Source organism: Parabacteroides chongii, assembly GCF_029581355.1.
GTDB classification, from domain to species: domain Bacteria; phylum Bacteroidota; class Bacteroidia; order Bacteroidales; family Tannerellaceae; genus Parabacteroides; species Parabacteroides chongii.
In genome coordinates this window covers 5,508,610-5,566,280 of record NZ_CP120849.1, presented here as the reverse complement: position 1 = coordinate 5,566,280, position 57,671 = coordinate 5,508,610, and the positions used below count along the sequence as shown (strand labels likewise).

The 57,671-nt window shown below is 45.0% G+C and carries 42 protein-coding genes, 2 tRNA genes and 1 pseudogene (2 of these 45 only partly in view); 14 read left to right on the top strand and 31 right to left on the bottom strand.

Features of this window, described 5'->3' with window-relative positions; genetic code table 11:
• Together P3L47_RS21390 and P3L47_RS21385 are read right to left on the bottom strand one after the other, a co-directional pair.
• On the bottom strand, positions 1–24 hold the 5' portion of the coding sequence (locus tag P3L47_RS21390) for a J domain-containing protein (RefSeq protein ID WP_277782063.1). The gene continues 891 nt to the left of window position 1, outside the view; the window shows 24 of its 915 coding nt (coding positions 1–24); the start codon lies at positions 22–24; its stop codon lies off the left edge, out of view.
• Between the two features lie 162 nt (positions 25–186).
• Positions 187–258, bottom strand: a tRNA-Met gene (locus P3L47_RS21385).
• A gap of 157 nt (positions 259–415) precedes the next feature.
• Between P3L47_RS21385 and P3L47_RS21380 the strand changes: the two genes are divergently transcribed.
• From P3L47_RS21380 to P3L47_RS21365, 4 genes are read left to right on the top strand one after another with little or no spacing between them, the layout of a single operon-like run.
• A complete protein-coding gene (locus P3L47_RS21380; protein ID WP_305036997.1) occupies positions 416–1,003 on the top strand; it encodes a TetR/AcrR family transcriptional regulator in 588 nt (195 codons plus the stop codon).
• An 8-nt stretch (positions 1,004–1,011) separates the two neighbouring features.
• Complete coding sequence (locus tag P3L47_RS21375; protein WP_277782062.1) at positions 1,012–1,956, top strand: 3-oxoacyl-ACP synthase III family protein; 945 nt, start codon at positions 1,012–1,014, stop codon at positions 1,954–1,956.
• Between the two features lie 54 nt (positions 1,957–2,010).
• Positions 2,011–2,757: a 3-oxoacyl-[acyl-carrier-protein] reductase gene (gene fabG / locus P3L47_RS21370; RefSeq protein ID WP_122353044.1), complete on the top strand. Its 747-nt coding sequence runs from the start codon at positions 2,011–2,013 to the stop codon at positions 2,755–2,757.
• Position 2,758: 1 nt separating this feature from the next.
• The gene (locus tag P3L47_RS21365) at positions 2,759–3,433 is read left to right on the top strand and encodes an RluA family pseudouridine synthase (protein ID WP_277782061.1); all 675 of its coding nucleotides are present in this window, start codon (positions 2,759–2,761) and stop codon (positions 3,431–3,433) included.
• On the opposite strand, the gene P3L47_RS21360 is transcribed toward P3L47_RS21365, so the two are convergent.
• Positions 3,419–4,336, bottom strand: a complete 918-nt coding sequence (locus P3L47_RS21360; RefSeq protein ID WP_277782060.1) for a DMT family transporter — start codon at positions 4,334–4,336, stop codon at positions 3,419–3,421. The two genes, P3L47_RS21365 and P3L47_RS21360, sit on opposite strands and share 15 nt — an antisense overlap.
• Before the next feature lie 128 nt (positions 4,337–4,464).
• The gene (locus P3L47_RS21355) at positions 4,465–5,523 is read right to left on the bottom strand and encodes a class I fructose-bisphosphate aldolase (RefSeq protein ID WP_277782059.1); all 1,059 of its coding nucleotides are present in this window, start codon (positions 5,521–5,523) and stop codon (positions 4,465–4,467) included.
• A 187-nt stretch (positions 5,524–5,710) separates the two neighbouring features.
• Between P3L47_RS21355 and P3L47_RS21350 the strand changes: the two genes are divergently transcribed.
• Both P3L47_RS21350 and P3L47_RS21345 read left to right on the top strand, forming a co-directional pair.
• Positions 5,711–6,262, top strand: a complete 552-nt coding sequence (locus tag P3L47_RS21350) for an NADH peroxidase (RefSeq protein ID WP_005856013.1) — start codon at positions 5,711–5,713, stop codon at positions 6,260–6,262.
• Positions 6,263–6,478: 216 nt separating this feature from the next.
• Positions 6,479–6,565, top strand: a tRNA-Ser gene (locus P3L47_RS21345).
• A 92-nt stretch (positions 6,566–6,657) separates the two neighbouring features.
• Here P3L47_RS21345 and trpA read toward each other — a convergent pair.
• The 7 genes from trpA to trpB all read right to left on the bottom strand — a co-directional run bounded on the left by trpA (position 6,658) and on the right by trpB (position 13,427).
• Positions 6,658–7,431 (bottom strand): tryptophan synthase subunit alpha, encoded by a 774-nt coding sequence (gene trpA / locus P3L47_RS21340; protein WP_122363455.1) that lies wholly within the window; start codon positions 7,429–7,431, stop codon positions 6,658–6,660.
• An 85-nt stretch (positions 7,432–7,516) separates the two neighbouring features.
• On the bottom strand, positions 7,517–8,176 hold the full coding sequence (locus P3L47_RS21335) for a phosphoribosylanthranilate isomerase (RefSeq protein WP_277782058.1): 660 nt from the start codon (positions 8,174–8,176) through the stop codon (positions 7,517–7,519).
• Positions 8,170–8,982 (bottom strand): indole-3-glycerol phosphate synthase TrpC, encoded by an 813-nt coding sequence (trpC, locus tag P3L47_RS21330; RefSeq protein WP_277782057.1) that lies wholly within the window; start codon positions 8,980–8,982, stop codon positions 8,170–8,172. The genes P3L47_RS21335 and trpC overlap by 7 nt, the downstream gene beginning before the upstream one ends.
• 2 nt (positions 8,983–8,984) lie before the next feature.
• Positions 8,985–9,980 carry an anthranilate phosphoribosyltransferase gene (gene trpD / locus P3L47_RS21325; protein WP_277782056.1) on the bottom strand — a complete coding sequence of 332 codons (996 nt, stop codon included), beginning with the start codon at positions 9,978–9,980 and terminating at the stop codon, positions 8,985–8,987.
• Between the two features lie 155 nt (positions 9,981–10,135).
• Positions 10,136–10,708: an anthranilate synthase component II gene (locus P3L47_RS21320; protein ID WP_277782055.1), complete on the bottom strand. Its 573-nt coding sequence runs from the start codon at positions 10,706–10,708 to the stop codon at positions 10,136–10,138.
• Positions 10,709–10,769: 61 nt separating this feature from the next.
• On the bottom strand, positions 10,770–12,173 hold the full coding sequence (locus P3L47_RS21315; RefSeq protein ID WP_277782054.1) for an anthranilate synthase component I family protein: 1,404 nt from the start codon (positions 12,171–12,173) through the stop codon (positions 10,770–10,772).
• Between the two features lie 60 nt (positions 12,174–12,233).
• Positions 12,234–13,427 (bottom strand): tryptophan synthase subunit beta, encoded by a 1,194-nt coding sequence (gene trpB / locus P3L47_RS21310; RefSeq protein ID WP_277782053.1) that lies wholly within the window; start codon positions 13,425–13,427, stop codon positions 12,234–12,236.
• Between the two features lie 296 nt (positions 13,428–13,723).
• Here trpB and P3L47_RS21305 point away from each other — a divergent pair, with 296 nt between their 5' ends.
• The 5 genes from P3L47_RS21305 to P3L47_RS21285 all read left to right on the top strand — a co-directional run bounded on the left by P3L47_RS21305 (position 13,724) and on the right by P3L47_RS21285 (position 22,339).
• Entirely contained in the window at positions 13,724–14,911 is a 1,188-nt protein-coding gene (locus P3L47_RS21305) for a class I SAM-dependent methyltransferase (RefSeq protein ID WP_277782052.1), read from the top strand.
• Positions 14,912–14,985: 74 nt separating this feature from the next.
• On the top strand, positions 14,986–15,492 hold the full coding sequence (locus P3L47_RS21300) for a DoxX family membrane protein (RefSeq protein ID WP_122363447.1): 507 nt from the start codon (positions 14,986–14,988) through the stop codon (positions 15,490–15,492).
• Between the two features lie 4 nt (positions 15,493–15,496).
• Positions 15,497–17,146: a Gfo/Idh/MocA family protein gene (locus P3L47_RS21295; RefSeq protein WP_277782051.1), complete on the top strand. Its 1,650-nt coding sequence runs from the start codon at positions 15,497–15,499 to the stop codon at positions 17,144–17,146.
• Between the two features lie 540 nt (positions 17,147–17,686).
• Positions 17,687–20,773 carry a SusC/RagA family TonB-linked outer membrane protein gene (locus P3L47_RS21290; protein ID WP_277782050.1) on the top strand — a complete coding sequence of 1,029 codons (3,087 nt, stop codon included), beginning with the start codon at positions 17,687–17,689 and terminating at the stop codon, positions 20,771–20,773.
• Between the two features lie 15 nt (positions 20,774–20,788).
• Positions 20,789–22,339, top strand: a complete 1,551-nt coding sequence (locus P3L47_RS21285) for a RagB/SusD family nutrient uptake outer membrane protein (protein WP_122361475.1) — start codon at positions 20,789–20,791, stop codon at positions 22,337–22,339.
• Between the two features lie 103 nt (positions 22,340–22,442).
• Here P3L47_RS21285 and P3L47_RS21280 read toward each other — a convergent pair.
• The 6 genes and pseudogenes from P3L47_RS21280 to P3L47_RS21255 form a co-directional block, all read right to left on the bottom strand.
• Positions 22,443–23,498, bottom strand: a pseudogene (locus tag P3L47_RS21280) (IS66 family transposase).
• A 597-nt stretch (positions 23,499–24,095) separates the two neighbouring features.
• Positions 24,096–24,446, bottom strand: a complete 351-nt coding sequence (gene tnpB, locus P3L47_RS21275; RefSeq protein WP_277782049.1) for an IS66 family insertion sequence element accessory protein TnpB — start codon at positions 24,444–24,446, stop codon at positions 24,096–24,098.
• A complete protein-coding gene (locus P3L47_RS21270) occupies positions 24,433–24,663 on the bottom strand; it encodes a hypothetical protein (RefSeq protein WP_277782048.1) in 231 nt (76 codons plus the stop codon). The genes tnpB and P3L47_RS21270 overlap by 14 nt, the downstream gene beginning before the upstream one ends.
• Before the next feature lie 53 nt (positions 24,664–24,716).
• Complete coding sequence (locus P3L47_RS21265) at positions 24,717–25,007, bottom strand: hypothetical protein (RefSeq protein WP_277782047.1); 291 nt, start codon at positions 25,005–25,007, stop codon at positions 24,717–24,719.
• A 113-nt stretch (positions 25,008–25,120) separates the two neighbouring features.
• A complete protein-coding gene (locus P3L47_RS21260; protein WP_277782046.1) occupies positions 25,121–26,791 on the bottom strand; it encodes a putative transporter in 1,671 nt (556 codons plus the stop codon).
• A 54-nt stretch (positions 26,792–26,845) separates the two neighbouring features.
• Positions 26,846–28,153, bottom strand: a complete 1,308-nt coding sequence (locus P3L47_RS21255; RefSeq protein ID WP_277782045.1) for a S41 family peptidase — start codon at positions 28,151–28,153, stop codon at positions 26,846–26,848.
• 150 nt (positions 28,154–28,303) lie between these two features.
• On the opposite strand from P3L47_RS21255, the gene P3L47_RS21250 reads away from it, so the two are divergent.
• Entirely contained in the window at positions 28,304–29,551 is a 1,248-nt protein-coding gene (locus tag P3L47_RS21250) for an exonuclease SbcCD subunit D (RefSeq protein ID WP_277782044.1), read from the top strand.
• The gene (locus tag P3L47_RS21245; RefSeq protein ID WP_277782043.1) at positions 29,548–32,520 is read left to right on the top strand and encodes an AAA family ATPase; all 2,973 of its coding nucleotides are present in this window, start codon (positions 29,548–29,550) and stop codon (positions 32,518–32,520) included. The genes P3L47_RS21250 and P3L47_RS21245 overlap by 4 nt, the downstream gene beginning before the upstream one ends.
• A gap of 146 nt (positions 32,521–32,666) precedes the next feature.
• Here the strand turns inward: P3L47_RS21245 and P3L47_RS21240 are convergent, their stop codons facing one another.
• The 5 genes from P3L47_RS21240 to P3L47_RS21220 form a co-directional block, all read right to left on the bottom strand.
• Positions 32,667–33,908 carry a DUF4925 domain-containing protein gene (locus P3L47_RS21240; protein ID WP_277782042.1) on the bottom strand — a complete coding sequence of 414 codons (1,242 nt, stop codon included), beginning with the start codon at positions 33,906–33,908 and terminating at the stop codon, positions 32,667–32,669.
• Positions 33,909–34,033: 125 nt separating this feature from the next.
• Positions 34,034–37,363 (bottom strand): SUMF1/EgtB/PvdO family nonheme iron enzyme, encoded by a 3,330-nt coding sequence (locus tag P3L47_RS21235; protein ID WP_277782041.1) that lies wholly within the window; start codon positions 37,361–37,363, stop codon positions 34,034–34,036.
• Between the two features lie 198 nt (positions 37,364–37,561).
• Positions 37,562–39,469 carry a RagB/SusD family nutrient uptake outer membrane protein gene (locus P3L47_RS21230; protein ID WP_277782040.1) on the bottom strand — a complete coding sequence of 636 codons (1,908 nt, stop codon included), beginning with the start codon at positions 39,467–39,469 and terminating at the stop codon, positions 37,562–37,564.
• A gap of 39 nt (positions 39,470–39,508) precedes the next feature.
• Entirely contained in the window at positions 39,509–42,667 is a 3,159-nt protein-coding gene (locus tag P3L47_RS21225) for a SusC/RagA family TonB-linked outer membrane protein (RefSeq protein ID WP_277782039.1), read from the bottom strand.
• 160 nt (positions 42,668–42,827) lie between these two features.
• Positions 42,828–43,958: a response regulator gene (locus P3L47_RS21220; RefSeq protein WP_277782038.1), complete on the bottom strand. Its 1,131-nt coding sequence runs from the start codon at positions 43,956–43,958 to the stop codon at positions 42,828–42,830.
• Positions 43,959–43,984: 26 nt separating this feature from the next.
• Between P3L47_RS21220 and P3L47_RS21215 the strand changes: the two genes are divergently transcribed.
• Entirely contained in the window at positions 43,985–44,407 is a 423-nt protein-coding gene (locus P3L47_RS21215; protein WP_345799083.1) for a sensor histidine kinase, read from the top strand.
• Here the strand turns inward: P3L47_RS21215 and P3L47_RS21210 are convergent.
• From P3L47_RS21210 to P3L47_RS21170, 9 genes are all read right to left on the bottom strand, one after another.
• Entirely contained in the window at positions 44,325–46,865 is a 2,541-nt protein-coding gene (locus tag P3L47_RS21210) for a ligand-binding sensor domain-containing protein (RefSeq protein ID WP_277782037.1), read from the bottom strand. The genes P3L47_RS21215 and P3L47_RS21210 overlap by 83 nt on opposite strands.
• A 200-nt stretch (positions 46,866–47,065) precedes the next feature.
• Positions 47,066–47,512: a hypothetical protein gene (locus tag P3L47_RS21205; RefSeq protein WP_277782036.1), complete on the bottom strand. Its 447-nt coding sequence runs from the start codon at positions 47,510–47,512 to the stop codon at positions 47,066–47,068.
• Entirely contained in the window at positions 47,502–48,623 is a 1,122-nt protein-coding gene (locus P3L47_RS21200) for a glycoside hydrolase family 3 C-terminal domain-containing protein (protein WP_277782035.1), read from the bottom strand. The genes P3L47_RS21205 and P3L47_RS21200 overlap by 11 nt, the downstream gene beginning before the upstream one ends.
• A 23-nt stretch (positions 48,624–48,646) precedes the next feature.
• Positions 48,647–48,913: a hypothetical protein gene (locus tag P3L47_RS21195; protein ID WP_122361485.1), complete on the bottom strand. Its 267-nt coding sequence runs from the start codon at positions 48,911–48,913 to the stop codon at positions 48,647–48,649.
• A 32-nt stretch (positions 48,914–48,945) separates the two neighbouring features.
• Positions 48,946–51,219, bottom strand: coding sequence for a hypothetical protein (locus P3L47_RS21190; protein WP_277782034.1), 2,274 nt, complete (start codon positions 51,217–51,219; stop codon positions 48,946–48,948).
• Positions 51,220–51,297: 78 nt separating this feature from the next.
• Positions 51,298–51,639: a RagB/SusD family nutrient uptake outer membrane protein gene (locus tag P3L47_RS23805; protein WP_410510718.1), complete on the bottom strand. Its 342-nt coding sequence runs from the start codon at positions 51,637–51,639 to the stop codon at positions 51,298–51,300.
• A gap of 168 nt (positions 51,640–51,807) precedes the next feature.
• On the bottom strand, positions 51,808–52,932 hold the full coding sequence (locus P3L47_RS21180) for a glycoside hydrolase family 88/105 protein (RefSeq protein WP_427910524.1): 1,125 nt from the start codon (positions 52,930–52,932) through the stop codon (positions 51,808–51,810).
• A gap of 97 nt (positions 52,933–53,029) precedes the next feature.
• Positions 53,030–57,115 carry a hybrid sensor histidine kinase/response regulator transcription factor gene (locus P3L47_RS21175; RefSeq protein WP_277782033.1) on the bottom strand — a complete coding sequence of 1,362 codons (4,086 nt, stop codon included), beginning with the start codon at positions 57,113–57,115 and terminating at the stop codon, positions 53,030–53,032.
• A protein-coding gene (locus tag P3L47_RS21170; protein ID WP_122361489.1) for an HU family DNA-binding protein crosses the window boundary here: on the bottom strand, positions 57,112–57,671 show its 3' portion. The gene runs 34 nt beyond the window's last position; only the last 560 of its 594 coding nucleotides appear in the window; the start codon falls outside the window, past its right edge; the stop codon is at positions 57,112–57,114. The genes P3L47_RS21175 and P3L47_RS21170 overlap by 4 nt, the downstream gene beginning before the upstream one ends.

Sequence of the window (57,671 nt, the reverse complement as noted above, 5' to 3'; positions counted from 1 at the left end):
GTTGTAATAGTCTATATAAGCCATATTATTTATATTGTTAAGTCTTTTATCTGTTGCTATTCATACATCTACATTACAATAAACATGCCGGGGCGGAATTTGATCGTTTAATTTTGGCTAATAAAACTTAGAGAAGATGAAAAATAAAAAAGGCTTCCAGTTTGAACTGAAAGCCTTCTTATATAGTTGCGGAGGCAAGACTCGAACTTACGACCTTTGGGTTATGAGCCCAACGAGCTACCACTGCTCCACTCCGCGATATAGTTTACAATCATTTCGTGATTGCGAGTGCAAAGGTATGGAATTTCTCGTACAAAACAAATTTATTGCAAGTTTTTTTTAATATACTTGGTAAAACCAATCTTTTTTAGGTACTTTGCGCACAGTTTTAATCAAAATGTGCAATACAATGCCGATGACAGTTTCTAAAACACGCGATATGTTGGTGGATGTGGCCAGGCAATTGTTTGCCCGCATGGGGGTTGATAATACGACAATGAACGATATTGCACAGGCTTCCAAGAAAGGCAGACGTACGTTATATACGTATTTCAAGAGTAAAAATGAGATTTATCTGGCTGTGGTGGAATCGGAGCTGGATCAATTATACAAGATGCTGCTTGATGTTGCCGGAAAGGATTTGCCAGCTGATGAGAAGTTGATGACATTCATCTATTCCAGATTGGATGCTATCAAGGCGCTCGTGTTTCGTAATGGTACACTGAAAGCAAACTTTTTCCGTGATATATGGCGGGTAGAGAAGGTTCGTAAGAGCTTCGATATACGCGAAACAGAATTATTGAAGGGAATTTTGGATGCCGGAGTCAAGGAGGGCATTTTCGCAATGCCTGATACGGAAATTACAGCAGTCGTGCTGCATCATGCCTTAAAGGGACTGGAAGTTCCTTATATAAGGGGTATTATGGGAGATAATATCAGCCAGCGGATTAAGCGTAGAGATAATGTAATGAATTTAATATTCAACGGAATAAAGATAAAGTAAAACCAGAGATGTTTATTAATGCAACAGGGTTTTATGTGCCTGAAGAGCGGGTGCACAACCAACATTTTTTGGAATTAAACGGGTTGACAAGTGAGTGGATTGAACAGCGTACGGGTATTAAGACCCGGTCCAAGGCCAAACCGGAAGAGAATATTTGTACAATGGGCATAGAAGCCGTACGTGATGCACTGCCAAAATTGCCATATGACATTACGGAAGTCGATTTGATTATTTCGGCATCCTATTCTCCGTATGATACAGTAGCCACCGCGGCTCATTATACGCAGCGTGAGTTCAATATTACAGAGGCGAAAGCTTTGTATCTGTCTTCTGCCTGCTCTTCCTTTTTAAATGCACTGGAAGTTGTGGAAGGTTATTTTGCTATGGGCAAGGCGACAAAGGCTTTGATCCTTTCGGCAGATAAGAATTCAGCTTATTATAACGAGACAGATCCGAAAGCCGGTCACCTTTGGGGAGATGCGGCAGCGGCGTTCTTTATCTCTAAAGAACGTGTAACGGAAAAAGATCCTCATATCATTGAGATATTTACACAAGGTCTGGGACATTTGAGCAAAGGTCCGGAAGGCGTTCAGTTGCGTCCGCGTGACGGCGGTATCCAGATGCCGGAAGGTCGCGACGTGTTTATCCAGGCTTGTACCTATATGCCTAAGAATGCGTTGTATCTGTTGGAAAAGAACGGATTTGCGCTGGACGACCTGACTTATTTCATCGGTCACCAGGCTAATATGCGTATCATGTCGAATATAGCCAAACAACTGGGGTTGCCGGAAGAAAAGTTCCTGCATAATATCGAAGAGTTAGGTAATACAGGTTCTGTAAGTTCTGCTTTGGTATATGCCCAAAACGATCATTCATTCAAGAAAGGTGATTTGGTTTGCCTGACGGTATTCGGTGGCGGTTATTCTGCCGGTGCTTGTCTGATACAGTGTTAATATAAACAGGAAGGGGCAAAACATTTTTTTTGCCCTTCATAAAAAAGAAATAGTATGAAATTATTAGAAGGAAAAGTAGCTATTGTAACCGGTGCTGCACGCGGTATCGGTAAAGCCATCGCTTTGAAGTTTGCCTCTGAAGGTGCGAATATTGCATTTACAGACCTGGTTATCGATGAAAACGGTGAAGCAACACAGAAAGAAATCGAAGCTTTAGGTGTAAAGGCAAAAGGTTATGCTTCTAACGCTGCCAACTTTGAAGATACTCACAATGTAGTGGCAGAGATCGCGAAAGACTTCGGTCGTATCGATATCCTGGTAAACAATGCCGGTATTACGAAAGACGGTCTGATGATGCGTATGAGCGAAGGCCAGTGGGATGCTGTTCTGAATGTGAACCTGAAATCTGCTTTCAACTTCATCCATGCCTGTACTCCGATCATGATGAAACAACGTGCAGGTAACATTATCAATATGTCTTCTGTTGTCGGTGTTCATGGTAACGCTGGTCAGAGCAACTATTCAGCTTCAAAGGCCGGTATGATCGGTCTGGCTAAATCGGTAGCTCAGGAACTGGGTTCACGCGGTATCCGTGCGAATGCGATCGCTCCGGGTTTCATTATCACGGATATGACTGCTAAACTGCCGGAAGAAGTGAGAGAAGAATGGAACAAGAAGATTCCTTTGCGTCGTGGCGGTACTACCGAAGATGTGGCAAATGTAGCAACATTCCTTGCCTCTGATCTGTCTGCTTATGTATCGGGCCAGGTGATTCAGGTAGACGGCGGCATGAATATGTAATATGGAAGTTATCTACGAAGACAATCATATCATCGCGGTAAATAAAACGTGCCGCGAGATTGTACAAGGAGATAAAACCGGTGATACTCCTCTTTCGGAAATGCTCAAGGCATGGCTGAAAGAGAAGTATTGCAAGCCGGGAAACGTTTATGTAGGTGTGACTCACCGACTGGATCGTCCTGTCAGTGGTGTCGTTCTGTTTGCCAAAACCAGTAAGGCTTTACCCCGTCTGAACGAGATGTTCCGTTTGGGAGAGGTGAAAAAGACCTACTGGGCAATCGTTAAGAATTGTCCTCCGGCAGAAGAAGGCGAACTGGTTCACTGGCTGGTCCGCAACGAAAAACAGAATAAGAGTTATGCTTACGATACTGAACGTCCGGACTCCAAGAAAGCGATCCTGCATTATAAGGTGATTGCCCGTTCGGATAATTATTTCCTGCTGGAAATAGACCTGAAGACAGGACGTCATCACCAGATACGTTGTCAGCTGGCAAAAATGGGATGCCCGATCAAAGGGGATCTTAAATATGGGGCAGACCGTTCGAATAAGGACGGTGGCATCAGCCTGCATTCCCGCAGTGCCGAATTTATCCATCCGGTATCCAAACAAAAGATACAGATCATAGCTTCCGTACCTGACGATAATCTATGGAAAGGCATATCAGAGGGTCTCTAACTGGGCCCTCGATTTGCTTTGTGTTACGATGTATACCCCGGAAAAGACCAGTGCAACGGCGATACCTTTCATTACTCCGAAAGTATCCATTCCCCAAAGTACAGCTATCAGTGACGCTACGATCGGTTGTACATAATTATACATACAGGCTACAGTCGGGCGCAGTAGGTTTTGTCCGATAGGGATAAAGAGGTAGGGCAGGAATGTGCCTCCCAGGACGACATAGGCGATACCCATATATAATTCTGCAGGAAGATGCAGGAAGTCGATACCTGCAATATGGTTATAAGAGAACGGGATCGTACAGATGGATGCATACGTGAACATCCATTTCATCAATGTGATAGGCGAATATTTGCCGATCAATCCCTTGAATAATACAAAGTAGAATGAGAAACTGAACTGTGCCAGCAAGCAGAGCAGGTCTCCCCATATATTACTGCTTTTCCCTCCTCCGGCAGCTGCACTTTGGCTGCTCAGAATAAGTAGTAGCGCTCCTGCTGCTCCTATAAAGATGCCGATTACTTTCTTTCCCGTGACAGGTTCTTTCAGGTAGAATGCTGCAATGATCATTGTGATGATAGGTGTCGTTGTCGTAACGATGGAGGCATTGATCGGCGAAGTCAAGGATACTCCGAATATGAATGAACCCTGGTTCAGAACGATCCCCAGCAACGCTGCAAAGAACAACTTCATTAAGTCCTGGTGGTTGACATGTTCCTTTTTGGTAAAGAGAGAGGCTAGCCAGAATACGGCTGCCGCTCCTATCATGCGGAAAGTGGTAAGCGATAATGCGCTGATCGGACCAGCGGATAATACGGCTTTTGATATGGGAGACATTAGTCCCCAAAGAATATTGGCTCCCAGCATAGCGAGGTGGCCTTTATAAGCTTCTGATTTCATTTTGCCTTTATTAAAACAGGGGCAAAGGTAATAAGTTTGGAGTGAAAGACAATAAATGGCACGCTGATGACACTGATTTAGCTAATCTATGTTATCTGCATGCCATTTACAGACTTTTGCGTCTTTACTTATGCGATTGTAATTTCCGGGTCCAGATAAACATCCTGAATGGTGTGTAGCAGTTCGACGCCATCCTTCATGGAGCGTTGGAATGCTTTACGTCCGCTGATCAGGCCCATACCGCCGGCACGTTTATTGATGACGGCTGTAGTAACGGCATCCTTCAGATCGGAGGCTCCGTGTGATTCACCGCCGGAGTTGATGAGGCCGATGCGTCCCATATAACCGTTTGCAACCTGGTAGCGGCAAAGGTCGATCGGGTGTTCGGTAGCCAGTTCGGTGTACATCTTTTTATCCACTTTGCCGAAGTTGATGGCAGTAAAACCTCCGTTGTTCGTCGGTAGTTTCTGTTTTACGATATCGGCTTTGATGGTAACGCCTAGATGGTTAGCCTGTCCGGTCAGGTCGGCAGCTGCATGATAATCGACACCATCTTTCTTGAAATCATTGTTTCTTAAATAACACCAGAGCACAGTTGCCATACCCAACTCATGGGCATATTCGAATGCATCTGCAATTTCAACTAATTGGTCACGGCTTTCGGCAGAACCGAAATAGATCGTAGCACCAACGGCGGCGGCACCCATATTCCAGGCCTCCTTGACCGTACCGAACATCACCTGATTGTAACTGTTCGGATAAGTCAACAATTCGTTATGATTGAGCTTTACAAGGAACGGTATTTTGTGTGCATATTTGCGTGCCACTACTCCTAAGTTCCCGAATGTGGAAGCCACAGCGTTACAGCCTCCTTCGATAGCCAGCTTTACAATGTTTTCCGGGTCGAAGTAAATAGGGTTGGGGGCAAATGAAGCGCCTGCCGTATGTTCTATATCCTGGTCTACGGGAAGGATAGACAAATAGCCGGTATTGGCAAGACGTCCGCTTCCCAGCATCCTTTGTAAATTATTTAATGTTTGAATATTTCTGTCTGTATTGATCCAGATATCATCTACTGTTGAAGGAGATGGAATATGTATCAGCGATTTGTCAATCGTTTTGCAGGTATGACCAAGTAAATACTCCGCTTTGTCGCCTAACAGGCTTTTAATCTTTGATGTATCCATAATATATGTAAGTTTTATAATCTAACACTTGCCGCCGGAAATAAGTTCCATAGTTTTTATCAATTAACAGATAGAATATATCTATCGGAGATCATTTGCCTTTTAGATTTGTTTGGTTAATTTTGTCGCAGGAAATAACAATGATTATATATACTAATAGTTTTACAACCAATAAAATTTTACAAAGATGAAAAAGAAATGGATCTGCACAGTATGTGGTTATGTTCATGAAGGTGACGAAGCTCCTGAATTTTGCCCGCAATGTAAACAGCCGAAAAGCAAGTTCAAAGAACTGGTAGAAACAGAAGGTGCTTTACAGTTTGTTGACGAACATGTATTAGGAGTAGCTAAAGGTGTTGACCCTGTTATTCTTGAAGGATTGAATGCTCACTTCATGGGTGAATGTACTGAAGTCGGTATGTATTTGGCAATGAGTCGTCAGGCTGATCGCGAAGGTTATCCTGAAGTAGCAGAAGCGTTCAAACGTTATGCTTGGGAAGAAGCAGAACATGCTGCTAAGTTTGCAGAACTGTTGGGTGACGTTGTTTGGGATACAAAGACTAACCTGAAAAAACGTATGGAAGCGGAAGCTGGTGCATGCGAAGACAAAAAACGTATTGCAACATTAGCTAAACAGCAGAATCTGGATGCAATCCATGACACTGTACATGAAATGTGTAAAGACGAAGCTCGCCATGGAAAAGGCTTCGAAGGTTTATATAATCGTTATTTCAAATAATAACGGATAATTCGTTAACACGATAGGAGAGGGGGAGACCGGAAGGTTATTCCCCTTTTTTTATATTAATAGTCTTGTGTTTTTAGCACAGTAGTGCTTTGACTACTAGCACTATAGTGTCACGCCTGTTAGCACAGTAGTGTTACTGATTGAAAAAAAGAGCCTTCGGAGGATAACGGTATGAAATTTTTCATACATTTGTCACTCAAACGACCGGGAAAGCTGCCAGAGTGGTCGAATGGGCCGCACTCGAAATGCGGTGTACGGGTAACTGTACCGGGGGTTCGAATCCCTCGCTTTCCGCTGAAATATAGAAAAACGGGTAGGCATCACTGTATAAATGGATGCCTACCCGTTGTTTGTTCGGTGCTTACCGGTTTGGACGGAGTACCCGATTATTTTTTCAATCCTTCCAACAGCTTATCTACCGCATCGGAAATAGTCTTTTCGCTTTTCAGTAACTGGATAAACTTGCTGCCGATGATGGCTCCTGAAGAATTGGAAGAAGCAGCTTCGAAAGTTGCTTTGTTGGAAATTCCGAAACCTACCAGGCGGGGATTCTGCAGATTCATTGCATTGATACGACGGAAATATGCCTGCTTCTGATCGTCGAAACTCTGTTGTGCTCCGGTGGTGGCTGCACTCGATACCATATAGATAAAGCCGGAGGTATGTTCGTCGATCAGGCGGATACGGTCTGCGGAGGTTTCCGGAGTGATCAGCATGATCAGCTTCAGGTCGTAGCGGTCGGCAGTCTCTTTATAGTCTGACATATAGTCGGCAAACGGGAGGTCGGGGATGATCACGCCGTCTATACCGGTTTCCACACACTTCTTACAGAATGCCTCGAAGCCGAATTGCATGATCGGATTAAGGTAACCCATCAGTACCAGCGGCATTTGAACTTCCTTTCGTATATCCTTCAACTGGTCGAACAGGAGATGTAACGACATGCCGTTATGGAGGGCCTGGGTTGCAGCCTCCTGGATAACCGGACCGTCAGCCATCGGATCGGAAAAGGGGATGCCTACTTCTACCATATGGATGCCTTTGGCTTCCAACTCTTTCAGAATGGTTACCGTATCGTTCAACTGCGGGTAACCGGCTGTAAAATAAACGGACAGGATGCCGTTCTTTTTTGTTTCGAATAAGTTTGTAATACGATTCATAATATGTTGTTATAATTATAGTTCAGTTATTTCTCCAAGTAATCCATTGGCACGTTACCCTATTGGCATATTGGCACATTATTCTTTATTTCTTAATCTTTTCTATAAACGTTCTTATCTTTTCTGTATCCTTCATGCCAGGTTCGATCTCGAACCCGCTGTTCAGGTCGATACCGGCGAGTCGGGGATGTCGGAAATGTATGATGGCGTCCGCACTGTCGAGGTTGATACCACCGCTGAGCAGGAACGGGGTATTTCCTTTATAAGAAGCAAGTACCGACCAGTCGAACTGCTTACCGGAACCACCGTAACTGTTACATTTGGTATCGAACAGGAAATAATCGGCACGTCCTTCATATTCAGTCGTGGAAGCCAGGTCGTCAGCCGAAGCAATAAGGAATGCTTTGATAATGGCATAGCCGCGTTTTTGCAGTGCGTAACAAATATCCGGCGATTCGTTACCATGCAGCTGTAAATAGTCGAGCCGATACAGTCGAGCTATCTCTATCATCTGTTCGGTCGTGGCATTGACGAAGACACCGACTTTTTTGAATTGACAATTGAGAATTGACAATTGAGAATTATTAAGAGGGGAGCTCTTTCTTTCATTTTCAATTTTCAATTTTCCATTGTCAACTGAGCGAGCAGAGCGAGCGTAAAAGATAAAACCCATCCAGTCGATCCCTGTAGCAGCCACCTGTCGGATATTTTCCGGATCTCGCATTCCGCATACCTTGATCAGCATGGCAAACCTCCTATGAAAGCAGAGAGAGTATCACCTGGCTGCCCCGTTTTCATAAATGTTTCACCGATCAGGAAGCCCCGGAAACCGGCTTCACGTAATTGAGAGACAGTCTCTGTCGATGAGATTCCGCTTTCTGATACCAGGAGAGGAGCAAGGTCTTTTTCTTTGACTATCTCTTGCATCTTCTCTGCCAGCCGGAAGGAATTGGCTACGTCGGTGTGGAAGGTTCCGAGGTTGCGGTTGTTCACGCCCAGCATGTCGATATGCGGATTCAGGTATTCCAGCTCAGCTTCGCTATGGATTTCCAGCAAAGTTTCCAATTGCAGGGTGTGCGCCAGTTCTGCCAGTTCCAGGCATTGGTCCGGTGTGAGGCAGGCGGCAATCAGCAGGACGGCATCGGCTCCCATGACACGAGCCTGGTAAAGCTGATATTCGTCGATGATGAAATCTTTCCGCAGCAGTGGGATGTCGACCAGTTTGCGTGCCAGGCACAGGTCACCCAGTGAACCGCCGAAGAACAGAGAATCGGTGAGGATGGAACAGGCAGATGCACCGGCTTCTTTATAAGCGGGGACTATCTCTGCAATGGCGGCATCGGGATGTAACCAACCCTTTGAAGGGCTCTTGCGCTTGAACTCGGAGATGATACCGGATGAGGAAGCAGCCAACGATGCACGCATCGAATAGGTGGTGCGTTCCAGACGTTCGCCACCCAAAGCCAATAAGGTCTGAAGGCGCACCGCCTGCTTTTGGCGGTCCACTTCAATGCGTTTGTTGGCGATGATTTCTTGCAATATATCTTTCATAGTTAATTGTTTAATGAAATGAATTTCTTTAATGTCTCTAACGCCTTACCGCTTTCCAAAGATTCACGAGCTTCAGCGATACAGGTTTCTATCTTCTTTTCCGGGCAGATTACCTGGATGGCAAAAGCGGAATTGGCAATCACGCAATTCTTTTGTGCCGGAGTAGCCGTGTTGTGCATCACACTGTCGAAAATACGGGCTGCGTCTTCTACGGTCTGCCCTCCGTCGAGGTCTGCTTCCGTGCAACGGGGGAAACCCAGCATCTCCGGTGTGTAGAGCTTTTCTTTCTCCGGCATAGCCACCTTAAACTCTGTCGTCAGCGATATTTCATCGAATCCGTCCAGGCTGTGAACGACGGCAAAACGTGTTCCGCTTTCCTGATACGTGTAGCTGTACAGACGGAGTAACGGCAGGTTATATACACCTAATAACTGATAGGCAGGCATCACCGGATTGACCAGCGGGCCGAGCATATTGAAAAAGCTGCGTACTCCCAGGCTTTTACGTACCGGGGCTACTGCCTTCAATGCCGGGTTGAACAACGGAGCATGCAGATAAGCGATATGGCAGGTATCCATGCTTCGGCGTAGTTGGTCGATATCGTTGGTGAACTTCACGCCGTGCTGTTCCATCACGTTGCTCGCTCCGCTGACGGAGGTTGCCCCGTAGTTACCATGTTTTACCACATTGTAACCCGCCCCGGCAACGACAAAACAGGAGGCCGTACTTATATTGAACGTGTTTTTACCGTCGCCGCCTGTCCCTACAATATCGATCGGCTTGTAATCCGACAGATCGACCGGAACCCGCATTTCGAGCAGTGCTTCGCGGAATCCGCTCAATTCCTCTACGGCGATGTTACGCATCAGATAGACGGTGATCAGGCTGGCAATCTGTGAATCGTTATATTGTCCGGCCGCCATATTTTGAAGTATCTGCCGTGCTTCATCCCGTCCTAGATACTGATGTTCGAATAATCTGTATAATATATCTTTCATAACTCTTTTTCTTTTATAAATTTTCTCTAGAGGCTGTTATTTGTTTCACCCTAATGAAACAACTGTTTCTACGTAATGAAACAAGTGTTTCACTATGGAGAAACAGTTTGTTTCGTATGGTGGAAATAGGTGAAACACTTTACTTGCTGATTCCATTACCGCATGTTTAACCAATTTTCTATGATAGCCTTCCCTTTCGGGGTCAGTACGGATTCCGGGTGGAACTGGATACCTCTTACATCATAGGTGCGGTGACGCAAAGCCATGATTTGTTTCTCTTCCATATCTTCGGCAGTTATTTCCAGGCAATCGGGGAAATTCTCGCGTGATACGACCCATGAATGATAACGTCCGGCACGGAATCCGGGTTCCAGTCCCGCAAACAATGGTTCTTTCGCTGTTACTTTTATGTCGGAACAAACACCGTGATGTACGTCCGTCAGATTGATCAGGGTTGCTCCGAATGCTTCGCCGATGGCCTGTTCACCCAGGCAAACGCCCAGGATACTTTTGGTCGGGGCATATCTGCGGATCAGAGGAAGCAGGATACCTGCCTCTTCGGGAATGCCGGGACCGGGTGAAAGGAGTATCTTGTCGAAACGATCCACTTCTTCCAGTGATATTTTATCATTGCGGTGTACTTCAACATCTGCACCAAGTTCCTTCAGTATGTGTAATAAATTGTAGGTGAAGGAATCGTAATTATCGAATAATAATATCTTGCTCATAATGTTTGTTGGTTAGGGCGGTTCGCGAACCGCCCGTACGGGGGATTCTAATTTTTAATTCTCAATTCTTCAGTTTTTCTGCCAGGTCGATTGCCTTTTTTAAAGCGCCCAGCTTGTTGTTTACTTCCTGTAGTTCCCGCTCGTCGTTGCTCTTGGCAACGATGCCGGCACCTGCCTGGTAATATAATACATTGCCGCGGCTGACGAATGTACGGATGGTGATTGCCTGGTTGAGGTCACCGTTCAGGCCGATAAATCCGATGCAACCGCCGTAGGCTCCGCGGTTATGTTTCTCGATGTCCGTGATCAGTTGCATGGCACGCACTTTCGGGGCACCGCTGAGGGTTCCTGCCGGGAAGGTGTCGATATACGTTTTCACCGGATTGCTATCGTTGTTTATTTCACTGCTGACACGGGAAACCAAATGGATCACATGGCTGTAGTATTGCACTTCTTTATAGAAATCGACTTGTACGTTGTGGGCATTCCGGCTCAGGTCGTTGCGTGCAAGGTCTACCAGCATCACATGTTCGGCATTCTCTTTCGGGTCTGCCAGCAAGGCTTCGGTACGCTGTTTGTCGAGGGCTACATTTCCGGTACGGAAAGCGGTTCCGGCGATCGGGTCGATGCTGGCATGGCCGTCCGTTACTTTGCAATGTGTCTCGGGAGAAGAACCGAAGATGCGGAAACCGCCGAAGTCGAAATAAAACAGGTAAGGGGAAGGATTGATACTCCTCAATGCACGGTAGACTTTGAAGTCATCCCCTTTGAACGGCTGTTCGAAGCGACGGCTAAGTACGATTTGGAAGACATCGCCACGCAGGCAGTGTTTGATTCCTTCGCGGACCGATGCTCTGTATTCTTCATCGGTGATGGGAGAAGTCTCCGGTCCGGAAGTCTGGAAGTTATAGGAAGCATAGTTGCGGTTTTCGATCAGTGCTTCTATTTCCTGCAGGTTACTCTGTTCGTTTTCCTGCAGCAGCTCGACCAGGGTCAGTTCATTTTTGAAATGATTGAATACAAGGATATACCTATATAATATGTATAGCATGTCGGGTGCGTCGTTCTCTTCGTGATGAGCTTCCATCACCGGGATATTCTCGAAGTAACGGACTGCGTCGAATGCTGTGTAACCGAATAATCCGCAGACATTTTTGTCTGCTCCTTCAATGCTGTAGTGGCTGAGGAAGGCATTCATCGCATCTGCCACATTGTAATTTTCGGTAAGAGGGGTAACCTCCCGGATTCCGTCGGGGAAAACCGCCGTACTCTCACCGTTGTTGATGCCGATGCTCGCCAGCGGACAGAGAGCAATGAAAGAAAGGCTGTTCTCATTTCCGTGAAAATCGGAACTTTCCAGTAACGCCGATTCCGGGTAGATATCCCGTACTTTTAAGTAAATGCTTACGGGAGTATGCAGGTCACCTAAGACCTGTTTGCTTATCGTTTTGAAATGATAGTGCATAATAATTGAAAATTAAAGATTGAAAATTGAAAATTAAAGATTGAATCGTGTAGCCAATTTTCAATTTTCAATTTTCAATTTATAATTAATAAAAGTGTCCATATCTTTATCCCCACGTCCGGAAACAGTCAGTACCACCACATCTTCCGGTTTGAAATTCACTTTACTGAGTGCCCCCAGTGCATGTGCACTTTCCAAAGCGGGAATGATCCCTTCCAGTCGTGTCAGTTCGAAGGCCGCTTCCAGTGCTTCATCGTCGTCGACAGCCAGGATGGAAGCCCGGTGAGTAACGGAGAGATTCGCATGGATCGGACCGATACCCGGATAATCCAGTCCGGCGGAAATCGAGTAAGGTTCTTCTATCTGCCCGTCTTCGTTCTGCATCACCAGTGTCCGTGCTCCGTGGATAATGCCTTTCTTTCCCAATTGGATAGTAGCGGCGCTCTGACCGGAACAGATTCCTTTTCCCCCGGCTTCCGCCAGTACGAGCTTCACGCGTTCATCATCGACAAAATGGTAAATAGTCCCCGCTGCATTACTGCCTCCTCCCACACAAGCGATCAGATAATCCGGATGATCCCGTCCCTCTTTCTCCAGCAGTTGCTTCTTTATCTCTTCGCTGATAACGGATTGCAGACGTGCCACCATATCCGGGTAAGGATGAGGACCTACGGTAGAACCGATGATATAATACGTATCGGAAGGATGACAACACCAGTCACGGATCGCTTCGTTCGTCGCATCTTTCAGGGTCATGTTACCGGATGTGACCGGAACGACTGTTGCTCCGAGCATCTCCATCTTCTGCACATTGGCGTGCTGGCGTTCCACGTCCGTCTTACCCATATAGACAATACATTCCATATTCATCAGGGCGCAGACGGTTGCTGTTGCCACACCATGTTGTCCGGCACCTGTTTCTGCGATGATGCGTGTCTTACCCATACGGCGTGCCAGCAGGATCTGTCCGATCGTGTTATTGATCTTATGGGCTCCCGTATGATTCAGGTCTTCCCGTTTCAGATAGATCTTGCAGCCATACTTTTTGCTTAACCGTTTGGCAAGGTAAAGAGGAGAGGGACGGCCTACATAATCGCGGAGTAACAGATTGAATTCCTGTTTGAAACTTTCGCTTTCCAGTACTTCCAGATAAATGTTCTGTAAGTTTTCCACACACTGGTGAAGTATCTCGGGGATATATGCTCCGCCGAACTCTCCATAATAACCGTTTTTGTCAACTTGATACGTTTTCATCTTTTTGCTATGTTGTTTAAATTATATTTCGTGAATGCTGTAAAAAGAAAAAAGGCCCGTCGCAAGTGCGACAGGCCTTTCTATGATATCTTGACTAGTATATACACAGGACTGCGTTCCTTACGACCGTTTGAGGAGTAAAGAGCGCCACCACCAAAATGTATTTACTATAAATGTTGTCATTGTTTTTTCTGTTATTACGGCAGCAAATATAGATATTCTCTGACAAACTGCAAATGATTTGCTACTTTTTTTCGAAAAAATCTATATACAGGAATTCTTCTTATCTTTGCGGCATGAAACAGACTGATGAGTTCCGGAGATTTGTAAAAGAGCATGCAGGGGATGATTTGACACGTCTCTTGTTGAGTGCTTCCCGTTATCCTTCGATCGACGTTCCTTTTGCGGCAGACCAGATTGCTGCCCGCCGCCAGATCAGGGAGAAGCTGCCTTCATGGTATGCCAATGATGCTTTATTGTTCCCTTCGAAGATATCCGCCGAACAATGTTCGTCCGAGCAGACCGCTTTTTATAAGCAACGTTTGGTGCAGGAGAACGAAACGCTGTGCGATCTGACCGGCGGACTGGGAATCGATAGTTATTATTTTTCCCGCCGGGTCCGTCATGTCGATTATATCGAACGTTTCCCCGGATATTGCGAGGCGGCACGGAATAACTTCTCCGTCTTGGGAGCGGATAATATAACGGTGATCGAAGGAGACAGCACGGAGCTTTTATCCCGTTTGCCCCAGGTCGATGTCTTTTATATCGATCCCGCCCGTCGTGGCGAAGGCAACAAACGTGTCTATGCTTTGCCCGATTGCGAACCGGATCTGCCAGCTCTTTTGCCCGACCTGTTTCTCCGTGCTCCCAAAGTGATTGCGAAGTTATCTCCGATGGCCGATATCCGGCAAACACTTGAACTGTTACCCGGAACGACTCAGATACATGTTCTGTCAGTGAAGAATGAATGTAAGGAACTTTTATTTGTTATAGAACGCGGGAGTGCAGTCACCTCACCGGCTATCCATTGCATCAATTATGACAGCAGCGGGAGGGAAGATGCTTTTACTTTTACATTGGAAGAAGAATATTCCGAGCTTCTGCATCCGGCAAACCGGATCGGCCGTTTCTTTTACGAACCCAATGCTTCTTTGCTGAAAGCCGGAGCCTTCAAGTGTGTGGCAACCCGTTTCGGGCTGGAGAAACTGCATATAAGCAGCCATCTCTACACTTCCGATACCCAGGTCGAAAACTTTCCCGGCAGATGCTTCGTTGTCGAAGAGGTCTATCCTTTTTCCGGGAAGCTATGCAAGAGCCTGTCCAAAGATATTCCTCAAGCCAATATGACTGTCCGCAACTTCCCCTTGTCCGTCGAAGAGTTGCGCAAACGAACAAAGATAACGGATGGGGGAAATGTGTATCTTTTTGCTACAACCGTTGCCGATGGGAGTAAAATTATGGTTAAATGTGGCAAGTTGTAGTATCATAAATCTTTTCATGTCTTTTATCTCCGGATTTTATCCCTATATTTGCGGGGTTAAATCAAATACATGAAATGATACAGAAAGATTCTTACACTTCTGCGCAGCTGACCGCGATGGTCGTCCTGCGATTATTCATTGGCTGGCATTTTGCCTACGAAGGACTGGTGAAGATCCTGAATCCCAAATGGACGTCGCTTCCTTACCTCCTCGATTCCAAAGGTTTTATGTCTGACTTTTTTGCCGGGTTGGCTAGTGATCCGGCTATGATGAACATGGTAAATGCGCTGAATGAATGGGCGCTGCTGTTGATCGGTCTCGGACTGATAACGGGTGCTTTCAGTAAACTCTCTTCTATCGGGGCAATGGTATTGCTTGCGTTTTATTACCTTTCCCATCCTTCTTTCATCGGCGCACAATATATGATGCCGTTTGAAGGTTCATACCTGTGGATAGACAAGAATCTCGTCGAGATGGCGGCACTGGCTGTACTGCTGGCTTTCCCCACCTCTCATATTATCGGGCTGGACCGCTACCTGAAAAAGGCGATCCCCTTATTGTCTAAACTCAAATTAATGTAACAGCATGGCAACAGAGAACAATAACAATACTCCGAAAGAAAGTAAAGGCCCCGAATCGGAAGGCCGTCGTAATGCCCTGAAGACATTGGCAACCATCCCTGTGTTGGGTGCGTTGGGTTATGGCGTATACAGAAAACAAAAGCACGATAAGGAATCGAAGAGCCTGGGCAGCGCTTTCCGTTTCGATCAGGAACATCATATGATCCCTGCCCAGCCGGACGGAAAAAAGATACGTATCGGGATGATCGGATTCGGTATCCGCGGTAAACAGTTGATGCGTGCGGCAGGCTTTGCCGAACCTTCCTGGATCGACGGACTGATCGAAGGGGCGAAGAATGACAGCAAAGACAAACGTTACGAGCAGTTCCTGGAACAGGACGATCTGAATATCGAGGTGACCGGCGTATGCGACATTTTCGATGTGTATGGTGAGGCGGCTGCACTGGCTGCATCCAATATTCACCGGGAAGGATCGAACGGTAAGTTCGGCAAAGCTCCGAAGCGTTACAGGACGTATAAGGAGTTGCTGGCGGCTGACGATATCGATGCCGTTATCATCGCTACCCCTGACCATTGGCACAGTACGATGGCGATGGAAGCTGCCAAAGCAGGTAAGCATGTCTATGTAGAGAAACCGCTTTCATGGACAGTCCCCGAAACATATGAGGTGCGTAAAGTGGTGAAAGAAACCGGTATCGTGTTCCAGTTGGGACACCAGGGCCGTCAGACAGACAGTTATATCCGTGCCAAGGAGATCATCGACAAGGGGCTGATCGGTAAAGTCTCGCTGATTGAAGTATGTACCAACCGCAACGATCCGAACGGTGCCTGGGTGTATCCATTGATCGACGGTGCTTCCCCGGAGACGATCGACTGGAAACAGTTCGAGGGACCGGAAGAACGTATTAAGGAATATACTGACTATATGACATCGAACAACTTGCAACGGTATATCGGTCCCGATCCCCGTGACAAGTTCAGCCTCGAACGTTTCTTCCGCTGGCGTTGCTGGTGGGATTACAGTACAGGATTGAGCGGCGACTTGCTGACGCATGAGTATGATGCCATCAATCAGATATTCGGTGTGGGGATCCCTCACTCGGCTACCTCTTCCGGTGGTGTCTATTTCTTCAAGGATGGACGTACTGTGCCGGATGTGCTGCAGACTACCTTTGAGTTTCCGGACCGCGATATGACGATGTTGTACAGTGCCACACTGGCAAGCAACCGTCCGCGTGGAAAAGTGATCATGGGGCACGATGCCCAGATGGAGCTTTCCAATACGATTACCTTAAAGGCCGACCCTGCTTCCGAAATCTATAAAGACAAGATCGACAAGGGGATCATCAAGCCGAACGAGCCGTTCTACACCTATGTGCCGGGACAAAATTCGGTGGATGCCATCACGTCGCCTACGGAGTTGTACTTCGCCCAGCGCGGTCTGCTTTATACTTATGTAGGCGGTAAACGTTTCGACACGACCCATCTCCACATCCGTGAATGGCTGGAATGTATCCGCCAGGGAAAACAGCCCAGCTGTAACATCGATGCCGCATTCCAGGAAGCCATGACCGCCCACATGGGTACGCATGCTTATCTGGAGGGACGCACGATGTACTGGGATAAGGAAAATGAAGAGATTGTGAGAGGATAATCTGACAAGAATAGATATAAGAAAAAGGGCAACGTCTATATGGATGCTGCCCTTTTTTACTTTCCCGAAGGTCAGGCTCATCCCGCCGGGGAAACGTTGCAGTCGGTTATTTACAGCCTGATACATATCCGCCGAACTGCTCTTCCCGCCTTTTCGTTTCTGTTGGGCGACCTTCATCATGTAGTTGTTTACGTTTTGTTCCATATTTGATAAAAATAAATTAAAATGCGTATCTTGGGTTAAGATAATTTATATATATTTGCAGCGCTAGTAAAATAATAATTAAACAATGTTGCCTTCATATTAATAAGACTAGAAAATAGTAGCCAATATTAAACTTAAAAAGCCCGGGCTTTTTATTTAGATTTCATTGATGAAATCTAAATAATATACTAATCTGAAATATGCATATAAATAACAATCGAAAATTGAATTCAAGAAAAGTGAGTTGATCCGGAAAGGATTAATTTGTGTTGAGAGGGATCATCATATAGTATTGATAAGTGTGTAATTTATAAACATCTAAACAAAGCTGAGTTTATGAGCAAATTTTATTTATTCTTGTGTAGTTTGCTGTTTTGTGCTGTTGCGTATGCACAGGATATTACAGTGACAGGTAAAGTCACTGCGGGAGGTGAAGAAATTCCTGGTGTGGCTGTTTTTGTGAAAGGGCAGACCCGCGGTACAATCACTGGTATCGACGGAAGTTATTCCATTCAGGTAAAAGGCAATGAAAGCCTTGTATTTTCATTTATCGGTTATGAGACGGTAACCGAACAGGTAAACAAACGTAAAGTGATTAATGTCGAGCTGCAGGAAACGAGCCAGATGGTAGACGAAGTTATCATTACCGTTCCTTATGGTACTGCCAAGAAATCAACATTTACAGGTTCCGCAAGCTTTATTCCTGCCGGAACGATCGAGAAAGCACAGGTTAGTAGTGTGTCGAAAGCATTACAGGGAACCGTTGCCGGACTCCAGTCATTCTCATCCAGCGGACAGCCGGGATCGGATGCTACGATTTTTATCCGTGGTGTCGGGTCGGTCAACGCTTCGACCAATCCGTTGTATGTTGTAGATGGTGTTCCTTATGACGGAGCGCTTTCTTCCATTGCTTCATCGGACATCGAGTCTATAACCGTGTTGAAGGATGCAGCTTCTGCTGCCCTGTATGGCTCACGTGCTGCAAACGGTGTCATTATGATTACTACCAAACAAGGTACGAAAGAGAGTGCACCAACAGTGGATTTCTCTGCCAAGTATGGTTTTTCAAGCCGTGCGCGTGCTGATTACGATCAGGTAAATACGAACCAGTATTTTGAATTGTATTGGGAAGCCATGCGCAACTATCGTATGGATAACGGTTATTCGGCTGCAGATGCTGCTGCCTATGCATCAAGTAATTTAACCGGTAATTTGGGTATTAACCCTTATGGATCAGCTTTTCCGGAACCGGTGGGGCTTGATGGAAAATTGGTTTCCGGTGCAAATCCTCTATGGAATGACAGTTGGGATGATGCTCTTTCACAGGATGCTCATTATTCAGATCTGAATATACGTGTAAGCGGCGGTAGCAAAAATTCCAAGTACTTTGCTTCTGCAGGCTATATGAATGATCAGGGTGCTTATATTTGTTCCGGTTTCAAACGTTATACCCTGCGTGCCAATATAACGTCGGATATTCGTAAATGGTTACAGGTCGGTTTGAATCTGTCCGGAACGCATTCGGTTCAGGATTCTCCTAAACAAGATGACTCTGCCATTTCCAACGTCGTTGCGTTCGCACGTTCATTGCCTTCTTTCTATCCGGTATACCAGCGCGATATGAAGACCGGCGCATACCTTTTGGATGAAAACGGCGACCGTATGTTCGATTACGGTGAATACCGTCCTAACTCATATGCAAAATATAACTTGCTGGCATCCATGCCGCATGACAAGCGTGAGGTTAAGCGGGATGCTGCTTCTCTTCGCGGATATGTACAGGTTGCTCCTATAGAAGGACTTACTTATAAAATGTCTTTGAATGTTGACTATAACAGTAAATTCCTTCATAATTACGATAACCCGACATATGGTCCGGGTTCTATCAGCGGTGGTGAAGTAAGTAAACAGAACTACCGTACTACAGGTATGACTTTCAATAACGTCGTTAATTATCAGCGTACGATCAACGATAACCATAATATCCGTGTCATGGTAGGTCAGGAATATTATGAATATAATACTTCTAATTTTGGCGGAACACGTAGCAAGGTGATCATGGACGGTTTCTATGAACCGGATGCAGCTTCCTCTTTGAGTGATTTCTCTGGAGACAGCGACCAATATAAATTGTTGAGCTATTTTGGTAGTGCCGAATACTCGTATGCTTCTAAATATTTCTTGTCGGGATCTGTTCGTACGGATGGTTCTTCACGTTTCCACCCCGACCATCGCTGGGGTACTTTCTGGTCGGTCGGTGCTTCATGGAAGATTATGCAGGAAGCATTTATGGCGGAGACATCCGGCTGGCTTTCGAATTTGTCACTGCGTGCCAGCTATGGTGCACAGGGTAATGACCAGGTGGGTTACTATGCTTATCAGGCACTCTATTCTATCCGTAACAACCTCGGCGAATCCGGATTGCATGCGTATCGTCTGGCTACTCCGAACCTGTCATGGGAAACGAACCTGAACACCAATGTCGGTTTGGATTTCGGTTTGTGGAATAACCGTTTAAGCGGTACTGTAGAATATTTCGAACGTCGTTCAAAAGACCTGTTGTTCTCAAAAGACCTGGTTCCGTCTTCCGGTTTCTCCAGTATGGATGAAAACATCGGTGCTATCAAGAACTATGGATGGGAATTACAGATCGCCGGTTATCCTATTGTAACAAAGGATTGGAAGTGGAAACTATCATTGAATGCCACTACTTATAAAAACAAGATCACCTCGTTGCCGGCTGACGAAATGTGGAGCGGTAACAAGAAATGGGTAAAAGGCGGTTCCTTGTATGATTTCTATCTGGTAGAATGGGCTGGTGTGAATCCGGAAAACGGTAACCCGATGTGGTATCGCTATAATAACGACGGTGAGAAAGTGACTACGGAAGATTATTCTTCGACAACAACATCCGATAAAGTGAAATGCGGCAACTCTTTGCCCAAATGGACAGGGGGTATCCAATCGGATCTTTCCTATAAGGATTTCTCTCTGTCATTCTTGTTCTCTTATTCGTTAGGAGGTAAGATCTATAACGGTGATAAACTTTCATTGATGAGCCAGGGACCTACAGGTACATCCTGGAGTGTAGATATGCTGGATCGCTGGACTCCGGAAAATACAAACACGGATGTTCCGCGTCTGACTACTTCCCCGAAAAGTTCATGGACAAGTTCTTCGGATCGCTTCCTGGTGGATCGTTCATACTTGCGCCTGAAGAATATCACATTCTCTTATAACCTGCCGAAGACGATTCTGAATACGCTGACTTTGAAAGATGCCAGTGTTTTCTTCCAGGCAGAAAATATGTTGACGTTTACAAAACAGCAGGGTCTGGACCCGGAACAAACAGTCGGAGGTTCTACTTATTACCGTTATCCGGCAATGAAGACTATCTCATTTGGTATCAATGTGAAACTTTAATATAACAAGAAGAATATGAAGACTATTTTTAAATATATATTTTCAATAGCGCTGGGAGCCGGTATGTTTACTTCCTGCGATTTGGATACGATTCCTACGACCTACGTGGATGCCGGTTCTGTTTTCGGAAAAACGGTAGATGCGGAAAAGGTACTTAACGGTGGTTGGAACTATTTGATGGAGACTTTCAACTCGTATGCCAACCCAGGCTATGGCGCTATGTTGCGTGCAAACGATGCTATGGGATCCGATGTGGTATTGAATGATAAATATGGTTTCAGATCCCATAACCAGCTCAGTGCCATCTATGGTAAAGGAGGTACGAACACGTTGAGCTGGTTATTGGCTTATCGTGTTATTAACGACTGTAACGGCGTACTCGATAATATCGATAACGCAGAAGGAACACAATTCGACAGAGACCGTATTAAAGGACAGGCACTGGCTTTGCGCGGATTCCTTTATCTGCATCTGGCATCTTCCTATTCTTTTGCTATCGATAAAGATCCGAATGCCGTATGTGCGCCTATTTATACACAATCGACCGACGAGAATATAGCAGCAGAAGGAAAACCCGCATCCAGTGTAAGCGAAGTTTACGCGCAGGCGATCAGTGACCTGGAAGCAGCGTTGGAGCTGATCCCTGAAACATATGTACGTAACTCCAAGCATAAAATTGATAATGAGGTTGTATTAGGTATTCTTTCCCGTGCTTGTCTGTATGCCCGTGAATGGGACAAAGCTAAAATGTATTCAGATCAGCTTTTAGCTAAAGATAACTACCTGATGAGCGAGAGTGAATATAATGACGGATTTAGTACGGTTGATAACAAAGAATGGATTTGGGGCCATCCGCAGACAAATGATCAGAGCAACGCCAGTTACCAATTCCATTTCCTGGATACGACAACACCGGGCTCTTATTATTACAGCTTCAATATGGACCCTTATTTCCGCGATCAGTTTGACGAGGGTGATTACCGTAAGAAGATGATCTTTTGGGCTACAGATCCGGGAGCGGATAAAGAAAGTGCTTCTTATGTATGGATGCGTTATTCCAAATTCAAATTCCGTGATATTGAGAATGAGGTGGCAGATATCGTCTTGATGCGCGTTTCCGAAATCTATCTGATTAATGCGGAAGCAAAAGCCCGTTTGAATGACCCGGATGCTGTGAATAAGCTGAACGATCTGAAAACGGCGAGGGGAGCACAGACGGTTCCAAGCGGTCTGTCACAACAGGAGCTGCTGGATGCTATCTGGTTGGAACGACGTAAAGAGTTATGGGGAGAAGGCTTTAGCCTGATCGATATTATCCGTAATCAACAAACTGTGGTTCGTAAGGTATATCCGGACGATCCTATCGATTATACGTATACGGATGGAAACGGCCAGACTCACACTGTTCAGAAAAAAGCTCAGGGACACCGTTACTTCAAATTCCCTGACCAATCTGATTTTTGCCCGAATAGTAAATACTATCTGTATCGTATTACCGATTCAGAGGAGTTGGCAAATAAGAATCTTTATAATGATCATCCTAAACTTTCTATTTATACAGAATAAACAGGATATCTGATAACAAAAAAGCCCGTGGCACTTCCATCGTATAACCATCCGCGATAGCAGATAAGGCAATAAAAAATAGCCGTCCAGTTTATTTGGACGGCTATTTTTGCGTATGTATCCAACGATCAGGCAGTAAATCGCGATATTTTTCTATGGGAGTGTTTGGTGCCCATGCAGCACATTTGTCAATGATGTCACAGAAGTAATCAAACACATAAACTCCACATCGGTGACATGTTATTGCCAACGAGTGATACAATGCGGCAGCTTCGGCTCCTGTGTGGGAGCCTATTGTAAGCCTGCGGCGCGTCAGGGATATGTAGCGATTGATCCGCTCCACTTCATTGTTGTCAAGTCGATATGTCGGTGATGCAAAAATCAACGGTATCTCATGCCATTGTTTAAGAGCGTGATTAGTAGCTGCGAGCAAAGGGTCATCGGGTGGTATGCCAGTACGGTCTTTTTTACAGCAATTAGCCTCATGTAGATTTTCTCAAGTATCACCTTTGAGTATCGCTGTCTCCACTGAATGTGTGTTCTCTGTCCATCCATCTTTACCGATGCGATGCATGTGCTCAAAGTGATACAGCAAACCAAAGAGTTTTGCTATTTCCTGAGCTTGACTATTATCCTTTATATCAAGAAACTTGCGCTTTATATGCTGAAGACATGGCAGTCGTTTTATTCCGGTCATCTCACCGATGCCGATATTGCGATAGCCAGAGTAATAATCGCATTGAAAGGCTCCTTTGAAGCCCTTAATCGGCGTTCAAACACCTCAGCACTGCGTGAGCCGTCATCATAAAAGAAGAAAACAAGACCTGTGGTCATACCGACGAATACCCATATATATCCTTTTTGATTTTCTTTCCCGATGGAGTAGCTACCTGAAGTCGCACTTTTGATATGTTTCATCACCACAGATATAATTGTCATCAAGTATGGCTTTAGCAAGAGCCTTATACAGATTTTCCAGTTGCACCTTTGTCTTGCTGACAAGTTTCTGTGCGGTACCCTTGTCAAGATCAAAGCCGTGTGCACGGAAGTATTCGACTGCATTCTCAAGTGGCATTCCATGTAGATAGCGCAGTTCCGCGAGTCCGGCTATAAAAGATGCCGTATACTGAGAGTTGAAAAGAGGCGCTACAGGTGCCATTCCTTTGAAGACCTTGTCATCCTGAACATACTTCTTTATCTTGTATATTTTCTTGATAAAGCGTGTTGGTATCATTTCATACCGTACCACCTCACATGTTCCGATAAATGTAGCCAACTCAGCTCTGAAGTCAGGAGTGTCAGGCTCAACCTCGATAATTTCAACCTTACACTCCGGATGAGTTTTTCTTTTAGCACCATTATTAGTCCGTTTTCTTTGAGGCTTCTGCTCTGTCTGCCCGGCAACAGCTTCTATCGGTTTTGCCTGCATTTCAGAGGATGAACCTTGTAAACGCTGCACCGCTTTACGTGCAGCCTTCTCTTTGCTTAGTTCTGCACCTTTTCCTTTGACCACATCCTCCAGCGAGATTATCTGTTTGCGCAGTTCTTCTACGGTTGCAATCAGTTTTCATTTGTTAAAGTAAGCGAACTGACAGAACTCAGTGCCACATCTAACTTCCCTTGAAGAAAGTCGATTTGGCGTTGTAACAGTTCTATCAGTTCATCTTTTTTCATACTCTAAAGATATGAAAAATATCTGATACAGGCAACTTTAATAGGTGTTATTATTGCTGATTGTCAATACATTAAATACTATTTAACGGCCATTCTGAAGCGACTTTCGACTGTAACCTTTACAGGCGTCACCTCTCATCAACATATAAAAATCGTCCCACTGAAGCCGGCGAACACTCGTATCATCTTTTTTGGCGACTTCTCTGAAATGCCCTTGCGACAATCTTTTAGTGTACATTAAAAATCCATCGCCATCCCATCTTAAAGCCTTCATGGTCTTGCGGTCACGTGAGAAAAACACATAAACATCACCCGAGGCAGGTGAATGGCCTTTCCATGACCACACCTTTTGTGTCAGTCCGCGTATACCATAACGCATTGATACCGGAGATGGGCATACCCATAATCGCAAACCCTGTTCAAGCCCCCACATAACCTGCCTCCTTTCTTGTCCTGTCGACAAACTTTGCTATAACATCAATATCTGTGTCAGAGGGAAAACTGACAGTTACGTGTCCATCCACTTTCACTGTTATAACACGGTCAAGGGTGGAGGGAAGAAAACCTGCTTCTTCAAAGATAATGTCTTCAAAAGGTACTTCCTGGTATTGTTCTCGTTTATGCCCTATCGGTTCCGAGTATCCGGGCAAACCGACAACCTTTAGTTTGTGGGAGTTAAGATAATTGTGTATTTGCTTACGGGTTACTCCATGTTTGTCACAAAAACTTGGAATGTTCCCGGTTGTTTTCCTTCAGCACACAGTTCTTTAAAATCATCGTAAATTTGAGAGTAAAGGAGGCCTTTCCCTGTTAGTCTTCTATATCCTGTAATAGTTTGTACCTGTTGGAATTCACCCTTGAGAACAATTGGCATTTGACATTGAGACACCCCATGTTCCCGACAATAATCACTAAATGAACCTGGTTGCTTTCCTGAAGCACATAGTTCTTTAAAAGCAGAAAAAACCTGCCTGTAGAGTTTAACTTTATCCATAATTTTATTTTTATGGCAAGGTTAATATTTCTACAGGCAGGCTACAATACGCTATCGCGGATGGTTATACCTTCCATCGAAGTAGCCACGGGCTTTTTTATTATCAGGATTATTTACATAAACAGCATAATAATAAGTTGTGCCGATATTACCCGGATAAACATTGAAAGCGGATAAACCGTTGCATAGGCTACCGAAGGTTCGTCGCCTTCCACCGTTGTATTGGCATAAGTCAGTGCCATCGGGTTTGCCATGCTGCCGCAAAGCATTCCGACGTTATGGGCGTAATCGAGTTTGAGGAACTGTGAAGCGATGAAGCCGACTATCAGCACCGGCACAATTGTCAATAGGAATCCCAGTCCGACCCATAACAAACCTTCCGCCCGGAATACCGTCTCGAAGAAATGCGCTCCCGAATCGATACCCAGTCCCGCCAGGTAGATCACGATACCCAGCTGGCGCAGCATCAGGTTGGCACTCATGGTAGTATAGGTCGTTAGATGGAAACGAGGACCGAAAGCACCCATCAGGATACCGACAATAATCGGACCGCCGGCAATACCCAGTTTGATAGGGGTAGTCATACCTGGCAGCATGATAGGGAGCGACCCCAGCAGGACACCCAGCGAGATACCGATAAATACGGCAAGCAGGTTCGGGTTGTCCAGGCGCTTGATCTCGTCACCGAGAATCTTACCTACATTGTTTACGGCATTCTTCTCACCGACAATCGTCAGACGGTCACCGATCTGTAAATGAAGGGCGGAGTCTGCTACCAGATCGATACCGGCACGGTTGACACGGGTGATATTGATACCGTATAGGTTGCGCAGGCGGAGCGATCCGAGCTTTACTCCGTTCACCCGGTTGCGGGTAACGACGATACGGCGGGAGATCAGCTGCGAGTCGATCGCATTCCAGTCGATATCTTCCTTGTTCCAGTCGACATTCTCCTGTTCCCCGAAAAGGACTTTGATCGTTTCGACATCCGCTTTATGGGAGATGATAAGCAAATGATCGTCTTCACGTAATATGGTGTCGGACGTAGGGATGCTGACCTTTCCATTATGCCATACACGGGAGATAACGAAATGTTTCTCCGTCAGCTGCATGATGTCCTTGATACTCTTATCGTAGATTGCCGGGTTGCTGATATGAAATTCTGTAATGTTGGGTTTGGTATTGTGCTTCTCTTTATCGTCCGGCAAGTTCTTGTTCCCGAACACTTTCCGCAGCAGGATAATCGCCATGATCACACCTACAACGCCTAGGGGATAAGCAACGGCGCACGCGAGTGCCATGTCGGTCACTTCTTTATAATCGGATGGCTCTACTTGTAATAAAGCCTGTTGGGCAGCTCCCAGTGCCGGCGTGTTAGTGACTGCTCCACAGAGTAATCCGACCATATTTGGAAGTGAAACGCCTGTGGTCCAGTGGAGGGCAAGCGTCATGATCAATCCGAGCAGGATCACCCCCAGCCCCATCATATTCATGGCGACACCGCCTTTTTTCAGTGAAGAGAAAAAACCCGGACCGACCTGCAGCCCCAGGGAATAGACAAACAGGATCAAGCCGAAACTCTGTGCGAAGTTCAGCATGTCCTTATTGACCACAATCCCGAAGTGTCCGGCCATAATCCCGGCAAAGAAAACAAAGGTGATACCCAGTGATATACCGAATATCTTTTGCCTTCCTAAAAACAGTCCCACCGCTGAAACCAGTGAGATCACGATAACAGCCTGCAACATCGTCGGCTCAAAAAAAGCTTCCTGCAACCAATCCATACCAGTGTTATTTGTTAAGAGTGCAAAGATAGGGGTTTTTAAGTTAGCTTTTGCTTATAATGAATCTTTTAAGATTTCCAGGGCTTTTTCTATTACTATATCTTTGTTTTTTAGAAAGATATCAGCATTCTCTTTTACCTCTATATCCGGAACGATACCAATTCCGATAAAATTACGTCCATCTACTTCCCATTCATTTTTGGTACAGATGCTACATCCTAAACCAAATCCCAAGTCTATAAATATCGGATTTCCAGTGCTTCCCCCTGTCGGAGTTCCAATTATTTTACCCCGGTTAAGTCCTCGATATGTGACGCTGAAGTTTTCTGCTGAAGAAAACGTCGTGGCATTTATTAACAAAGCAATCGGTTTCTTGTAGATTGGTTTATCTTTAACAGGCTCCATCGGGTTCGGACTTTCCATGAACCATTCTTGGGGATAGTCCCATGAACCGTGAGCTGCAATATACATCCGGCTACTCCAGCGGCCCAGTCTAACAGGCTGGTCATTGAAATGTCGGATTATGTAGTCTGCATGATCCGAATTACCACCTCCATTATCACGGATATCGATAATGAGGGCATTGGTCTTTAAAATCTGTTCATATATCTTGTCAAACTCTTCCCGACGAAAGTCATCATTTAAAAAACTTTTGATGGATAGCAAACCGATATTACCGTCAAGCACTTTGTATTCGAATACGGATGAGTCGGCAGGAATATCCCAGGGAATATTTCGATCGCTCTCTATTGTGATTATTTTGCCTTCGGGGGAACGTAGAAGCATGCGTGAAATCTTGGTTCCTATAGCATTGGTCAGTTCGTATCCTCTGAACGGAGCATAGTCCGACCATTGCTGGGTGGAGGAGGCTAGGTATGGAGTGATATGCTTATTGGCATATTCCAGTACCTTCTCTCCATCGATCTCCAGTATTTCACAACCATAGGATATACCTTGCTTTTTGAATTCCGAATTATGGACAGAAGTGACAAATACCTGATCACCGACACGTTTGGTTGCTATAGGAAAGGAGCGGGGCCATTCTTTAGGATTTTTCGACCACTTTGTTTGGTAAATAAACGTATGTCCGTCATGGAGCTGTGCGCATAATTGTTTTAGTCCGTTTATAAAGTCCTCGTCTGATTGTGTAGTTGTTAGTGAGGGTAAATTGGCCATGCATAAGCTATCCCAGTTGTATGGAAGATTGTTGTAATGGACAAAATTATATTTTATTTCAGTACAAAAACGAGAAACAATGAAAGCTTTTTGGGAGGCATCGAGTTCGTTCTTTTCTTTCTGACTGAAGGCCGGAAGGGTACAGAATATTATAGTTAGTAGCAGTGATACGATTACTTTTTTCATAAATATTTCTTTTATTATATAGTTGCAAATGTAAGGTTTATTTGAGAATCCTTTCATTTGGTTCTATAAATAATTATTTTGATGGATTGATTATAGGTATATAATTATCTTTTATCTTTGAATCTTCATTTAACGGAAACAAGATAAACGATGTCTTTAAAGATCATACATACTGCCGACTGGCATCTGGGGCAAACCTTCTTCGGCTACGACCGGGAGGAGGAACATGATGCTTTCCTACGCTGGCTGGTCGATACGCTGGTTGCGCAGCAGACGGATGTCCTGTTGATTGCCGGGGATGTATTCGACGTGGCTAACCCATCTGCTGCAGCTCAGCGGCGCTTCTTTCATTTTCTGAAGGAGGCGAACCGTCGCAATCCACACCTGCAAATTGTCGTCATTGCCGGCAACCATGACTCGGCAGCCCGGTTGGAATCTCCCATCCCCTTATTGGAGGAATTGAATACGTCTATCGTCGGGATCATCCGGCGAACGGAGACGGGAGAGATCGATTTTAATTCTCTGGTGATACCTTTATATAATAAGGAAAAGAAACGGGACGCCTGGTGTCTTGCCGTTCCTTATCTCCGGCAAGGAGATTATCCAGCTTCGGAAGAAACGCACGATACCTATATAGGAGGTATCAACCGTATGTACCGTCAACTGTATGACTATGCCGACGCCAGGCGGCAACCTGGCGAGGCGTTGGTCGCTATGGGGCATCTGCATGCTACCGGGGCCGAGTTGTCGGACGACGACCGGAGCGAACGCATTATCATGGGCGGACTGGAATCCGTCTCTTCCGATACATTCGACGAGGGATTGGCTTATACTGCCCTCGGTCATATTCATAAAGCGCAACGGATAGGAGGCAGGGAGAACCTGCGCTATTCCGGCAGTCCGCTGCCGATGTCTTTTTCGGAGAAAAACTACCGCCACCAGGTCGTTGCCGTTACGATCGATAACGGATGCTTGTCGGAGGTCGAACCGGTGCCTGTCCCTTTGCTTGTCGACTTGCATCGGATTCCGGAGCAACCCCTTTCACCGGAAGAGGTGATTGCCCGGCTGGCAGAATTGCCTGCCTGCGAAGAGGGAACGTCCGAAAGTCCGAACCGCCGGCCATATATCGAAGTACGTGTTTTACTGACCGAGCCCGATCCGGGATTCCGCCACAGGGTGGAGGAGACGCTTGCCGATAAAGCAGTCCGCCTGACCTCTATCGTTCCGTCTTACCCGAAACGGGAGGAGGATACCGCCCGCCCGTTGTCTTACAGCGATCTGCAACGGATCGATCCGCTGGAGATGCTGAAACATGCCTTTACCGGCAAATATGGCGGGGAGTTGCCGGAGGATATCGAATCATTGTTCAAGGATGTAATGCGGGAGGTTTCTTTATGAAAGTATTAGCGATACGGGGGCGTAATCTGGCCTCGCTGGAAGGTGAGTTTGAAGTGGATTTTACGGTCGAACCCCTATTGTCTGCCGGTATCTTTGCCATCTCCGGACCGACGGGGGCGGGAAAGTCTACGATATTGGATGCCATGTGCCTGGCGTTGTTTGCCCGTACGCCGCGTACGGATCAGGCAAAAGAGAATAAAGTGTACCTGCGGGACGTGAACGACGAGGTATTGCCACAAAGTGATCCTCGTTTCTTGTTGCGCAGAGGGGCGGCTTCGGGATATGCAGAGATTGATTTTCTGGCTTTGAACGGCCATCGTTACCGTTCGCGCTGGACTGTCGGACGCGCCCGCGACAAGGAAAATGGACGTTTGAAGGCTCCCTGTCTTACCTTATATAATATAGATATGGAAAAAGAAGAACAGGGGACTCGCTCCGAATTACTGACACGGATCATCGAGCTAATCGGTCTGACGTTCGACCAGTTCACCCGTTCTGTCCTGCTGGCACAGAATGACTTCTCCACCTTCCTGAAAGCGGAACAGGGGGAAAAGGCTTCATTACTGGAAAAGCTGACGGGCACCGAGCTTTATTCTTCCATCTCCCGTCTGATCTTTGAAAAGAATGCAGTAGCCAAAGAGGCCTACGACAAGATACAAGCCCGTATCCAGGGAATCGAACTGCTCACGGAAGAGGCGGAGCAGGAATTGCAGATCCGTCTCAAAGAATCGGAGGTCGCCTTTTCAGCCCTTGAAAAGGCAAAAGCAGAAGAACAGACGTTGCAGGAAGCCGTTAAATCTACCGGACAGCAGATTGCTACCCGTCAGGAGCAACAAAAGGAGGCTACCGGTAAGCTGCTTCGGGCTACGGAGCTCCTGAATACAGCCCGTAAAGAATATGAGCAGGGTATTCAGGACGAACAGCGTTCGGAAGCCGACTTTAAAGCTTTGCAACAGGAATTGCAGCAGGCCCGCAAACTCGACGTGCAACTGAATGAAGCGACCCGTTCGGCGAAAGAAACGGAAACCCGTCTCCGCGATGCACTTCAACGAAAGAAAGAAGGTGAGGATAAGCTGAAAGCTGCCCAAACCAAACAGGAACGAAGCACTGCGGAGATCGCCCGCCTGACCGATTGGCGGAAGCGTTATGCAAGTAAGGAGCGCATTGCGGAACAACTTTCGGCCTTGTTGCTGCATCTGGATGCTGCTTTGGCTGCGCGGCAAACGTTGGAAAAATCCGGTAAAACAATTGTCTCGATCCGTCAGACGGCCGAACGTCTGGCTATACAATTAAAGACTGTACAACAAACTGCCGAGACTAAACGTGCAGCTCTTCAACGGACGGAAGAATCTATCCGTGTATCGGAGCAGGAATTGAAAGTGCAGGATCAGGAAGCCTTGGAGAAACAGTTGGAAGCTGTTCGTGCGGAACGTGAGAATCTATTGATCGAACAGGCACGGCAGGCAGCCAGCGGTGATATAATGGAGTTACGGAAGAAATTGCAGGAGGGAAGCCCCTGTCCGGTGTGTGGAAGTACGCATCATCCGGCTGTGACGCATGCAACTATGTCTGAAATGCCTAAACAGATTGCCGCTTTGACCTTGCAACTCCAGCAGCTAACTGCCCGTAAAACGGCCTATACCGCCAGTGAAAAGCAGCTGAACCAGTTACGTCAGCAGCTTTTACAACTACATAAGGAACTGACGGAAGCTGAACAATCATGTACGGACATCCTCGGACGTCAGAAGCTGGCAGAAACTCAGATTGTCCGCGAAGAATCCATCTGCGCGGAAAGTAAGGAAACGCTTAATAAATCTCTCTCTGCCGCCAACAGCCTTTTCGGAAATGATGAATGGCAGAAAGGCTGGCAGCAAGATCCGGACTCTTTCCGTGAAACATTAACAACTTTTGCCCGCAGCTGGCATGAAAATACAGAACGGTTACAGCAACTGCAACGGGAACAAAGTGCCCAGAAAGCAGAATGCGAATCCTTTGCCTCTTTCCTCCCTTCATTAACAAAAGAAGTAGAGGATGCTACCCTACGGTATGAGAAAAACCGGACGGAACTATCCGCTCTGCAGGCCGAACGGTCGAAACTTCTGTTCGGCAAGCCTGCCGACCAGGTTGAAAAGGAATATAGTAACCGCAAAGAAGAGTTAAAAGAACGTCTGAAACGCTTGCAAGCAGTCCAGACTGAACAATCGGGTATCGCCGACCAACTGAAAGGTATCTCCGAACAGATTGCCCGTGATCTGGAGAAAGCGTCGGAAGATTTGCAACTTCGCCGGAAAGCCTTGTCCGACTGGTCCGAATCCTGGAACCGTGAACATGAAGGAGAAACCCTCGAAATGCTTTTACCCCGTGTTACCCGGGAAAAGAACGAGTATGCTTTCCGTCTTCGTTCCAATACAGAAAACAAACAGAAGATAGCCAGTCAGCAGAAGGAACTGGAGGAATGCCGTCGGGAAAGTGAACGTTGGGCGAAGCTGAATGACCTGGCAGGCTCGGCCGATGGTGCCAAGTTCCGCCGTATCGCTCAGGGATATACGCTCGATGTGTTGCTTAATTATGCCAACGTACAATTGCGTGACCTGAGCCGCCGCTATCGGTTGGAGCGTGTTCCTGAAACGTTGGCTTTACAGGTGATCGACCGGGATATGTGCGACGAGATCCGTACTGTGCACAGTCTTTCGGGAGGGGAGTCATTCCTGGTCTCGCTGGCGTTGGCACTGGGGCTATCGTCTCTTTCCTCCAACCGGATGAAGGTAGAGAGCTTGTTTATCGACGAAGGTTTCGGCTCGTTGGATGCCGATACGCTCCGTATTGCAATGGATGCCTTGGAAAGCCTGCGTACACAAGGACGTAAGATAGGTGTGATCTCGCACGTACAGGAGATGACGGAACGTATTCCGGTGCAGATACGTGTGAGCCGGGCAGGGAACGGAAGGAGTTATTTGGAAGTTTTATGAATAGTGGTGGGAAGACTTTTGAAGATTGATAACCTAACCAATCTTTTAAGATACATCCTTCGTTATAAAATTTATCTATTATTTAAATTATAAAATGTGAACTCAAAGTTATATATGAGTTCACATTTTATGATTTAAATATTGTATTAATTTGTAGCTTCTAAATTCATACCTAACTCAAAAGCTGTAGTTCCAGGCCAATATTCAGTTATCATATTTATGAATAATGCCATAGCCTGCATTTCCTGAGGTATTTTCCCCGCAGCAATTAAAGCTTTCCATATTTCTGACAAATCCGATGTAGCTTCACCAGCAACCTCATGCGAGGAGAAGAATGGATCAAATGATTTTTTATCAAGATACATATAGGTGCGACTATTCTCTACTTTTACACTCATAGGAATACCATCTTTAACCCAGTTTAATAAAGTTGCAAAAGATGCATCTGATATATTAGATAAGTCTATGCCGGCCATTGAGCTTAGCATACCTTTTATAACCGCAGGATCCCCATTAAGGAGTTCGTTAATAATATCACCGAGACCTTCAGCTTCTGATCCTAATGCTTGAGATAGAATTGTTGAAATGTTCAGTTTGACATATAACTGATCATTTTTGACAAACCAATAAGCCAAATGTTTAGGAGCTGTTTGCCATCCACTGGCAGGTATTAAAGCTTTAACAGTACTTTCATTAGGTGCATTTCCTGTAACAAAAAAGCTCATAATCCAACTTTGTTCGAATTGAACTTTTGGTTTTTGCATGAATTCTGCAGTAATATTTCCATCGGTTTCAAGTGTTACTGTATTCAATACTTGTGGTAGAAGAATTCCTCCTGCAATTTTAAAGATTGGAACGAGTACATTTACATAACTCTCTTCTGCTTCCCAATTAGCATACAGAGCACAATTCGTAGGAACAATCATAGGCATTCCTTCATAGTTATACTCTCCAGTTTCATATTCGGATAAACGATATGTCTTAGCCCATCCATTCGGATCATTCATAACCACAGTCAGTTTCAACGTCATGACTTCGTCCTTTACAGAACCGGTATATTCTACGTTTGCATTGGTTGTCGTTGCAGTTCCGGAGAATTCACCTTTAGTAACAGTGATATTAGAAATTGTCGTTTCGTTTTCACCGGGGATTACATTCTTTAAAAGAAGGCTTCCGTTTGCTCCGCTTGTTGCAGAGAATTTCACTTCTTTTCCTGTCAAAGTCGTTTCACCGTATGAGAATGCCAGCTTGTCTCCGCTGTAATCGCCAACTACCTGTTCCCAGCTGTTGTCAACTTCTTCTTTTTTCTCATCATCGTCATCGCTACATGCTGTAAATAGACTGAAAGAACAAATCAGTGTAAGTAAATACAGTAATTTTTTGCTCATAATAAAGTAATTTAATTAATAAAAAATTAGGCTCATTTGAACCAGGACAAATTAACGGCTTTCTTCGTTAACTGGCAATTGCTATTTTAAAGAATGAATGTTCTGTATTTAAGAATTAAGCTTAATTACTCTTCAATGATCACACGGAATCCCACATTGAACGGACGTTGCCACGGATAGTAGGGCTTACGGACGGACGAAGTGGAATACTTCGGACGTTCGCGCCAGGAGCCGCCGCGTACAACTTTCTGTTCAGCTTTCATAGGGTCTGCTTTTTCTTTAAGCGGATAAGGCACATAATCGGAGCGGGTCCATTCTGCCACATTGCCATTCATGTCATATAATCCCCAGGGATTCGGTTTCATGGATGCCACGTTTGCCGAGATCAGATGATGATCGTTTACGCTCAGCTCTTTGGGTAAGAAATCCCAAAACTTACGCATTGGATCGTTCGGACGCATCGGTTTGGGGTTTACACCTGTAACGGCGAGATCCACGGTGGTACTGTCTGCCAGGTTTTCATACGGACCGAAGTCTGCCTGATGGTCCCCGAACCAGAAATCACCGGCCGATCCGGCGCGGGCAGCCCATTCCCATTGTGTTTCGGTAGGGAGGGTGATGTTGCACTGATTCTTTTCGCTCAACTGTTTACAGAAGTCATTTGCTTCATCCCAGCTGATACGGATTACCGGCTGCTTGGGAAGATTAGCGGCATAGCCGGGAGTGGTATGATCTTTCCAGGTCTGCCCGATGAAACGACTGTCGTGTTCGGGGAACAGTGCGCAGAACTGCTCGTTCGTGATCTCTGTCGTGCTCATCCAGAATCCTTTCCGGAGCTGTGCCTTGAAAGCAGGGGAGGCCGACGGTTCGTTGTTGTCACCCATGGCAAACGTACCGGCAGGTATCCATACCATGTCGAGCGTGATACCAGGGGCTACAGTCAGCTTGCGAGGAGCTTTGTTGTCTGCCTGCTGTTTCTGCACGGCTTCTTCCCGGTTGAAGGGGAAACCTTTGACCTTGACTGTTTTTACTTTCTTCTTGGCTTTCGAAGGAGCGCTACCGTCGGATGAAGTGGCAGCGGTAGTACCATCGACTTCGTTATTTTCCCGGTTTTTCAGCCAGGCGGCATAGTCCTTGATTTCCTGCTGCCAGTCCACACGTACACCGCTGTATTTCTCTGCCAGCTCCATACGACGTTCTATCTGGTTTTGAGGAGCTTCCTTTTTTAAGTTCAGTTGGCTGAAAGCCCCGAAATAAGGCGCATTCAGGTCGATCCAGGTATATAAGGTCTGCATATCCTGTTCGGGTACTTTTACACCGTGATGTCCTGCTTGCAGGATACGAATCAATTCGCTGTTGTTGGCATAATATTCATAAGGGCGGAGTACGTAGATGTCCGATTCCGGTCCCTGACGATAGACGTATGGATGCAGATTCAGATAACTTTGGTCGTAATGACGTTCGAGTTTGGTCAGGACACCTCGTTTGTAGGTGACCATCTGATCTTTGCGGAAGTCCGGCTGGGCTACTGTTCCGTTATGGCAGGATACACAGTTACGGTCCAGCACCGGCTGCACTTCCAGGCGGAAAGTGAAAGGACGAATGCCTCCTTCGGGTGATTTCAACGCATGGGGATTGATTGTCGAAGCGGTCGTGCGTTTGGGCATAGCGATTGTGTTCTGGTCTTCGTGGCAACCCGTACAGGAAACGATTTCGCCGGGCATACCTGTCAGCCAGCTTCTCATCCACTGGACGGCGGCTCCGTTTTTATCCAGCGGCTGGATAGAAACAGGTGTGTTGGCCGGTATCTTGAACATGACGGAACCGTCTTCTTCGACCGGAACCGTACCGAGGATACGTTTGATATCCCATCCACTCTGGATACCTTGTGCATCGTGGTCGGATGGGGCGAGGATATAGGCATATTCATAGGCAAAGATACGGAGCGATTTGATCGTTCCTCGAGGCACTCCCTGTGTTCCTTCCCCTTCATAAATATCCTGAATGAATACGGTAGCCTCTTTCTCTCCCGGTTTGATCTTGGACGGGATGACAGGGGGCGTTTCCGTTTTCTTCAGAGGGATAGGAGCGGTGAGACCTTCGCCTTCCTGTTCGGTTATGAGGGTCAGGTTATCGAATATGTCTACCAGGTAGATTCCCCAAAGTGCATCGGGGGCAGGTTTGCAGGCTACCAGGAAGTATTTTTCGTTTAGCGGATACGGTTTCATAAACTGGGGCCAAACGCCTTCTACGAGCTCGTCTTTGATGATCGGGACAATCGGACGTTTGCTGAAAGGCAGTTCCTGTATCATCCCTTTTTCTTCTTTGCGGCTCTTGGCCGGATCGAAGATGATTAGTCGTCCTGAACGTGAAGTCCCGTGATGACCGGAGATGATACCGATAAAACGGCTGTTGTATTTGGAGAGCGGTTTCATATCGAACGTACTGTTCGGGAAATAAGAACCACTGCCGTATAGGGCTTTATTTTCTGTACCGTCCGGATTCATATGCATCACGATACGGGAGAAGTAATGTGTGAGGTCCGTGTATTCCCAGCGAGTGTACATCAGGCGGCCGTTGGGAATGACGATCGGTGCCCAGTTGCCATCCTGGTCGAATGTTAACCGGCGTATGTTTTTCGTTTCCGGATCATAAGAGATGAGGTTGGCGACTACGTCATCTCCATGCACACAGGGAACACCGTTGTAACCGATATTGCAGGTAGCGACCACTTTGCCGTCCGGCAGGTAGTTAGCATCACAAAATTCCAGGTCCGGCTCATCGACCGTTATCTTTTGGTGGAGTCCGCTTCCATCCGTGTTCATTTCATATATCTGCCATTTCCGGTTTTCGTCGAGCGAAGAAAAGAGCAGGCGATCGGCATCCCAATGTAGCTGGATGTCAGAAATGGGAACATCCGCAGTCGGTTTATAGAGTATCTTGCTTTGAATTTCTCCACGTAGATTGGAGAGATGGCAGATTTCGGCATCATATCCTTTGCGTCTGTTGGAGAAAAGGGAGTTATAGTTGGCTGTGGATGTACCGAGCGACGGTCCCATGGCCTTGCGTGCTTTATCGCCTAGATGGTAACGGGCTATCAACAAGTTATCGATATCCAGCAGGGGATTAGCCAGGATGATTTCCCGTTTGAGGGCGAGCAGTTTTTCTGCTTCGTTAATTGTTTGCAGGCTTGTGTCTTTTGCAAGATACTGATTTACCCAGGGCAATAAAGATTCCAGCTCTTCCAGTTTTTGATAGAGTCGGGGAGCCTGGTCACCCAATGACGATTTTGAGTCATCCAAATAAGCACGGATAGCTTTGGGATTTACCCAATCCACTTGCTCCTGCAGGCGATTTATTTGTATTTGACGCAACGAGTCGGCATCGTTGCCAAATACATTTCCGAATGAAAAGAAAGATAATGCAATAGAGACTAAACAGGTTTTATATCTCATGTCATGATATCGTTTAAAGTTATCTAATACTACAAAGGTATGAGTTAATAGAGAATGAAGAATGGTAATTTTGTATCAAAAGCGATCATTATTATCTCCGGACCTTATGAAACAGGAGAATTTCCATATGATTAATTCAAAAAGAAAAGGAATCATTCTATAATAAAATGATTCCTTTTTCAGTAGGTATCTGATTAATTATCTATTTTCCCAACCTTTGTTCTGAACTAGATTCGGGTTCATAATTAATTCTTCTTTTGGGATAGGCCAATAGTAACGGTAGTCATCCCAGGGTAATGTTCCTTTGATCGTATTTTGATACGGACTCTTTGGATAGCAAATCAGGAAACCTTCGTCATCAACGAATACGGTTTTGTTTAATTCAACCTGTTGTGCTTTTTCCGGTTTTTCTGTATGTGTTCCATCATACAAATCCTGAACTGTCAGGAAGTGCATACCACGCAAGGGAACAGTTAGTAGATTTCCTGCTTTCCAGCGCATCAAGTCTTCGTAACGACGGTTTTCAATAGCCATTTCAATACGACGTTCACGGCGGATTTCACGCAATAAAGGAGAAACAGTGTAGTCTAGTTTGTCTGCATAAATTTTATCTAAACGAGGGTCTGCCGGTTCCTGGCCAACGGTTAATTTGGCTGTCGGATACTTTTCGAAATCAAATCCGGCACGTTCGCGCAAAGCATTGATTGTTAAATCAACGTCAGACTGGCTCAATGTCCCATTTAGTTCATATTTAGCTTCTGCATAGATAAGCAGCAATTCAGCATAGCGAAACTCGATAGCTGCCTGTATACCCTGTGTAGTACGGTCTTCTTCCACCTTGTCGCCCATCCAGTGTTTAATAATGCGATAGCCAGTTACGGTAGAGCCGGATGAGTTGTAGTTCAAGTCGGGATATTTGATACCATTTGCTTCTTTGTCGACAACACCACCTTCGTAGACTGTCACATGTTCGCCGGGGCGACATACTGTTTGTGTCAGACGTGGGTCACGGTTTTCCAATTCAGTCCATTTGCCATAGCCCAGGAAGTTCGGATTCTTTTCATAATTGCCATCACTGCCTCCTGTGTAGATAGGGCGACCGTCGATACAAAGATATTCATCAATTAACCCACGGGTTGCTCCCATTGACTGGCGGTTTGAGTTATTCTGATTGAAATAACGCTGAGCTGCATGACCTACTTTGTTTTCCAAATAATTACGTGCAAGAACTACTTCCGGATTATTAGACAGGTCAGTTGTTGCAAACATCTTCCAGTATGTTTCTTCTCCATTTTTATACAGAGAATATTTACCAATTAAAGACTCGCTGGCTTTAACTGCCTCTTCCAGCCATTTGTTAGCAGTTTCCTGCAAACCTGCTTCCGTATGATATTTGCGGAATGTACCTTCAAACAAGCAGATACGTGCTTTCAGGAAATTAGCTTGGTCTTTGTTGAGACGTTCGTCTTCCTGTGCATCCTTTTCCGGTAGCCATTCGACAGCTTTGTTGATACACATTAATACGGAATCCATTACTTCTGCACGAGGTGTACGTGCATCATACAATTCTTCCGAATCGACATTTAAGTCGCGTGTCAACCAAGGTACATCACCGAAATAGAGTACTTTCTGATAATAATCCCATGCTTTGAAGAAATAGGCCTCTGCTGCATAGGCGTTTTTCTTTTCTTGGCTAATCTCGGCTCTGTCGTAACGGTTTAGGAAGAAGTTTACTTTGCGAAGATTCCACCAATACCATCCGTTGTCGGCAGAAGCTCCGGTCGGAACAATCAGTTCACCAGCTAGGCTTCTGGCTTCGTTGCCTGTCTTCACACAGTTGTCAGAATAGACATCACCATACATTAAAGGACTTCCTACAATATTCAGTACGGGAGTTTTGCTATCTGACCAGCCGCTGCCATGTCCAATGATGTAAAGAGGATAAAGACTGTTCAGCATTAGTTTTAAATCTGTCTCTGTCTTCCAAAAACTTTCATCTGTAAGCTGGTCTTGCGGATAACGTTCCATGAAGTCATCGTTACAGCTCGGCAGTAATACCGATGCCATTCCAAGAGCCAGCATATATTTCTTAAAATTGAATTTCATAATTGAATCTCTTTAATAGTTGTGTTTTAAATGTACTTATTAGAAACCTACTTGCAGGCCAAATGCTACAGAACGCATCATTGGGTAAGCAGATGAAATCTGGTCTGGGTCATACAAATCAGGAATCTGTGTGATTTCAAACAGGTTGTATCCTGACAGGCTTAGACGTACTGTTCCCAATTTTGCTTTGCTGGTCCATTCTCTTGGCAATGTGTAGCCTAATGCTAATGTTTTCAAGCGGAGGTAAGCTCCGTTAAACAGATAACCTGTTTGAGCAACACTTGAAATACGTCCTGCATACATCGGATATTTTGCATCGGTGCGTTCCGGTGTCCATGAGTTATTATACATTTCCCAGTTACCGGCTGTACCTGAACCACCCCAGAATACGTTATCGCTGATCCAAACGTCTTTCTTTGCAATTCCCTGAAAGAAAATATTCAGGTCGAAATTTTTCCATGAAATATTACCGGTGATGCCATATTGGAAGCGAGGAGTAGAGTTACCGATCACTTTCTTATCTCCATGATTCTCGATTGTATTGTCACCTTTTGAAATTTTTCCGTCACCGTCTAGGTCTGCATAACGGATGTCACCGGGGTAATGGTTAGCTAGAATTTCAGTTTGATCCGGTCCGTTCAGGATATATTTGCCGTTTTCATCAATAGTAAAATCGTTTTCTTGTAAGATACCAACAGTTTCATATCCCCAGATTTCACCCATTTTCATACCATCATATAAAGTATCCAGTAAGCCATTGGGGTTACCTGTGAATTTAACGACTTTGGATTGATAGTCAGATAAAACTAATCCGATATCATAACGAATACCATTGCTTAACTGGTCTTTCCATTTTAAACTCAATTCCCAACCGTTTGTTTTTAATTCTCCGGAGTTACGTTTAGGAACGGAGGCTCCCAGAACTGCCGGAAGTTTTGTTCCACTCATTAAAATGTCGGTTGTACGGCGTGTATACCAGTCGAATGTAGCATCCAAACGACCATTTAATACCGTAAAGTCAACGCCAAAGTCTAATGTGCTAGCCGTTTCCCATGTCAAGTCGTTGGCAATGATTGCTGTAGGGCTCATACCCATCAATTGAGAACCGTTCATTACCCATGAGATATAATCGGCTGCACCGTAACTGGCAATATAAGCATAGTTTGCAACATCCTGGTTTCCTAATGAACCCCAGGAACCACGAATTTTTAAATTGTCTAACCAGCTACGTGTATCTTTCATAAATTTTTCTTCCGAAAGTCTCCAACCTGCAGAAAAAGATGGGAAGAACTGGAAACGGGAGTTTTTTCCGAAACGAGAAGTTCCGTCGTAACGTCCGCTGAATTCAAATAAATAACGTCCGTCATAATTATAGTTAGCACGGACAAAAGCTCCACGAATAGCCCAATGTTCGAAATTGTCACCAGTATATTGTGCACCGTTAGTCATACCTAAAGTCGGCATGTCGTTAGAGATAACATCCTCGGCTTCTCCCCACGTTTTACGGAATTGGTACCATTCCTGGTTGAAACCTGCTACTGCCGAAACATTGTGTTTTGCAAATGCTTTGTTGAAATTTGCATAAGCATTGATTGTATAGTAATCAGAGTGACGAGCTTCTTCTCTTACGCTGGAAGGATTTGTATGTGTGTTTACTGTACCTCCCCAAGAATCAACCACATAATTGCGGACAGGAATAAATCGTTTCTGGAAGTATTCTGTCGGGCGGTAAGATAATTCTGCCTTTACATTAAATTCAGGACAGAAAGTGATGGTTGGAGTAATGTTGAATACAGTGCTGGTATTTTTAGTCTGTTGTGTAGCACCATACGCCAGCCAACCTAGGATATTATCTGTATATGTGTTTGGTATTGGGTCGTTAGGGCCTGTCATGATCGGCATATTCAAGTTACGTCCGGGTTCATTTTTCATGGCAGACCATACAGAACCTTTCTGAGGGTTCATGTAAGGTTCGTTATAATTGCTGGAGTTGAATGAAATTTTAGATGCGATACTAAACCAGTTCGTGATGTCTGTATTCAGGTTCATATTGATATTATAACGATTCTGGATATCTGTATTGATTTTATACATACCTTCCTGACGCTGGTAACCCATAGATATGTAGTAGCGGGTTTTTGCAGATCCTCCACTGATAGAGATATTATGACGCTGCAGAGGTGTCCAGTCTTTTACTCCTACTTCATACGGATTCATATTGGCAACCCATGTCATTGCTGTTGTACTGCCTTCATTGTAAATCCAGGTATTTTCAGGTGTTGGATTTTCCATGTATTTTTTCTTGGCAGCTAACAGGGTTTCCATCCATGGAGTAACTGTGCCTCCCGTCATTTCGGTCTGCTTATTAGATGCTAACTGGTGTGTGTAAGAATCCAAAATGTCAGGAATACGGGATGGTGTGTTCCATTGCAGGTTCATATTGTATGTAACCGTTGCTTTCGCTTCATTTTTACCAGATTTAGTAGTGATCAACATGACACCATAAGTCGCACGTGCACCGTAAATAGCAGAAGCAGAAGCATCTTTTAATACGGATATGTTTTCAATATCGCTAGGGTTCATCATGTTTAAATAATCAGCATCTACCTGGATACCATCGACTATGATCAACGGACTACCGTTCTTGACTTCCCATTCATTCGTTTTGTTTTCCTTTAAACCGATAGATGTTCCACCACGTACGTTAAAAGAAGGAGTAGCATTCGGTGACGCATTCGTAGCCGACACATTTAAATTAGGAACAACGCCCTGCAATGCCTGACCGACATTGGCAACCGGTTTGTTTTCCAGCACTTCGGCACCGACAGAAGCAACGGCACCTGTCAGGTTTACTTTCTTTTGTGTACCGAAGCCGACTACAACCACTTCTTCGAGTGCCTGAGAGTCTTCTTTTAATGTAACGTTAATAACCTTATTCCCTTTAACAGCGATTGTTTGGGTTTGGTATCCCATATAGGAGAAAACCAATTCGCTGTTTGCGGGCACAGAAGAAATCATGAAATTACCGTCTATGTCGGTAATGTTCCCGATTGTGGTCCCTTTTACCTGGATAGAGACACCGATCAGCGCCTCGCCCTTCTCATCTTTTACATTACCTGACACAGAAATGTCTTGTGCCATTAATTGGTGGGCGAAAAGAAAAATTCCCATCAACATTGTTAAAAACTTGTTTCTCATATAAATTATAATAAATGGTTAACACTTATTGATTGACCTGCTGCAAAAGTGATGAGAAATCAAGGCGAAAAAAGTCTATTTCGTTTCAAAAAAGGTTAGATTTGTCTCTAAACGGTGGGTTTGAGACTATTTTTGCTTGTTAATAAAGAATATTCGTTTTTTAATCTTTTAAATTATTGACATTTCTGTACTCCTTGGGCGACATGCCGTAGACGGATTTGAAGCAGGAAGCGAAGTAACCGCTACTGCTGAAAGCCACCTTTTCGAGGATTTCGGAGATGCTTAAATTGGTTTCACGCAGCATTTGGGCAGCCGCTTCCAGACGAAGATGCTTGATCATTTCGGCAGGGGAGAGGGCAGTCAGTGTCTTTGCCTTCCGGTAGAAGTTGGCGCGGCTCATACCGATTTCTTTGCAGATCATGTCGACGTCGAGGTCCGGATTGGAGAAATTTGCTTTGATGATAGCGGTGTATTGTTTCAGGAACTCTTCGTCCTGGTGGGTCGTTTTGACGCCCAGTTCATTCAGATTCAGTTTTTTCTCGTATTTCTGCTGTATCCGTTTTCGTGAGGTTAGCAGGTTTTTTATGCGGGTTTGCAGCAAGGCGATGTCGAACGGCTTTATGATGTAGTCGTCTGCTCCGGCCTTGTATCCTTCCGTTATTTGAGAAGGCATCGTTTTGGCAGTCAGCAGAATGACTGGGATATGAGATAATTGGGCTTTTTGCTTGATTTGGGTACATAGTTCCAATCCATCCATTTCCGGCATCATGATATCACTGATAATCAAATCCGGAATTTTCAAAGCTATTTGTTCCAATGCTTCTTTTCCGTTCCCGGCTTTTAATATGTTGTATTCATTCTCAAATTGTTGTTCGAGATATTCCAATACATCTTTATTATCTTCTACGAACAGCAGGGTTTGTGTGATGGTTGTATTCCTTTTTTTATCGTTCGGAATGAACTCTTGGATATTAATAGGAATAGTAGGTTCTGTTTGTTTTACCGGAGCACTGACTGGTTTCTCCGATACAGGAAGTAGTACATGTATTCGGGTTCCGGATTGAGGCATTGTCTCCGCCCATATAATGCCATTATGCTGTTCTACGATAAATCGTGACAAACTTAAACCGATACCGGAACCTGCAACCTGATGATGCAGATCCTGAGAAGACCGGTAGAAAGGCTGGAATATTTTTTCAAGCTCTTCTTGCGATATACCTTGCCCATTATCAGAAACTTGTATGTGTAGATAGTAATCTTCGATGAGTTGTTGATTTTGCCTAAGTTTCACACGAACTACGCACTCCTTTAACACTTATTATTAATCCACTGGAAGATCTTTTAAGCCATAGTGCGTTCTCTACGGAGGTAAAAAACTCCTTGCAACTGATGCGCAGAAATACGCAGCGACTGCTCTTACTTGTTAATAATCTGATGGATGTGCAAAAATATGATGCACATAAAATGGTGTTGCAAAAAACAAAATTCAATCTGTCTGAATTTGTGAAAGAATTATATGATTCCTTTATATCTGTTGCTAACCATCGACACATCACATTTACCCAAAAGAATGCTATTCCTGATGGTTTTTGTGTCTATTATGATAGGCAAGAGATTGAAAAAGTGATGTTTAACCTATTATCCAATGCTTTTAAGTTCACCCCTGAACAAGGTGTGATCGAAATGAAATTATCGATATTATCCAAAGAAAGTGACGTAGTTCGTGTGAGAAGTTGGTAAATAATCTCATACGTTCCTCGTGTAATTCCTTCATTTTATCCTGTTCAAGCTGTTTAAAACGGATATTACTTTCCAGTTCATGACGTACCTTTTGATGGTATACAAACTTCCATATAATAGTGCATATCACTGTGATATACAATAGATAAGCCCACCACGTTTTATATAAAGGAGGTAATACTGTAATGCTTAAAGAAGTTTCCTGCGGGTTCCAGTATCCTTCGTTGTTTGCCACCTTTACTTTGAAATTGTAACTGCCTGGAGCTAAATTACTATAATAAGCTACTCTTCGCCCCTTTACATAGTTCCACTCATTTTCTACCCCTTCCATTTTGTAAGCATATTGATTTTGTGAGGGTGAAATAAAGTCTGGAGCAGTATATCCGATAGAAATATTGGTTTCGTCAGCCTTTAACCGGATCGATTTGTTATTCCCAAATTCTACCGGAAAATTATTAATAGACAAGGTGGTTAGATAGACGGGAGGTATATATGTGTTTTTGTTCATTTGAATGGGGTTAAAACACAATATCCCTTTATTCCCGGGGAAATAGAGTGTTCCTTTGCTATCACAGGTTCCTGCCTGTCGGGTAAACTCCAAAACCTGTTGGCTGGTATTGTGGACAGAGATGAAATGATCCGTCTCTGGTTTGTAATAATATAGACTATTTCCGGATAAAGCCCATATGGTTTGATCTTTACCCTGTATCATCGTGTAGATATAGCCATCAGTTATACCATTGTCATCCGCATAATGTTTGAGCAAATTCATCTCCCGATCAAACCGATATATGCCGCTGCCGAAAAATGAGACCCATATATTCTGCAAGGAATCAGTCAGGATTGTACTGATGGCACCGGGTTTCGAATTTTCAGGCAGGTTTAGTTCCAGGGAAGAGATGGTTTTGAGTGTTCCCTGTTTCATGTCGTACCTGTAAAGTTCCTGTTTAAGCGTTCCCATGATAAAAATATCCGGTTCTATTTCTTTTAATGCGGAGACGAAGAAGAATTTCCTGGTTTCTCCGTTTATTGGGAACTGGTTGATTTCTTTGTTTTTATCAATTAAAACCAATCCGGAACTGGAATTAGTTGGAATCCATAATCTACCTTTATTGTCATATAATAGCGTATAGATATCACCGCGGTTATAATCATAAAGCAATCGGTAATCTTTTCTTTTCTTAGAAAACAGATAAACAGAACCGGCATTGGTTGCACAAATAATGCTGTCGCCTTTGATCAGCAGCGATTTGAATATGTTGGAACTGTAATTGCTTTTATACGGTGACTTTTTGGGATAAAACTGTTGGCTCTGTGTCTCCGGATTATAACAGAACAAACCGGCTCCTTCTGTGGCGAACCAAATATTGCCGTTTTCATCTTCTTGTCCCATTCCTAATAATCCGGTAAAAGCATTAGGGGTAATTTGATAGAATTGTTTCCGGGCAGGACTGTAATAATTTAGCCCTTTCCAGGTTCCCACCCATAAAGCTCCGGTATTGTCTTTAAGAAGGCTGTGTACGGAATAATAACTCAATGCACCGGGTTCTTCCGGATTGAATTTATAAGGAGTCACCTGGAGTGTTTTCAGATCGAGACGGTTCAATCCGGCAAAAGTGCCGAGTAATAATGTGCCGGACTCTTCTTCCACTATTGTTCGGACTACGTTGCTGCTCAGAGCTGAATTAGCCGTATTCAAATGAACAAATTTGTTATTAGCCTTATCCAAATAGCATATTCCCGATGTCTCGGAAAGTATCCATAACCGATTGTTGCTATCAGTAAATAATCCGCAAATACTCCCTTTAATAAGGGAAGACGGATCGTCCGGATCGTGTTTATAATAATGTATAACTTCTTTTTGTTTGTTTAGTACGACAAGTCCGGATTGAGAACTGGCTACATACAGATTGCCTTCTTCATCTTCCTGCATGGCTTTTATATTGGGAGCGATAGGAGTGGAGGTCAACCAATCTTTATAGACAAGTGAATCACCTTGTTCATCGTATTGGTAAAGATACTTTTCTCCGGCAAGTAGGAATTCCCCGTTTTTACTCAGCAGACAGCAGTGCATGAAACGGGTTTCTTTCACATAATATCGTTTGATTGTCTCTGTTTGATGCGTTATTTTGTGAACACCGTTATCTGTAATGACCCAGATATTCTTATTCCTGTCTTCGGCAATGTCTTGTATATTATTATCTGTTAAAGAACAGGAATCAGCTGGATTATTTTTGAAAACTTTAAATTCGTATCCGTCATACCGGTGTAAACCTCCCTGGGTTCCTACCCATAAATATCCGTCTGTGTCCTGGTATATCTTTCCAACAGACCCTTGTGTCAATCCGTCTTCAATCCCAATCTGCGAAAAAAAATAGGGAGATGTACTCTGACTATAACCTGAAAGGGATAGTAGAGAGAGTAGACTTATTAATGCTATTTGTACGTGCTTTATCATAGCTTATTGAAGATTAAGGATGAATCGTTGTAGAATTTTGATGTTGTTGCAAAGATATGTGATTTTTTGTTTATTCTTCGTCTATTCCATTGAATTTCCTGTTGAAATCGCGTAACCTCATAAACCTGGCTTTCGTTTTTAGGTTGTTTTTTTGAAAAAAATCCCCTGCCAGCGTATGAATGACAGGGGATAACTGGAGTTTATTTATCAGATAGCGTATAAAATAAGGAGAGTGAATCTTCTTTTAGAGAGACATGTATCCGGTAATCTCCAAAAGTATAAACAGCATTCAATATTTCTCCGTCTACTTCGATCTCTTCTCCTGAAGCATTGGCTTCCTGTAAAGAAACTTGTTCTAAAAGGTTGGCTGCCCAGTAACGGTGAGCAGGTAACAGACGTTCGTAAGATGTACAGACATTGTTCTTCATATTGAACAAATAAGAAACTTCGAACAAACGGCCTAATTCATCTTCTTCCCGGCAAGTCATGGCGAAGAGTGTATCGGTCTGCCGGGTGTTTTCGATACGTTCTTTGTTATCCATCGTATATTGGAGGATCTCCTTATCTGTTTTTTTTAGCCATGTTTGTGAGAAAGCAGCCTGGCTGCCTAACAGCAGCAACAGGCCTATCATTAATCTATTCCACATAAAATTCAGCATTTAACGGGGTTGACTTGGAAGAGTTTCCGGCAAACAGGAAGAACTTTCCAGGTTCTACAATAAATTCATTTTTGTCGTTATACATACCGTAAGCACGACGGTTTACTTTGAAAGTGACTGTCTTTTCTTCACCCGGTTCCAAAGTAACGCGTTCGAAACCGCATAGTTCTTTTTCAAAACGGGAAATGGAAGATGTTTCATCATTCAAATAAAGCTGAACCACTTCGTCCCCTTTTATGGCTCCTGTATTTTTTACTTTGCAGGTTACGGTCAGGGTATCGCCATCTGTGATCCGGGTTGTTGCCGGTTGGAGGTCGCTGATTTCAAAAGTAGTATAACTCAGTCCGTAACCGAATGGATAAAGTTCACCATCTACACGGGCGAAACCTTTACCGGTAGCATTCGGCTTGAAAGGGAAAGCCCAGGGGATTTGTCCGACTGACTTAGGGAAGGTTGTCGATAGTTTACCTCCGGGATTGTAGTCGCCGAATAATACTTCGGCTACGGCTTGTCCGGAAAATTCTCCCGGATACCAGGCTTCCACAATGGCAGGCAGGTTGGCGTTTTCCCAGTTCAGGGTAACCGGACGTCCGTTGAAGAGAACCAGTACGACGGGAGTTCCGGTTGCCTGTACAGCACGTACCAGTTCTTTTTGTCTACCTGACAAATCCAGGTTGACACGACTTCTGGATTCACCGATCGTACGGAAGTCATCGCCTACGTAAATGATGGCTACTTCTGCTTTTTTAGCTATTTCTACCGCTTCGTCGATTTTTTCTTTTTCTTTATCGCTCAGTTCGAAGAACATTACATCACTTTGTGGGAAATTCTTGTCTCTGACATTACATCCTTTGGCATACATCAGGTTTACGTTGTCTCCCAATAAGTTCTTTAATCCCTGCAAACCTGTTATTACATTCGGGTTGTGTGAACCGTAACGGGATGTAAGTGATTTCACTTCGTCGGCTTGCGGGCCGATCACTGCAATATTCTTGATGTTTTTCGATAAAGGAAGCGTATTGTTCTCGTTTTTCAGGAGAACGATCGACTCGCGGGCAGCACGAAGAGATACTTCCCGGTTCTTATCACTGTTTACCACTTTATCGGCCAGTTTGGTGTCTTTTACATATGGCTCATCGAAAAGTCCCAGCCAGAACTTGACGTAGAGTACTCTATCCGTTTGTCGATAGGTTGGGAAGGATCTTCGTAGATATCTTTCTGACCGTTCTTATTCAAGTCGATCCAGCCTTTGTGATATATTTTTTTCTGATTTTTGGCAGGATGGGGCATGGAAGCCTGTAAGCTGCTGTTACCTGCATTCAACATCGGTAGGATGCCGAACGATAAACAAAGGATCAGACGTTTAGCCGGTGTGTTATTGATATTCATGATTTTTATATTATATGGTTAAACAAATCGGTTTATTCGACGATGTACCAGTTATATCCTTTCGCCGGAATGGTGATAGGGATCGTGATGGAATAGTCACGTTCCAGGACGTACACCTGTACGTTCTGATCTTGTTCTTTAATAGTTACTTTGTCGGTCAGTCCGGTATAATAGAGAGGTATTCTGATCTCTTTCGAGATAGGAGTATCCAGCGGATTATAAACGGATATGAAACCTTTCTGCTTCAAAGCCGGATTGACGTGCATGATGCCATCCCAATCCTGTCCGTCAGGGCGGCGCAGATGAATAATATCGGAATCCAGTATCTGACGGTATTTCTTGTAGAAAGAAACCCATTTATTAACAAGCTCTTTCGTTGCTTCGGTATCATACAGACGGGGACCGCGATAGCAAGCCTGTACGCCTGCTCCAAACAGGTTCCGGAGGCGTGTCTCGTAATGGTCCAGATGTTCATTCAACGGTTCGATCGTAGCAGCTTCACCGCCTCCGTGATATTGGGTAAGGGGTACGAACATAAAGCCCATGCTGGGTGTTTTCTGCCAGGTACCGTCATAGATATTCTGCCGTTCGATAATTTCCTGGTAAGCGCGGGGTAACGACCAGTTTGTTTCGACATATCCCATCGGTGTTTTGTTGGAACCGCTCAGGAAGTACCAGTCCGGTACATTCAGATAAACACCGTTGGCCCGACACCAACGATAGAACTGACTGATTTTTTTCCATTGTGTCCACTGTGAATCGAGATATCCTTTATGACCGCTATGTGATGTCGAAGCACAAGGATCACCGGGGTATGAACCATCGTTTTCGAATACATTCATGCCCGTTGAGGTAAAGAAGTTCTGTAATTTACGGAAGTAGGTATCTCCCCAATCGGATGCGATACAGGGAGATACGCCAAAACGGCTACCTTCTTCACGTGTGTTGGCCGGTTTCCCGGTTTTATGACTGATTGCGGCGTCTTTGTCTGTTGCTCCCCGGCTTGCCAAGAGGGAATAACCTCCGATGGCAATGCCCTTTTGGGCGGCATAATCGCTCAGTTCTTTCATGCGTTGTAAATAGGATGCGGAATCGTTTTCTATTTTAAAACCACTGCCGAAAGTCATGATTACCATTTCAAAACCTACCGCAGCGCATTGGTCGATCGCCTGTTTGACAGCTTCATTATCCGATTGGCGTACATGCATAAAAATGGGATTTTCTTGTGTCCACGGAGCCATCATACGCCAAAATTTACATTCTGCCAGTCCGCGTCGTTCCTGGTCGGTGGCATCGCGAAGCATTTCAAAAGCAGTACAGGATTCGAAACTTTCTCCGGCTTTGATATCCAGTCCGGGGCCGAGTAAAGGTGTTACTTCGAGGCGGGCCGGTTTATATTGGCCATAATAACGAATACCGGTAAATTCATATTCCGGATGATCGAATACCCAGCGTACGGCCGGGTTGTCTTTCATTGCTTCCATATCTCCGCCCATTGCATAATCGGTTACGACGAACAGTTGGGTGAAACGGTCGATATAATCGCGTGGAGCATCTGTCTGTACCGGTTGTTTGCGAAAATCATTCGTGTAGGTTCCCGGTTCCTGTGCCATCATACGGACTTCGTGAGGTTCGCCATAATGCACCTTGGGAGCGGTTTCCACCAGTGCCAGTATTTCCGACTTGAAAGAGTCGAGAGTAATCGTTTCTGTTCCTTTATTATCTATTTCGATCCATTTGGCTAGGATGGGAGCCCCATCATATAATTCGTAGATGACGCGAACTTTCAGGTCTTTACATTCCTGGGGTGCTTTTGCCGGAGCCTGATAGTTGAAGGTGATCCGTTTTCCCGGAGCAGGCCAGGGATATAAGTTGGATATCCATTGCGAGTTCGGTTTCCAGGGGAAACGTTCTTTGCTTTCGCTTATTTGATAGTCGACTAATGTAAAAGCCGAGTCGCAAACCTGCATGTTATTAATAAATTCTTCTGTCAGGAAGTTGTTGACAGGTTGTCCGGTCAATCCTCCGACAGGATATTCTTTTCCGTTAATGACGAGTAAGGCTTCGGGGCGGACAGCACGTAATTCATTTTGTCCGGTCATCAGGTTGTCGAGGGCTATTGTCGCTGCGTTGGGGGTAAGAAGAAAAGTACGGCGCAGGAGGCCGTTTGTTAGTTCGAGACGTTTCCCTTCGTGTGTTGTCTGTACAGCAGATTTGTAAGAAGAACCGTCGATCAGCCAATCCTGGGCAGATAAGCAGAGGGTGGAGGAAATATATAAACTTATTATAAGCAATAGGTGTCTCATGATATGATGTTTTCTTGATATTTGAAAGGAGAGAAATAAGGGGCAAATACATTGCCTGTAGATGCCCTCTATTTTATCTTATTTACTGTATCCCGGATTTTGAGGATATTCAGCACCTGTATTAGAATCGATTACAGATTGAGGAATAGGCCACAATGCGTGGTGTTCATCCATCTTCGGACCGCTGACGGAGTTGTACTTTTTAGTACGTTCCAATAATTTACCGGTTCTCACCAAAGTAAAGCGACGCAGTTCTTCACCAACTAGTTCGCGGATAACATTTCCGGATACTTTAATCTCTTGCGCATATACCTGTACGGATATAAACGCCATAAAGAAGAATAATAAAGAAAGAATCCTGTTCTTTCGTTCTGCTGCCTTATTACAGGGAGGCAGGTTCCCGTCCAGTTGTCTGCTCATGCTTTTCATAATTTATTTGCGCATTAAACAATTTAAGAAATTAACCATGTGGCTATTTTAATTTTTTGTGTCAAAAGAATGAAAGATGCGTGTTGTGTGCGAACAAAATCGTCCCAAAAGGATGTAATATCGTCTCAATACGCTAAAAAACATGTAATTTCTATAAATTTATCTGACCAGTCGGTAGATCTCGCAAGCTGCCATCAGGAAGGCTCCGGTTCCGTATAGTTCGGTCATTTCTTTGGTTACTTTGCGGGGGTCGGCTCCAACGGGTTGTACCCAACCCAGTTTACCGTCGCTCTCTACGGCAGAGCATAAAGCAGCCCATCCTTTTTCTATAACCGGGAGGTATTTGTCGGCCGGAAGATATCCCTGGTTGACGCCATAAGCCAGTCCGTAAACGATAAATCCGGTGGCACTTGTTTCCGGTGACGGATAGCTGGCGGGATCTAAAAGGCTGGCATGCCAGAAACCGTCTTTGTTTTGCAATCCGGCCAGACGTTCGCTGATCTCTTTGAATAGTTGCAGGTAGAAAGGGCGGTATTCGCTATCGTCGGCCGGGAGTGTCTTTAATATTTCAGCCAGTCCGCCGATTACCCAGCCATTGCCTCGTCCCCAAAATACTTTCTGCCCGTTTGCTTCTTTTTGGTTGAAGTAGCGACTATCACGGAAGAAGAGTTTTTCTTCTTTGTCGTATAGATGATTGTAGGTGGCCTTAAATTCTGCATCGGCGAAAATCATATACTTTCTATTGCCGGTAAGCGTGTAGAGGCGGGTATATACAGCCGGTGCCATAAACAATGCGTCGCACCATGACCAGCGTTCGTAGGACAGTGGTTTGCTGTAATCGATATCCATACCGCCTTTGGAAGGGTTGTTGACTACCCAATCGATGCGTGCCAGCGTAGGGAGTAGCATTTTATCTTCCTTATATTTACCATACATGTCGATATAAGTCTGCGATACGCAAACATCGTCGGCATGATACATCCGGTCGGCCACCTGCCAGTGTTGACGGTTGAATACTTTTTTCATCCAGTCGAAATACTGTTCGTCTCCACTGAGTTCTGCCCAGTCGAACATCCCCATATAAAGAGCCCCTGCAATCCAGCCTTTTGGTTCACTGACAGCATATTTATTAGTGGGGAACTCTTTGATCTGCCAGTCTGCTACTTTACGTGCGATGGTTGTTACTTCATCTTTTTTTAAATCGGCAGCCTGTAGAGAGACTGCTGCACATCCTAGCATAATAACAGCAGCAATGTGTTTAAATGGTATTCGTTTTGAAATCATAGATCTGTTGTTTTATTAGATTAATAAGTTTAATCAAATGAATAAAACAACAAGTTTCCGCGAATACACAATCATCCCAAAAGCGAGTACAAACGTCTCATTTACTTTCTTGATACTCGGTAGGCGACATTCCGTATACAGCCTTGAAGCTTCGGGCGAAATAAGAACGGCTACTGAAACCGATGTGCTGGGCTATCTCAGACACATTCATATTGGATTCTTTCAGCAGTTTGGCTCCGGCTTCGAGGCGGATATTCTTTATCAGTTCGATGGGGGATAGACCCGTTACCGCTTTTACTTTCCGGTAGAAATTGGCACGACTCATACCAAGTGTCTGATAAATAACCGATACGTCCAGATCCTGATTGGAGATGTTTGCCTTTACGATCTCGATGTATTGAGTCAGGAAGTCGTTGTCCTCTTCGGGTTCTTCCACTCCCAGGTTACGGAGACTCAGCGATTCACCGTATATGTTTTTCATCTTTTCGCGAATAGAAAGCAGGTTTCTTATGCGTGCTTTCAAGATCGCGACGTGGAACGGCTTTATGATGTAATCGTCGGCTCCGGCCTCCAGTCCTTCCTCTATCTGTGATACCATCGACTTACCTGTCAGCAGGATCACGGGGATGTGGCAGAGGTGTTGACTTTCCTTGATACGTTTGCATAGTTCCAGTCCGTTCATTTCAGGCATCATGACGTCGCTGACGATTATATGAGGGGAAGTTGTCTCCAGCAGTTCAAGCGCTTCTTTCCCATTGCTCGCTTTCAAAACGATGTAATCGAGCTGCAATTGATGTTCCAGATATTGCAGGACTTCCTGATTGTCATCTACCAGCAGAACCGTTTGTTTGTTGCGGGTTTCCGTTTCTTCTACAAGCAAAGCCACCTTTTTACTGATTTCGGAAGAGTGGGACAGGGGAGGCTCTTCCTCTTTTTTTACCTCTTGTTTGGCAGTGTCGGGGAGAAGGATCAGGAAAGTTGTCCCTGTTTCCTCCGGACTGTTCGTCCAGATACATCCCTGGTGTTGCCGTACGATCGAACGTGTCAGGCTTAATCCTATTCCGGTGCCGGACACTTCTTTGTGTACATCCTCTTCCGAGCGGTAGAAGGGTTCGAATATCTTGTCGGCTTCCTCTTTGTTGATTCCCTTTCCGGTATCGCTTATTTCTATCAGGATATAGCGGGATTCTACTAGGGTAGAACTGTCCTGTTCGGGGAACATGGCCAGTTCTTCGCATTTGTCTTGCGTTATCCGGCTGATCCGTATTGTCACGTTTCCTTCTGCCGGAGTGAACTTGAACGCATTCGACAGCAGGTTGAAAAAGACTTTCTCTATTTCGGCCTCATCGTAATAGGTAAAGAACGTTTCCGGCAGTTCGTTTTTCAATACAAATGTTATCTCCCGGTTCTGTGCCACACTTTCGAAGGAGCGGTACATCTCCTCGATGAATGCCGGGAAATTGAAATGAGTCTTTTGAAGGATCGTTTTGCCGGCTTCGTATTTCTGGATATCCATCAGGTTGTTAACGAGCAGCAACATACGTCCGGTATTCTTTTTGATCAATTGCAGGGCATCCTTTACTTCCGGAGAGAAACTGACCCGTTGCAACAGGTCGTTCAACGGATTAATGATCAATGTGAGCGGAGTTCTCAGCTCATGCGAGAAGTTGGTGAACATACGCATACGTTCTTCGTGCAGTTCGTTTTCCTTCTCATGTTCCAGCTGTTTGTACTTGGCCTCCCGTTCCCGTTCGTGTTTGAGGTGCTGTCGCTGTACGATGGCTATCACGATGATCGACAGGATACATAGATAGATCAGGTAAGCCCACCAGGTCTGGTAGAAGGGAGGGTTTACGGTGATGTGCAAGACGGCCTCTTCCGGATTCCAGACACCATCGTTGTTGGCGGCTTTCACGCGGAAAGTGTATTTTCCCGGGGATAAGTTACTGTAATAGGCTTCCCGGCGGTTTCCGATGTTGTGCCAGTTATGGTCGGCCCCTTCCATCATATAAGCGTACGAATTATTTTGGGAATGGATGAAGTTGAGTGCCGAATAGCGGATGGTGATGTTTCCCTGGCTGGCTTCGAGCGTGATGTTGTTGTCGTATTGCAGGGGCAACAGTTCCTGGTAAGTCGGCAACCCTTCCGGGTCTACCTGCGTGTTTATTTGTAATGAAGTGATATAGACGGGAGGTATGTTCGGGTTCGTAATCGTTTTTTGCGGATTGATGGCCAGTATTCCTTTATTCCCGGAGAAATAAAGAGTCCCGTCTTTTGAAACGCAGTTGTTGGCATATAACGAGTATTCCTGTGTAGGGCTGTCGACCGGCCTGACCTGTTCGAACTTGTTTGCCGGACGGTTCAGTTTGTATAATTCTTTGCCGGTCACGGCCCATATATTTCCCTCTTTATCGATTGAAAGCGAATTGATGTAGCTTTCCGACAGACCATCTTCCTTCTGATAGTTCTGTATTACGTTGAGGTCTTTATCGAGCCGGAACAAGCCACCTTTGGTGGTGGCTATCCATATATATTGTCCGGAATCTTTCACGACACCGGATATACTTCCCAACCGTTTGTTTTTATCGCCGTTCTGCAACCGGGCGGTGAGGTTGACAGACGTTTTCTTGTTCATGTCGTAAACAAAAGCACTATCGGTGATGGCCCCGAATAGAAATACGTCCGGTTCCAGTTCTTTAATCAGGCACATTCCCCGGAATACCTTTTCCACACCGTCTACGTTAAACTTGTTGACCGTCTTACCCTTGTCCACCATGACGGTATGGTCGGGTGTATTGGTCGGTATCCATAACCGTTGCCGGCTGTCTATATATAAGGTGTTGATATCGTTGTATTTGTAGTCATGTATCTTCTGGTATTGCTCCTTACGGATGGAAAAAAGGTAGACGGAACCGAAGTGCGTGGCACAGAATATGGAATCCCCCTGTATCAGGATAGCTTTGAGGATGTTTATTTCATAATTCCCGGCTTGCAAAGGTTTTATGGGGTAGAGCTTCTGTTCGCCGTTCCGTGGGTTGTAATAAAGCAATCCTGCTCCTTCCGTGGCGAACCACATATTACCTTTGTTATCTTCCTGACCTTGTCCCAGTACACCGGCAAAAGCCTTCGGAGTGATGAATGAGGTCGGTCTATGGAAAGGGCTGTGGTAGTTAACACCGGCGGAATAGGTACCGACCCAGAGTGTCTGGTCGCGGTCGATCAGCATACTATGGATGGAGTAATGGCTGAGTGCTCCTTTCGCTTTCATATCCATGTTGACAGCCGTGATGGTCATGTCGCGGGTGTTCAGGATGTTGAGTCCCCTGAAGGTGGCGATCAATACCGAATCTTTGCCGAATGGAATAAGATGGCGTACGGAGTTGTTGTTGAGGCCCGAGTTGCCGGTGTTGAGGCGTCTGAATGTTTCGTCTTCCTTATTATAAACACATAGACCGTCTTCATTGGTACCAATGAATATATTATTGGCTACGCCAGCCAATAATATGGATATCGTACTTATAGGAAGTTTTTCCGGGTTGTCGGAACTATCCGGAAGGAAATGTTTTTTCAGCTTCCAGTCGGCAGCGTATACATAGAGACCTTTATCTTCCGTTCCGATAAAAATATCCCCGTCCTTATCCTGGATAATGGAATGAATGGGCGAATCCATTTCTTTCAGGTAAGGCATTTCTTCGACCGTCTTATCCGGATTACACTTTAATATGCTTCGGGTGGTGAGGGCATAAAGATCGCCGTCTGCATGGAGAAGGAAGTTATTGACCGCATTCGTCGTTATCTCCGGGTTGATAGCCTGGGGATAGAAACGCGTGATCTGTTGCGTCCGGTAGTCGATGCAGTTGACCCCGTTGGAGGTGCCGATCCAGATGTTTTTCTCCTTGTCTTCGGCGATCCGGCGGATGTAATTGTCACTGATAGAAGCCGGGTTGTTTACCTCATTCTGATATATTTTGAATTCATATCCGTCGTAACGATTCGCCCCGTTGCGTGTACCGAACCATATATACCCGTCCGAGTCCTGGAATATATTCATAACGGATACCTGCGACAAGCCGTTTTCTACTCCCAGGTGGGAAAAGAAGAAAGGGCTGTTATTGCCGTAAGCCGTAAACACGCCACAGGCAAGGAGAAGCCAGGCTGTGATAAATTTGTATATAGTCTTCATTCCTGGTTATCCTCTCTTAATCCGTATTGTGCATTCGCGCGGAACCCCAGACGGACGATCTTCCCTTCTTCCTGCAAGGCTTTCAGATCTTTCAGGGCAGTATATTTCGAGCAACCGTTGAGCGAACGGCACAGGAAGGTCGAGATCGTATCATTTTTTTCGATATAAGCCAAAATGTTGGCCTTGCGCTTTTCTTCCGTATATCCTTTCAGGCGGCTGGGTTCGTCGGCACGTTCCACTTTCATGTAACGAAGTTGGTCTTTCAACTCTTTGGAACAGCGGAATACCACTTTGTGAAACTTTACCAAATGGGGTTTGATCTCTTTCTCTGTTGTCAGCGAAGGACATTTAAGCGAGGCGTTGAACGTCCCCAAACCTTCCAACTCGACAATATCGCCGTATTTCAGGTGAAAAGCGATCCTGCTTTTCAGCGCGTCCAGCATCCCTTTCACATCGGCTGACGAAAAGGAACTGATCTGTGAGATCTCTTCGCAAAGAGCATCGATACGTACGGTATATTGGTTCACCTGGCGGGCGTGGAGGTTTTCCTTCTTTC

Bases quoted from the DNA above. Each gene is read 5' to 3' on its own strand.
- P3L47_RS21380 (WP_305036997.1), top strand. From the start codon at position 416: ATGACAGTTTCTAAAACACGCGATATGTTGGTGGATGTGGCCAGGCAA.
- P3L47_RS21375 (WP_277782062.1), top strand. From the start codon at position 1,012: ATGTTTATTAATGCAACAGGGTTTTATGTGCCTGAAGAGCGGGTGCAC.
- fabG (WP_122353044.1), top strand. From the start codon at position 2,011: ATGAAATTATTAGAAGGAAAAGTAGCTATTGTAACCGGTGCTGCACGC.
- P3L47_RS21365 (WP_277782061.1), top strand. From the start codon at position 2,759: ATGGAAGTTATCTACGAAGACAATCATATCATCGCGGTAAATAAAACG.
- P3L47_RS21360 (WP_277782060.1), bottom strand. From the start codon at position 4,336: ATGAAATCAGAAGCTTATAAAGGCCACCTCGCTATGCTGGGAGCCAAT.
- P3L47_RS21355 (WP_277782059.1), bottom strand. From the start codon at position 5,523: ATGGATACATCAAAGATTAAAAGCCTGTTAGGCGACAAAGCGGAGTAT.
- P3L47_RS21350 (WP_005856013.1), top strand. From the start codon at position 5,711: ATGAAAAAGAAATGGATCTGCACAGTATGTGGTTATGTTCATGAAGGT.
- trpA (WP_122363455.1), bottom strand. From the start codon at position 7,431: ATGAATCGTATTACAAACTTATTCGAAACAAAAAAGAACGGCATCCTG.
- P3L47_RS21335 (WP_277782058.1), bottom strand. From the start codon at position 8,176: ATGCTGATCAAGGTATGCGGAATGCGAGATCCGGAAAATATCCGACAG.
- trpC (WP_277782057.1), bottom strand. From the start codon at position 8,982: ATGAAAGATATATTGCAAGAAATCATCGCCAACAAACGCATTGAAGTG.
- trpD (WP_277782056.1), bottom strand. From the start codon at position 9,980: ATGAAAGATATATTATACAGATTATTCGAACATCAGTATCTAGGACGG.
- P3L47_RS21320 (WP_277782055.1), bottom strand. From the start codon at position 10,708: ATGAGCAAGATATTATTATTCGATAATTACGATTCCTTCACCTACAAT.
- P3L47_RS21315 (WP_277782054.1), bottom strand. From the start codon at position 12,173: ATGCACTATCATTTCAAAACGATAAGCAAACAGGTCTTAGGTGACCTG.
- trpB (WP_277782053.1), bottom strand. From the start codon at position 13,427: ATGAAAACGTATCAAGTTGACAAAAACGGTTATTATGGAGAGTTCGGC.
- P3L47_RS21305 (WP_277782052.1), top strand. From the start codon at position 13,724: ATGAAACAGACTGATGAGTTCCGGAGATTTGTAAAAGAGCATGCAGGG.
- P3L47_RS21300 (WP_122363447.1), top strand. From the start codon at position 14,986: ATGATACAGAAAGATTCTTACACTTCTGCGCAGCTGACCGCGATGGTC.
- P3L47_RS21295 (WP_277782051.1), top strand. From the start codon at position 15,497: ATGGCAACAGAGAACAATAACAATACTCCGAAAGAAAGTAAAGGCCCC.
- P3L47_RS21290 (WP_277782050.1), top strand. From the start codon at position 17,687: ATGAGCAAATTTTATTTATTCTTGTGTAGTTTGCTGTTTTGTGCTGTT.
- P3L47_RS21285 (WP_122361475.1), top strand. From the start codon at position 20,789: ATGAAGACTATTTTTAAATATATATTTTCAATAGCGCTGGGAGCCGGT.
- tnpB (WP_277782049.1), bottom strand. From the start codon at position 24,446: ATGTGGGGGCTTGAACAGGGTTTGCGATTATGGGTATGCCCATCTCCG.
- P3L47_RS21265 (WP_277782047.1), bottom strand. From the start codon at position 25,007: ATGGATAAAGTTAAACTCTACAGGCAGGTTTTTTCTGCTTTTAAAGAA.
- P3L47_RS21260 (WP_277782046.1), bottom strand. From the start codon at position 26,791: ATGGATTGGTTGCAGGAAGCTTTTTTTGAGCCGACGATGTTGCAGGCT.
- P3L47_RS21255 (WP_277782045.1), bottom strand. From the start codon at position 28,153: ATGAAAAAAGTAATCGTATCACTGCTACTAACTATAATATTCTGTACC.
- P3L47_RS21250 (WP_277782044.1), top strand. From the start codon at position 28,304: ATGTCTTTAAAGATCATACATACTGCCGACTGGCATCTGGGGCAAACC.
- P3L47_RS21245 (WP_277782043.1), top strand. From the start codon at position 29,548: ATGAAAGTATTAGCGATACGGGGGCGTAATCTGGCCTCGCTGGAAGGT.
- P3L47_RS21240 (WP_277782042.1), bottom strand. From the start codon at position 33,908: ATGAGCAAAAAATTACTGTATTTACTTACACTGATTTGTTCTTTCAGT.
- P3L47_RS21235 (WP_277782041.1), bottom strand. From the start codon at position 37,363: ATGAGATATAAAACCTGTTTAGTCTCTATTGCATTATCTTTCTTTTCA.
- P3L47_RS21230 (WP_277782040.1), bottom strand. From the start codon at position 39,469: ATGAAATTCAATTTTAAGAAATATATGCTGGCTCTTGGAATGGCATCG.
- P3L47_RS21225 (WP_277782039.1), bottom strand. From the start codon at position 42,667: ATGAGAAACAAGTTTTTAACAATGTTGATGGGAATTTTTCTTTTCGCC.
- P3L47_RS21210 (WP_277782037.1), bottom strand. From the start codon at position 46,865: ATGATAAAGCACGTACAAATAGCATTAATAAGTCTACTCTCTCTACTA.
- P3L47_RS21205 (WP_277782036.1), bottom strand. From the start codon at position 47,512: ATGTGGAATAGATTAATGATAGGCCTGTTGCTGCTGTTAGGCAGCCAG.
- P3L47_RS21195 (WP_122361485.1), bottom strand. From the start codon at position 48,913: ATGAATATCAATAACACACCGGCTAAACGTCTGATCCTTTGTTTATCG.
- P3L47_RS21190 (WP_277782034.1), bottom strand. From the start codon at position 51,219: ATGAGACACCTATTGCTTATAATAAGTTTATATATTTCCTCCACCCTC.
- P3L47_RS23805 (WP_410510718.1), bottom strand. From the start codon at position 51,639: ATGAGCAGACAACTGGACGGGAACCTGCCTCCCTGTAATAAGGCAGCA.
- P3L47_RS21180 (WP_427910524.1), bottom strand. From the start codon at position 52,932: ATGATTTCAAAACGAATACCATTTAAACACATTGCTGCTGTTATTATG.
- P3L47_RS21175 (WP_277782033.1), bottom strand. From the start codon at position 57,115: ATGAAGACTATATACAAATTTATCACAGCCTGGCTTCTCCTTGCCTGT.